Here is a 57671-nt window from a genome sequence, read left to right as displayed (position 1 = left end):
AACTCGATGCGCGCAGCGACGCCATCGCCGCCGGCCTCGCCCGGCGCGGCATTGCCCGGGGCACGCGCACGGTAGTGATGGTGCGGCCGACGCCGGAGTTCTTCCTGCTGATGTTCGCCCTGTTCAAGCTCGGCGCGGTGCCGGTGCTGGTCGACCCGGGCATCGACAAGCGCGCGCTCAAGCAGTGCCTCGACGAGGCGCAGCCGCAGGCCTTCGTCGGCATTCCGCTTGCGCACTTCGCGCGCGCGCTGCTGGGCTGGGCGAAGTCGGCGCGCATCCGCATCACCACCGGCAAGCTCGCGCTGCTGGCCGATGCCACGCTGGCGCAGGTCGAGCGCGACGGCGCGGACGCGGGCCCGCAACTGGCCGACACGCAGCCCGATGAAGTCGCCGCCCTCTTGTTCACCAGCGGCTCGACCGGTGTGCCCAAGGGCGTGGTGTACCGGCATCGCCACTTCGTCGCGCAGATCGCGCTGCTGCGCGAAGCATTCGGCATCGAAGCCGGCGGCGTCGATCTGCCGACGTTCCCGCCGTTCGCCCTGTTCGATCCGGCGCTGGGCCTGACTTCGATCATTCCCGACATGGATCCGACCAAGCCGGCCTTGGCCGATCCGCGCAAGCTGCACGATGCGATCGCGCGCTTCGGCATCGATCAGCTGTTCGGATCGCCGGCGCTGATGGGCGTGCTGGCGCGGCATGGCGAGCCGCTGCCCTCGCTGCGACGCGTGACCTCCGCCGGCGCGCCGGTGCCGGCCGATGTGGTCGCGCGCATGCGCGAACTGCTGCCGGACGATGCGCAGTTCTGGACGCCTTATGGCGCCACCGAATGTCTGCCCGTCGCGGTCATCGAAGGTCGTGAATTGCAGGCCACGCGCGCAGCGACCGAAGGCGGCGCCGGCACCTGCGTGGGACGCGCGGTGGCGCCCAACGAGGTTCGCATCATCCGCATCCGCGACGACGCGATCGCTGCCTGGGCCGACGCACAAGCGTTGCCGGCCGGCGCCGTGGGCGAGATCACTGTCGCCGGCCCGACCGCCACCGACACCTATTTCAACCGCGATGCGCAGACGCGCCTGGCGAAGATCCGCGAGCGCCTGCCCGATGGCAGCGAACGCATCGTCCATCGCATGGGCGACGTCGGCTACTTCGATGAGGAAGGCCGCCTGTGGTTCTGCGGCCGCAAGTCGCATCGTGTCGAAGCGGTGGAAGGCCCGCTGTATACGGAGCAGGTGGAGCCGGTGTTCAACACCCACCCGGATGTGCGCCGCACCGCGCTGGTCGGCATCGGTGCGTACGGCGCGCAGGAGCCGGTGCTGTGCGTCGAATTGGCGAGCGGCGTGCCCGCGAGCGAATGGCGGCGGATCGAGCGCGATCTGCATGTGCTCGGCCAGTCGCAGCCGCACACCGCGCGCATCGCGCGCTTCCTGCGCCATCCGAAGTTCCCCGTCGACATTCGCCACAACGCCAAGATCGGCCGCGAGAAGCTCGCGCAATGGGCGCAGCAGCAAGGAGCCAATGCATGAAGATCCTCGTCACCGGTGGCGGTGGTTTCCTCGGCCAGGCCTTGTGCCGCGGCCTGCGTTCGCGCGGACATGAAGTCGTCAGCTTCAATCGCGGTCGCTACCCCGCGCTCGCCGCCATCGGTGTGCAGCAGGTGCAGGGCGACCTCGCCCTGCGCGACGCCGTGATCGCCGCCGCGCAAGGTTGCGATGCGATCTTCCACAACGCCGCGAAGGCTGGCGCGTGGGGCAGTTACTGCAGCTATTTCGACGCGAATGTCGTGGGCACGGAAAGCGTCATCGAGGCCTGCCGCATCCATGGCATCGGCAAGCTGGTCTATACCTCCACTCCGAGCGTCACCCACCGCGCCACGCACCCGGTCGAGGGCGGCACGGCCGAGACGGTGCCTTACGGCGAGCATCTGAAGGCGCCGTACGCAGCGACCAAGCTGATCGCCGAACAGCTCGTGCTCGCGGCGAACGACACCCGCCTGGCAACCGTCGCCCTGCGCCCGCGGCTGATCTGGGGCGTAGGCGACAACCAGCTGCTGCCGCGACTGGTCGAACGCGCGAAGGCCGGGCGGTTGCGTTTCGTCGGCGACGGCCACAATCGCATCGATACGACCTATGTCGACAACGCCGCACAGGCGCACTTCGACGCGTTCGACCATCTCGCTCCCGGTGCGCCATGTGCCGGTCGCGCCTACTTCATCAGCAATGGCGAGCCGCGCACCGTGCGCGAAATCGTCAACGGACTGCTGCGCGCGGCTGGCGTACCGGCGGTGGACAAGACCATACCGTTCGCTGTCGCCTATGCGGCCGGCGTCGTCTGCGAAGGCTTGTGGCACCTGTTGCCATTGAAGGGCGAGCCGCCGATGACGCGCTTCCTCGCCGAGCAGCTCAGTACGACGCATTGGTACGACATGGGGCCCGCGCGGCGCGACTTCGGCTATGTGCCGAAGGTGAGCATCGAGGAAGGGTTGCGGCGGTTGGCGACGGCATATCGCGGTTGAATAAAGCGCCGTAGCCACGCAGCGCCTCACGCGGCGCAAACGCTGCGACCACGCGGCCTTGACGCCGCCGCGATCGTCACCGGCTGACGACCATGACGAAGCGAGCATGGCCTTGCGCCAATCCGCGCATCGCCTGGAGGTTCGCATGCTGCACTACGCCGTTGTGTTCTTCGTGATCGCGATCATCGCGGCCGTCCTCGGCTTCACCGGCATCGCCGGTGCCGCCGGCAACATCGCCTGGATTTTGTTCGTCATCTTCCTGGTGCTGGGCATCATTTCGCTGCTGCGCGGTCGTCGCATATGACCCCGCGTGCTGACGGGCTCGGCGCATCCCCGGGCTGACCCTGCACGCGATCCATTGATCCACGCTCCGACAGCCTCGGGTCGGGGTGCGTGGGTCGGGCGAACCGAATCGACGGCCGACAGGCCACAGCGCGCGGTCATCACCTGCACGAAACCGGCCATTGGCCACCATGGAGTCCCGCCCCACGGCAGCACCGTTGGGGAGGTTCCGATGCTGTACTACTCCGCCGTCTTCCTCGTCCTGGCGCTCATCGCCGCCGCGTTCGGGCTGAGCGATACCCCCACCGTGGCCGATACGCTTTCCTGGTTCGGTTTCTCCGTGTTCCTGGCACTTGCCATCGCCGCCGCCTGGCGCTGGCGCAGCGACCGGCATGGAGGCTGAAGAAGGACGCAGGGCTACAATGCGGGCATGACCGAACGCGCCATGCCCTTCGATTCGCTCAAGCCCCTGGCCGGACGCACGCTGGAGGCCGCGCTCAATCGCGCGCTGGCGCTGGACCCCGACACCCGCGACGGCCTGCGCGCGCTCGACGGGCGCAGCGTTGCGCTGCACGTGGCCGCCCCACCGCTCGCCCTGCAGATCACCGTCGCCGGCGACCGGCTGCAGGTCGGTCCGGTCGCGCACGGCCAGGAGCCCGATCTCTCCGTCCGCAGCACCTTGGGCGGGCTGATTTCGCAGCTGCCGTTCTTCCGTAACGACAACGCGCCGCCGGTGGGCAAGCTGCGCATCGAAGGCGACGCCGATCTCGCCCGGCGCCTGCAGCGGCTGGCCGAGCGCTTCGATCCGGACTGGCAGCAACCCTTCGCCGCGGTCTTCGGCGAAGTGCTCGGCGTGCAGATCGCCCAGGCGATGCGCGCGGCACTGCGCCACGCCCGCGATGCCGGCAGCGCGTTCGCCGCGAATGCCGCCGAATACGTGACCGAGGAATCCCGCGACGTGGTCGGCCGCGACGAACTCAACGCCTTCTTCGACAATGTGGATGTCCTGCGCGACGACGTGGAGCGCATCGCGGTCCGCGTCGCGCGACTGCGCACGGCCGGGAGCCCGCGCGCATGACGCCGGTGTTCCGTGCCTGGCGCATCGGCCGTGTGCTGCTGCGCTACCGCCTCGACGCCCTGCTCGACGACACTCCCGCGGAACGCTGGTTGAAGCTGGCGCGGCCGTTCGTCCCGCGTGCGTCCGCCGAAGTCGCCTCGCAATCGCGCGGTGCCCGCCTGCGCCTGGCCCTGCAGGAGCTGGGGCCGATCTTCGTGAAGTTCGGCCAGATCCTGTCGACGCGCCGCGACCTGGTCCCGGCGGACGTCGCCACGGAGTTGGCGCTGCTGCAGGACCGCGTCGCGCCCTTCGACGGTGAAGCGGCGCGCGCGATAGTGGAAGCCGCATTGAACCGTCGCATCGACGAGGCGTTCGCTTCCTTCGACACCACGCCGCTGGCCTCTGCGTCGATCGCGCAGGTGCACGCGGCGACGCTGCACGCCGAAGGCGCGGGCGCGCCGCGAGACATCGTGGTCAAGGTGTTGCGCCCCGATATCGAGAAGAAGATCGCCGCCGACATCGCCCTGCTCAAGGCGGTCGCGAGCGTGGTCGAACGTACGCACCCGTCCGCCGACAAGATTCGCCCACGCGAAATAGTCGCCGAGATCGAGAACACGCTCGCCGCCGAGCTCGACCTGCAGCGCGAAGGCGGCAATGCCAGCGTACTGCGCCGGTTCTGGGCGGGCAGCGACGACCTGTACGTGCCGGAAGTGATCTGGTCGCACACCGCCGAACGCGTGCTAACGCTCGAACGCGTGCACGGCATTCCTTCGGACGACATCGCCGCGCTGGATGCGGCCGGCATCAACCGCCATGCCCTCGCCGCCAAGGGCGTGCGCGTGTTCTACACGCAGGTGTTCCGCGACAACTTCTTCCACGCCGATGCGCATGCCGGCAACATCTGGGTCGACAGCGATCCCGCGCGCAAGGCGAATCCGCGCTTCATCGCGCTGGACTTCGGCATCATGGGCCAGCTCTCCGACGAGGATCAGTACTACCTCGCCGAGAACTTCATGGCGATCTTCAACCGCGACTACCGCCGCATCGCCGAGTTGCATGTGCAAGCGGGCTGGATGCCCTCGCACATTCGGATCGACGAGCTCGAAGCGGCTGCGCGCGCGGTGTGCGAGCCGTACTTCACCCGGCCGCTGAGCGAGATCTCGCTGGCGGAAGTGCTGGTCAAGCTGTTCCGCACCGCGCAGCGTTACGAGCTGACGCTACAGCCGCAGCTCATCCTGTTGCAGAAAACCCTGCTCAACATCGAAGGCGTCGGCCGCCTGCTCGACCCGAAGCTCGACATCTGGGCGGTGGCGCAGCCGGTGCTGTCGAAGATCCTGGTGGAGCGCTACAGCCCGCAGCGTTTGGCCGGCGAATTCCGTAAGCGGCTGCCCGAGTTCATCACCCATGCGCCGGAAATGCCGCGGCTACTGCATCTGTGGCTGCAGCAGCAGGTGGAAGGCAAGCATGCGCTGAGCATGCAGTCGCAGGACCTGCGCGCGTTGACTCGCGCTTTGCAGAGCGCGCAGCGGCGCACCATCGCCGCCATTTTTGGCACCGGCCTGCTGGTGGTCGCGGCCTTGCTCTATGCGCTGGAAGCGGGTGGCGCGCGCCTGTTCGGCGTGCCCGCGGCGGCCTGGATCGCGATGGTGGGCGGCTTGTGGGCTTTGCGCGCGGCCTGGCCGCGGCGCTCCTAAGCGAGTATCCATAACGGCGGGCTCCTGCGCGGCCCTGATCAGGACGCATTTCTCGGGTCTTTGCCAAGTCCGGCGCTCCGGCCATGCCGCCTTGCGCGAGATGCGCGGCCAAACCATCACGTGCTATATGGGCACATGGCCCCGGTCAGGCCGAGCGTAGGACGCTTGGGGACGGTCCGTTGGGAACGAGGCGATCGCAAATCTACGCAGCCCAGCGTCACCTGCTTCCAGGCGGGCTGACGTCGGACGGGCGGATGTTGGACGGGAGGATTCCGCTCGGCCCGCTGCTGGCCGGCGTGTGCGCATGGCTGATCGCGGCGGGACTGGCGACCCTGTTGCTTTATTACGCGGATGCGAAGGCCAGGCTGGAAGCTGCCAGCAGTGTGCGCATCGCGCTGGGCGAGGCCCGCGACGAGATCGACCGGCGCCTGGAGACCGCGCTGGCCGTGCCGGAAACCCTGGCCGCGGTCATCGCCGCCGAAGAGAGCATCGACCGCTCCACGTTCGAGGCCATCGCATCGCGGCTGGTGCGCGCCAATCCTTCGATTCGCAACGTCGCGCTCGCCCCGGGGGGCGTGATCAATTCCATCTACCCGGTGCGCGGCAATGAGGCCGTGCTCGGGCTGCGCTACGTCGACGTGCCGGCGCAGTACGAGGCCGTGCAGCAAGCGATCCGCACCCGGCGCACGGTGATCTCCGGGCCGATCGCTCTGGTGCAGGGCGGCACGGGCCTGCTCAGCCGCACGCCGGTGTTCCTGCGCGGCCCCGGCGGGCGCGATACGAAGTACTGGGGCATGGTGTCGCTGGCGGTGAACGTCGATCCGCTCTTGCTCGACATCAAGCGCGTCGCCGATCACAGCGGCCTGTCCATCGCGGTGCGCCGTGCCGACCCCGGGGCGAAGTCGGGCGAGACCTTCTTCGGCGATCCGACCGTCTTCGCCGCCACGCCGGTCGCGATGTATTACCCGCTGCCCGGCGGCGGACGCTGGCAGCTGGCCGCGGTGCCGCAGAACGGCTGGGCCTCGGTGCGCGCGCCGATCTACGCGCGCGTGTCCTTGCACCTGGTGGCGCTGCTGCTGGGGTGGCTCGCCTACCGCATGCTCGCCAGCCAGGACCGCGATCGCATGCTGGCCGGCCACGATGCGCTAACAGGCCTGCTCAACCGCAAGTCGTTCGATCTCCAGCTCAACCAGGCGATGCAGGAAACCCGCCCGCGCAGTTGTGCCTTGGTACTGATCGACCTGGACCGCTTCAAGCCGGTGAACGACAACTTCGGCCATCGCGCCGGCGACCTGGTACTGCAGCAAGTGGCCGAGCGGCTGCAGCAGCTCACGCGCGGCGACGACAACGCCTATCGCCTCGGCGGCGACGAGTTCGCGCTGCTGCTGCGTGGCGAACGCGGGACGCGCGAACTGTTCCATCTGGTCGAACGCGCGGTCGAGCTGATCCATCAGCCGGTGGTGTTGCCCGACCGGCGCAGCGTGACCGTGGGGGCTTCCACGGGAGTCGCGGTGTTCCCGTCGGGCGACGAGCCCGAGCGTGCCGCCGAAGTGTTCGACCGTGCCGATCGTGCCCTGTACCGCTGCAAGACGCAGAACAGCAGCGGCTTGCCGCACGCGGTCGACTTGATGCGCTAGGTGTGATGCGGTAATCGCAGCGCACTGGCGCCGCGTGTGTCGCTATCCGCGCCTACTTGGCCTCCGACGTCGCCTTTGCGCTCGCCGCGGCGAAGTCACCGGCGGCATAAACGCTCAGCGTCTCCGGCTTGAAGTGCCGGCGAATCGCCGCATTGACCTGATCCACGGTCAGGGCCCGCAGCTGCGCATCGATGTTCGCCGACCAGGCCATCGTGCGGCCGAGGTAGAGATTGCGCGCCAGCACGCTGGCCACCACATCGTCGTCCGCGCGTGCCTGCGCGCGCTGGGTCAGCAGCGCATTCACCGCATCCTGGAGTTCCTTGGCGGTGATGCCATCGCGCACCAGCGTCGCCACTTCCTCGCGCAGGCCGGTGATCAGACGATCGACGTTCTGCGGCGCGGCGATCGCCTGGATCGCCAGACTGCCCGCATCGTCCCTGCCGTCGGGGCTGGAGTCCGCATTGACGCTGCTCGATACGCCGTAGGTGAGCCCTTCCTTCTGGCGCAATCGCTTGCCCAAACGCGAGGCGAGGGTGCCCCCGCCCAGCACATGGTTGGCCACCATCAGCGCGGCGTAGTCGGGATCGGTGTCGTTGAGCGGCAGATTGCTGCGCGCGGCGACGACGGCATTGGCCTTGTCCGGCGTTTCCATGCGCCGCGATTCGGCGGCGACGTCGGTGTAGTGCGTGTCGATCGCGACGTAAGGCGTCGGCGCCGACCAGTCCGCGAACAGCGTCTGCAGCTGCGCCTTCACCGGCACCGGATCGAAGTCGCCGACGATCGTGAGCTCGCCTTGCGCCGTGCCGTAGAAATCGCGGTGATAGGCGATCACGTCCGCGAGCTTCAGCGCTTTCCATTGCGCCAACTGCTGGTCGAGCGAGCGGAAGGCAAGCGGGTGGTCCACCGGCCATGGATCGAAGTGCGCGCCCATCGCCTGCGACACGACCGTTCCCGGCTCTTTGCGCGCGGCCTCCAGGCCGGTGATCGCTTGCAGGCGCAGTTGCTCGAACTCGCTTTGCGGGAAGGCGGGATTGCGCAGCAGATCGGCCGCCAGCGCCAGCGCGTCGGCCAGGGTGTCGCGGCGACTGTCGAAGCTGATGTACGCGCCCTGGATGCCGCCGCCGACGCTGCCGGTGGTCCGCAGTGCGTCCAGCCGCTGCGCGATCTGCTCGCGGCTGAGAGTCTTCGAACCGCGCATCAGCATCGCGCCGGCCACGCTGCCGGCGGGTGCAGGATGGCGCTTGATCGTGGCGACATCGCCGAAGCGGAAGTTGGCGTTGACCTGCACCGTATCGCCACGCGTGTCCTTGGGCAGCAGTGAGACCTTCAACCCGTTGCCGAGCACGAAGGTCTGCGTGCGCGCGTCGAGATTCGCCGGCGTGGGGTCGAACTTTTCGCCCGCCGCGACTGCGGCCTTGCCGGCGTAACCCTGCAGCAGCGCGGCAACCGACGGCGTAGCGGGAATCTCGGCGCGATCGGGACGGTCGGTGGGCACGAAGCGGCCGAGCGTGCGGTTGCTGGATTTCAGATACGCGCGGGCCACGCAGTTGACATCGTCGACGGTGACTTTGTCGATCTGGTCGCGGCGCAGGAAATACAGGCGCCAGTCGCCGGCGGCGACGGCGCTGGTGAGGCCCATCGCGACCGCGTTGACGTCGGTGAGGCTGCGCTCCCAGGCATTGGCGATGCGCTGCTTGGCGCGCGCGACTTCTTCGGCGGTGACCGGCTTGTCGCCGAGTTGTTCGATCTGGCGCAGCAGTTCGGCCTGCACCTTCGCCATGTCGCCGTCGTTCGGCACGATCGCGCTTACGCTGAACAGGCCGGCGTCGCGCACGTTGTCGCTGCCGGCCGCGGCGGCGGCAGCGAGCTTGGTTTCCACCAGCGCCTTGTGCAGACGCCCGGAGGGCGTATCGCTGAGCACGTTGGCCAGCACGCTCAGGGCGGCGCCATCGGCATGATTCGACGAGGGCGCGTGGTAGGCCGCCATCAGCACGCGGATGTCGCCGCTGCGGCGCACGGTGACGTCGCGTTCGCCGTCCTGCGCGGGCTCGATGGTGTGGAACGCGGGTAGCGGTGTCGCCGGTTTCCTGACCTTGGCGAAGGCGGCATTCGCCAGCGCCAGCGTCCTGGCCGGATCGATGCGCCCCGCCACGACTAGCGTCGCGTTGTCCGGTCGGTACCACGCACGATAGAACGCCTGCAGATTGGCGATCGGCACGCCCTCGACGTCGGAGCGCGCACCGATGGTGGTGTTGCCGTAGTTGTGCCAGAGGTACGCGGTGGAACGCACACGCTGGGCGAGCACCGCTGCCGGGCTGTTCTCGTTGCGCTCCATTTCGTTGCGGACCACGGTCATCTCGCTGTCGAGATCCTTCTTCGCAATGAAGGAGTGGACCATGCGGTCGGCCTCCAGGCCGAGCAGCCAGGCTAGCGATGCGTCGTTGGCCGGAAACGATCCGTAGTAGTTGGTGCGGTCGAAGGAGGTCGTGGCATTGGCATCGATGCCGCGCTGCTTCAGTTCGGCCGGGATGTCGGGGTGCGTCGGCGTGCCCTTGAACAGCAGATGCTCCAGCAGATGCGCCATGCCGGTTTCGCCATAGTTCTCGTGCACGGAGCCCACGCCGTAGGCGATGTTCACCGTCACCGTCGGTGTGGTCGCGTCGGGAAACAGCAGGACGCGCAGGCCGTTGCCGAGGGTGTATTCGCAGATGCCTTCGATGCAGGGGCCGGCGCTGACGCCGCGGGGCAGGGCGATCGCCGGGGTTGCGGAGGTGCGGGTGGCGGGCGCGTCTTGCGCCATTGCGCCACCAGATACCGCCAAAGAAAGCGTGAGCGCCAGCGCCAGTGTGCGCAGACGCGACGTGCCCGGTTGTAAGCGGTGCGGCATGGAATCCTTCTCGCGGTGATATGGCTGCCGCCCGCATCGGCGACAATGGATTGTAGCCATCGCCTGCCGTAGCCCTCTGTCGTCACCATGATCGAACTGCCCGCGCCACCGTCCGAAGTTACGCCCTTGCCGCTGCTGTACTGCGATGACGTGCTCGCCGTGGTCAACAAGCCGGCCGGCCTGATGGTCCACGACAGCAAGCTGGCCGGCGGCGAATCGGATTTCCTCGCCGATCGCCTGCGCGAGCAGCTAGGCCGCCCGATCTTCCTCGTGCACCGGCTGGACCGCGCCACCAGCGGCTGCCTGCTGTTGGCCTTCGATCGCGAAACGGCCTCACAGTTGGGGCAGGTGATGATGTCGCGCGACGTCGAGAAGGATTACTGGGCGATCTGCCGTGGCTGGCCCGAAGAAAGCTTCGTCGTTGACCATCCGCTCGATGGCGGTCCCGGCAAGCCGCAGAAGAAACCGGCGGTGACGCGCTTCATCCGCCTGGCGACCTGCGAGTTGGCGATGCCCTCCCAAGGTTTCGAAACTTCGCGTTACGCCTTGCTATGTGCGCGACCGGAAACCGGCCGCTTCCGCCAGATCCGCCGGCATCTCAAGCACGTGTTCCACCACCTGATCGGCGACACCAGCCACGGCGATGGTCGCCACAACCGCAACTTCCGCATGCTCGGCGTGCATCGCATGCTGCTGCACGCACGACGCCTGGCCTTCACCCATCCGCGCAGCGGCGAGCGCATCGTCGCCGTCGCGCCGGTGGATGCGGAGTTCGCCAAGGCCCTGGCGGTGATGGGATACCCGCCAGAGCCCTGAGGGTCACTCTGCTTACAATCCGCGCATGTTGGAGATCACTGACAACCTGGCGATTCCCGATGACGAGCTGGTCGAACGCTTCGTGCGTTCGTCCGGTCCGGGCGGGCAGAACGTCAACAAGGTCGCCACGGCGGTCGAGCTGCGCTTCGACATCGCGCAGTCGCCCACGCTGCCCGAGGCCGTGCGCGAGCGCCTGCTCGCCAAGCGCGATCGGCGCGTGACCGATGCGGGCGTGCTGGTGCTCAACGCCCAGCGGTTCCGCACCCAGGACCGCAACCGCGAGGACGCGCGCGAGCGACTTGCGGCCTTCGTCGCTTCCGGCCTGCGGGCGCCCACCCCTAGAATCGCTACGAAGCCGAGCCGGGCCGCCAAGCAGCGCCGGCTCGACGACAAGCGCGAACGCAGTACGATCAAGAAAGCACGCACCCGCCGGCAATGGGACTGATCCTGCTGGCCTGCGCGAGGGAACCGGCAAGCGAATGAGTGACGACAAGCGACAAACCGTTTTGCCGCTGCCTCCCAGCGCGCCGCGCGTGAAATCCAGTGCCCTGACCCGCTGGCTCGGCCTCGCTTTCCTGCGGCTGGGGGGATGGCGCATGGTCGGCGAGTTCCCGGACATCCCCAAGCTGGTGCTGATCGGTGCCCCGCATTCGTCCAACTGGGACGGCATCTGGGGGCTGGCGGCGAAGCTCGCCTTGGGTCTGGACATCAAGATCCTGGGCAAGGACTCGCTGTTCAAAGTGCCCCTGATGGGCCTGATGCTGCGGCGCCTGGGCGTGATCCCGGTGGACCGCAGCGCGGCGCACGGGGTGGTCGCGCAATCCGCGGCGATGATCCAGCGGGCCGAGCGCTTCTGGTACGGCCTGGCGCCGGAAGGCACGCGCAAACCGGTGGAGCGCTGGAAGACCGGCTTCTGGAAGATCGCCAAGGCGGCCGATGTGCCGGTGCTGCCGGCCTATTTCCACTATGGCCACAAGGTGATCGGCATCGGCCCGCTGTTCGAGCTGGGCGACGACATGTCCGCGGACATGACTCGAATCCGCGAGTGGTACCGCACCGTCTCCAAGGGCAAGTTGCACGACGCCTGAGCGGGTCAGGTTTCCGACTGTGGCGCCCCCGAGGGGGCAGTCAGGGCGTCGAAATGTGACAAAATTCGCACTTCGTCCGCCGGCCTGCGACAGGCCTGGCTTCCCCAGGACGCTCCCTGCCTCGCGACCCCTCTCGTGGCCGGTTTGGCACGGGATATGCGTCATCTAGGGCACGGCTCCGCGGGGGATTCAGCAGCGGACCAAGGGGGCGGCGGTCGGCCGGCCGGGCGGGGAGCCCGGCGCCGACGGCCGCGATCGCGAACAGGGGGCGCATGCGTTGGCGTGCGCGAAGGGAGCGGGAAGCGCATGTACAAGCCCAGCCGGCGAGTCCTCGCCATCGGATTGGTGCTGGGCACTTTGCTGGGGGCGCTGGGGATCTGGGTGCTGCTGCATCCGGCGAGCGTCTTCGTGCAGCCCTGGCGCGCGCAGCGCACCGACAGCCCGGTGCAGGACGTGCTGCTGGGCCCGTATCCGGTCGAAGCGGACTTCATCGCGCTCAAGCAGCGCGGCGTCACCACGATCATCAGCCTGCTCGAACCCAACGTGCCGTACGAGAAGGTGCTGCTCACGCAGGAGCGCGAGCGCGCCGCGCGCTACGGCATGACCGTGAAGAACTTCCCGATGGGCAGCATCCTCGGGCAGAAGTTCGGCGACGACTACGCCAAGAATTCGAAGGCGGCCGCGGAAGCGGCGCTCGCCGCCGACGGCATCGCCTACATCCACTGCTACCTCGGCCTGCATCGCGCGCGCAACGTGCAGGGCTACCTGGCCCAGCACGCCCGCACCGACCAGTACGCCGGCAGCAACGCCAGCGCGAGCGCGGCCGACCTCGACAACGAACACATCGCTCAGACCGCCTTCGATGCGCTCGATTACGAGCGCAGCCTGGCCGCGCTGGCGAAGATTCCCAACAAGGGCCTGCGCGCGGCGCGGCTGGAAGCCTGGAACTACTACCGCTTGCGCCGCATCCCCGAAGCGCGCGCGCGTTTCCGCCAGGTGCTGGACCAGTATCCGGACGATCAGGATTCGCTCAGCGGCCTGGCCTACAGCAGCCTGGCAGAAAACCGCCTCGACGACGCCGAGCTCGCCTTCACCCAGCTCCTGAGCGCCAAGCCCGACGACGCCTCGGCGATCGAAGGCATGGGTCACGTGCGCTACCGGCAGGCGCGCCCTGCCGATGCGCGCGCGTTGTTCGAGCGCGCCGCCGCACTCAATCCGAACAACATCGAAACCCAGCAGATGCTCGAGCGCCTGCGCGGCATGGCCGACGCAGCGACGCCGGCGGTGTCCGCTTCGCCCTAGCCATTGCGTTTGCGTTTGCTCCATCCAATCGAAGTACGCCCGTCGTGTTGAAGCCGTCCAACGTGTTCAAGAAAAAGAAGGTGCTGTCGTGGACTTCCTGATTACCGCGCATCCGCGGGTAGTGTTCGCGTTCTGGCTCGGCGTCGTCGTCATCGCGATGGCGCTGCTGATGCTGGTGGTCATCCTGGCGATGCGCCAAGTGGTGATGCGGCGCGAGCGCAACCGCATTCGCGCGGCGACGCAGTGGCATCAGATCCTGCTGGACTCCGCGCAGGGCCTGGCGATTTCGCCGCCGTCGCTGCCGCGTGGCGATCTGCCGGGTTTCGTCGACGCCTGGAACCATGTGCACCAGTCGCTGGGCGAACACGACGACAGCGGCCTGCAGCGCGTGGCACAGGAAATCGGCCTGGAGCGGCATCTGAGCGTCGCGATCGACCACGGCAACTTCCACAACCGGGTGATGTCGATCGTCGCCCTGGGCTATCTGCGCAGCCGCAGCCAGTTCGACAAGCTCGCGCGCTATCTCGACGACCGCAGCACCATCATTTCGCTGAGCGCGGCGCGAGCCTTGATGCACATCGATCCGGCGCGCGCCGTGACCATGCTGGTGCCGCACATCATCGAGCGCAACGACTGGCCGCAGGGCGGTGTCGCGCAGATCCTGCACGACGCGAATCCGTCGCTGGTATCGAAAGAGCTGGGCGAAGTCGCGCTGCAAGCCAATGCCGACGTCGCGCCGCGCCTGGTGCGCTTCCTAGCCGACGTCAGCCCGAGCGCCGCGGCGCCGGTGATCCGCAACGTGATCGCTTCGCACCCCGACGATCACCTGATCTCCACCTGCCTGCAGGTGATGAGCGATCCCTCCGATCTCGACCTGATCCGTTCGCTGCTGACCCACGAGCGCTGGCACGTGCGCATGCACGCGGCCGCTGCGCTGGGACGCCTGGGCGAGGCGGGCGAGGCGCCGCAGCTGCTGCCGCTGCTGGCCGACAGCCAGTGGTGGGTGCGCTACCGCGCCGCGCAGGCGCTGAGCCGCCTGCGCGGGATCGAGCCCGATCACATCGTGCGCATCCGCGCCGAGCAGACCGACCGTTTCGCCTGCGACGTGCTCGACCAGGTGATTGCGGAACGCAACATGGGAGTAGAGCAATGAGCGCTGCCGCACTGACCCTTCCGACCGGCGTCGTGGATGCGCTGGAATGGCTGCAGTGGGTGTTCTTCGCCTACTTCATCGTCATCAACGTGACCTACCTGGCGCTGAACTACATCGCCATGTTCGGAATCGTGCGGCACATGCACGAGCACGGCACGAAGTTCATGTGGAACAACTTCCGCGCCTACCAGCCGCCGGTGAGCATCATCGTGCCGGCCTTCAACGAGGAGCGGACCATCGTTTCCTCGGTCCGCTCGCTGCTGCGCCTGGGCTATCCGAACTTCGAGATCGTCGTGGTCAACGACGGCTCCACCGACAACACGCTGGCTGAGGTGATCAAGGCCTTCGCACTGGTCGAGTTCCCCGAGGCCTACCGCAAGCGGATCAAGACCCAGGACGTCAACAAGGTCTATGCGTCACCGACGTATCCGAACGTGCGCCTGGTCGACAAGGTCAACGGCGGCAAGGCCGATGCGCTCAATGCCGGCATCAACTGCGCGCGCTATCCGCTGTTCTGCGTGGTCGACGCGGACTGCATCCTGCAGCAGGACAGCCTGGCGCGTGTGGTGCAGCCGTTCCTCGAGGACTCGACCACCGTTGCCGCGGGCGGCGTGATCCGCGTGGTCAACGGCTGCCAGGTGAAGGACGGCTTCCTCACCCGCGTCGACCTGCCGAAGAAAGTGCTGCCGCTGGTGCAGACGGTGGAATACCTGCGCGCCTTCCTGTTCGGCCGCCTGGGCTGGTCGCCGATGAACGCCCTGCTGATCATCTCCGGTGCGTTTGGCGTGTTCTACAAGGAACGCGTGATCGCCGCCGGCGGTTACCACGGCGACACGGTGGGCGAAGACATGGAACTGGTCGTGCGCCTGCACAAGCAGCTGCGCGAAGAGAAGCGCGATTACCGCATCACCTTCGTGCCCGACCCGATCTGCTGGACGGAAGCGCCGGAAGACCTGGGCTCGCTGCGCCGCCAGCGCATGCGCTGGCAGCAGGGCCTGGCCGAGAGTCTGCTGCCGAACTGGCGGCTGATGTTCCGCAGCAACGGCGGCGCGGTGGGCTGGCTCGCCTTCCCGTTCATGCTGCTGTTCGAGTGCATCGGTCCCGTCATCGAGGTGCTGGGCTACGTGTCGATGATTGCTTTGGGACTGGCCGGCGTGCTGTCGCCGGAGGCCTTCTTCGTCTTCCTGTTCGCGTCGGTCGGCCTGGGCGTGCTGCTGTCGACCAACGCGCTGGTGCTGGAGGAGCTTTCGTTCCACCTGTATCCGCGCCCGGGTCAGCAGTTCAAGTTGTTCCTCGTCGCCATCTTCGAGAACTTCGGCTACCGCCAGCTCACCACGGTGTGGCGCCTGATGGGCCTGGTGCGCTGGGTGCTGCAGCTGCGCGGCCGTTCGCGCTGGGGCCGCATGCATCGCAATGCCAGCTGGCAGCACGAAGGCAAGCCCGAGGAACACGAAACCGTGCCTGCGCCGCACGTCGCCGGTATCTCCGGCGGCACGTGGCCGCCGGGCCCCTCGGGCACGCGGTGAGCCGGCGATGGACTCAATCAATCCTATGGAGAGCAGCATGCGTGGTGGTTTCGTTCCGTTGACCGTCAAGGCGCTGGCATTGGCTTGCGCACTGGCCCTCGCGCCGTCGGTGTCCGCACAACAGGCGGCCGCCGCGCCCGGCAGCGAAACCTATGCGCAGCAGTTCGAGCGTGCGCACACGCTGGCCAACAACGGCCAGCGCGAAGAAGCCGTCGCCCTGTATACGGCGCTGCTCGCGCAGTCGCCGACCAACACCGATGTGCTGCTCGCACGCGGTCGCACGAATGCATGGATGAAGCGCTGGCCCGAAGCCGAGGCTGATCTGACCGCCGTCACCACCGCCAAGCCCGACTACGCCGACGCGTGGTCGGCGCTGGGCGACATGTATCTGTGGAGCGATCGTCCGCAGCAGGCGGCGACCGCCTATGCGCGTTGGGCAGAGCTGAATCCCAATGACCCGGCCGCAAGCATCGCGCTCGGACGCGCGCAGCGTGCCGGCGGCGATACGGCAGCGGCGCAGATGGCCTTCGAATCCGCGCGTGCGCGCGGCGCCGATCCGGCCCAGGTCGACGACTATGTGGCCTCGCTGCAGCCGCGCATCGTGGAACCCGATGCGGTGCTGCCCGCCGGCTATCTGTGGGCCTTGCGGGTCGGCGGTACGCACACGAGTTTCGATCCGTCTTCGCGCGACAGCTGGAGCGAATATGAAGTCGCGCTGCGCCGCAAGTTCGACGGCGGTTCGCTCGCGCTGGAGATGCTGCGCGCGCATCGCTTCGACCAGCACGACACTGCGTGGGCGCTGGACGGCTACGTGAACCTGTGGGCACGCGCCTACGCCAATGTCCGTTACCAGCGCGGGCCGAGCGGGGACCTGTTTCCGGAAAACGCCTGGCGCGCCGAACTGTTCCAGGGCGTCGGCAACGGGTGGGAGCTGTCGGGCAGCTACGATCATCTCGAGTTCGGCGGTGCCGACACCGACATGTACGGTCTTGGCGTCGGCCGCTACTTCGGCAACTTCTACGCGCGCTATCGCGCGCTGCACGTGCCGGGCGTGGGGTCGGGCAGCCTCAGCCACCGCGGGCAGCTGCGCTGGTATTACGCCGGCAATGCCGACGACTACTTCGAAGTCAGCGCCGGCCACGGCCGCAGCCACGAACGTGAGTTTGGCGGTGGCTTCGATCGCGTGGTCGCCGACAGCCATTCCTCGTTCGGCCTGACTTACGTGAAGTTCTTCGCGCCGCGCTGGGGCTTCAAGCTCGGTGCGGATTTCGCCAACGACGTAGACGGTTTCGATGAGCGCAGCGTCACCGCCACTCTCTACACCCGTTGGTGACGGCGCGGCCGGTCGCGCTGGCGACCGGCCCGCGTTTCGCTTTCTTTCGCTCGCGCCTGCGTTGCTCGTAGGTGCTCTGGTTCTGCGCGCGTGGGCGCTGTACGCAGGCGCTGCCGGGCAGGTGCTGCCGACGCGCGTGCTGATGGCGGCGCTGGGCGACGACCTGCTCCTCTTCGCGCGTAGCCTGCCGTTGCTGTGCCTGCTGTCGTGGCCGCTGTTGCGCATGCGCAACGCGCCGTGGCGCGCAACGGCTACCCTCCTGCTGTGGTCGCTCTGGCTGGCGATGCAGATCACGCTGGAGCAGTACTACCTCGCTACGCGCAACCCATTGGGCGCGGACCTGTTCGGCTATTCGTGGCAGGAAATCGCCATGACCATTGCCGGCGGTACCCGCATGAATGCGATCACGCTCGCCGGCTGGACCTTGCCGCTGGCGTCGATGGTTGCCGTGTTCGCGTTCTGTTGGCGTCATCCCTTGCAGTGGCGCACGCACGGTGCCGCGGTCGCGTTGCTGGCCGGGACGGCGCTGTGGCTGCTGCCGCCGGTTTCGTCGACGCTGCGGATCCAAGGCGAAGACGCGCACAACCTAGCAAGCAACAAGACCATCGCGTTCACCGCCGACATTGCGCGCTACTGGCTCGGTGAGGCACCCGAGCGGCTTTCCAGCGCAAGCGCGGCCGTGTCCCCCGGAGGCGATGCCGACTATCCGTTCCTCCATCCCGAGCAGACGCCGGACGTCCTCGGCCCGCATTTCGCGAACACCTCCAGGCGGCCGCCGCATCTGGTCTTCATCGTCGTCGAAGGATTGGGTCGTTCGTTCTCCGGTCCTGACACGCTCCGCGGCAGCTTCACGCCGTTTCTCGACGAACTGGCCGGACGCAGTTTGTACTGGAGCAACTTCCTGGCCGCGCAGGGGCGGACGTTTGGCGTGCTGCCCTCGGTATTCGGCTCTTTGCCGTTCGCCGACAAGGGGTTCGCCGCGTTGGGCGAACGCATGCCCGCGCATGCCAACCTGTTCAACTTGCTCGGCCGCCAGGGCTATGCCACGCGTTTCTATGCCGGCACCGACCTCGCCTTCGACCATGAGCGAACCTACCTGCAGAAGCAGGGCGTGCAGCGCATCGTCGATCTCCCCAGTTTCGGTCCGGGCTACCGGCGCAATCCCTATAGCAGCTGGGGTTACGACGACAGCGAGCTGATGGCTCGCGTGCTCGCGGACGGTGCGATCTTCGATAGCTCGCCTGTCGACGGCGTGACAGTCGACGGCGCGGCCGACACACGCCCCACGCTGACCGTCATCCAGACGATCTCGATGCACACCTCCTACCGCTTCGCCGGCCAGGATGCGTGGCGCCGCCGTTTCGAACGACGCTTGGACGAATTGCAGATCGCGCCGGGCGACAAGCCCGGCTATCGCGCCTTCGCCGATATCTACGCGACGATCCTGTTCACCGACGACGCGCTGCGCCGCTACTTCGAGGCCGCGCAGAAGGCGCCCGGCTACGAGAACACGCTCTTCGTGATCACCGGCGACCATCGCCTGCCCGAACTGCCGATGGACACCAAGATCGAGCGCTATCACGTGCCGTTGATCGTGTTCTCGCCGATGCTGAGGCAGCCCGCTCGGATCCGTGCGGTGTCCTCGCATCTGGACCTCGCGCCTTCGATGCTCGCGTTCCTTTCGCACAACTACGGCTTGCAGCGTCCGGCACAGGTGACGTGGACCGGTACCGGCCTCGACACAACCCCTGAATTCGTCAGCCGGCGCGAGATCCCGCTCAAGCACGAGAAGACCTTGCTCGACGATTTCGTCGCGGGGCCCTGGTTCCTCAGCCACGACCAGCTGTATGTGCTGGAGGACGGCATGCGCCTCGCTCTGGCCGATGATGCCGCCGCGCAGGCGCAGGCTTCCGCGCGCTTCGATCGCTATCGCCAGGCCAATGCGCGCTTCGCGCGGACGCTACGCCTGTCGCCAGAAGGCGCGACGCCGAAGCTGGTGGCCTTCGATGGTGGCGAGGGGGCGCATGCGCCTGCACCCGCGGCCACCGCGCCGGTTCCGCAGCGGCATACGCTGCATGCGCATGGCATCGCCGCGCCCGAAGGCACCGACCTCGACCACATGGCGATCACCGCGCAGTTCACCAATGCCACGAGCGAACCCAGCGCGCCTTTCGTGCCGCTGCTGGTGCTCAGCGACGAGCGCGGCCGCGAGGTACGCGAAAGCTATGCGGGTGCGTTGCAGCTGACGGCGGGCGCGTCCGGACAGGCGCGTTTCGATCTGGAGCTCAAGGGCGTCGAGTCCGGACGCTATTTCCTGGCGGTGTTGCCGACACACCCGGATACCGGCCGGCGCGTAGGCGAGGGCGTGTACCGCATTCCGATCAAGGTGCGCTGCTGCGCGCCCGGCGGCGGCGCACGCGCGCGTCCGTGATTGACTTGCGCGGAGCGGCGATGCGTATGAAAACCTGGCTATTGCTGCTGTGCCTGACGGTGTCGTCCGCCGTGTTGCCGGCAGTCGCAGCGCCACGCGCCATATGGACCTGGGAAGGCGACAGCTACGCGATGCTCGAATCGCGCGCCGAGGCCGAAGCGGCCTTCGCTTTCCTGCGCGCGCACGAGGTGGACACGATCTACCTCTATGCCGATGCCTATCGGGGCCGCAATCTGCTCGCCGATGCGCCGCGCCGCTACGGTGACTTCATCGCCAAGGCGCACGCGCGCGGCTTCCGCGTGTATGCACTGCTTGGCTCGGCCTATCTCGACACCGAGCGCTACATCCTGCCCGAGCAGCGGCGCGAAGCCGTGGCGATGCTGCAGCGCGTCCTCGACTACAACGCCAAGGCCGCGGAGGCGTCGCGCTTCGATGGCGTGAACCTCGACATCGAACCGCACCTGCTGGATCAGTGGAACGATGCGAGCCGCGAAGACCTGCTGCGCGACCTCCTCGAGATCAGCGCGGAATGGATGCGGATGAAGCAGGCGTCCGGGCAGCGACTGAGCATCGGGCCGGCGGTGCCCTTCTGGTTCGACGGCATCGACGTGCGTTGGCGCGGAGCCACCAAGCCGGCGAGCGAACACCTGGCCGGGCTCTACGACTATCTGGCGCTGATGGACTATCGCGATCACGCCGAAGGCCGCGACGGCATCATCGCGCACGCGGAAAAGGAAATGGCCTACGCCGAAACGATCGGCAAGCAGGTCGTGATCGGCCTGGAACTCACGCCGAACGAACTCGCGAAGGTCACCTTCAACCACCGCAACGAAGCCGACCTGCAGCACGAAATGGCCGCGACGCAAGCCGCCTACGGCAAGTCCAAGGCCTTCGCCGGCTTCGCGCTGCATCACTATCGCGGCTATCGCGAGTGGATCGACGCGCAGCGCGATCGCTGATAGTCGGCAGCGCTAGCGCTCGGATTGTCCGGTGTCGTCGTAACCGCCGCGTTCGAACAGCGCCGGCTTGATCAGCGCGGTGAAGGCGCGCGCCTGCGGCGACAGGAACTTGCCCTTGCGCACCACCACGCCGTAGCTGCGTGAGGGGAAGTACTTCGCCAGCGAGCGGGCGGCCAGGCGTTCGCGATCGGCCTCGGTGAGGCAGATCGCGGTGACGATGCTGATGCCCAGGCCCATCGCCACGTATTGCTTGATTACTTCCCAGCCGCCGACTTCCAGCGCCACGGTGTAGGGCACGCGGTTCTGCTGGAACACCAGGTCGACCAGGCGATAGGTGGTCAGGCGTTGTGGCGGCAGGATCAGACCGTAGGGCGACAGGTCCTGCAGGCTGAGGTTGGCCTTGGTCGCCAGCGGGTGCTCGCGCGGCGTGATCAGCATCGGTTCGAAGCGATAGACCGGTGCGTAGTCCAGGTCCGCCGGCACGTCGAGCATCGAACCCACGGCCAGGTCGACGGCGTCCGAGCGCAGCAGCTCCAGGCCGCCGGCACCGGTGACGTTGTGCAGGCTGAGGCGGATGTCCGGGTGCTTGGCCTGGAACGCTTCGACGATCTTCGGCAGCAGGTAAAGGATGGTCGAGCTGCCCGCGGCGACATGCAGTTCGCCCGCATCCAGCCCACGCACCCGGTCGCGGAAGGTGGCATCCAGCCCGTCCAGGCCTTCGACCAGTGGACGGGCCAGCTCGTACAGCTCCTGGCCTTCACGGGTGAGGGTGATGCGGCGGCCGCTGCGCTCGAGCAGGCGGGTGCCCAGGTCGCGTTCGAGCGCCTGCAGTTGCAGGGTCACGGCCGGCTGGCTGAGGAAGAGCGCCTCGGCCGCGCGGGAAATCGACCCCAGGCGCGCGGTCTGGCAGAAGGCCCGCAGCGGTTTGAGGCGGTCGCCTTTGTAGGCGAATCGGGGAGCGGGAGGTGGCTTGGCTGACATAGTTCCGTCAGATATTAATAAACCAAATACAGTCTATTAAAAAAACTTGATTGCCTTATACCACACTTGACCGCATGGTCACGCCTGGCCCGTTACATGGGTACACGACGATCAGTGAGGAGCTAAGGCATGTCGGCAATGTTGGAACCGCGGGACCTCGGGCACGTGGCACAGGGCATCGAACTGCTCGCCGAAGACCCGAATGGCCGGTCACTGCTGACCCCGGCGGCGTTGACCTTCCTGACCGACCTGCACCGCCGGTTCGAGGCCAACCGCCAAGTCAGGTTAGCCGCCCGCCGTGAACGCCAGGCCTTCTTCGACGCCGGCGGCCTGCCCGATTTCCGCACCGACACCGCGGCCATCCGCGCCGCCGACTGGCGGGTCGCGCCGTTGCCGGCCGCGCTGCGCGACCGCCGGGTCGAGATCACCGGCCCGACCGATCCGAAGATGGTCATCAACGCGCTTAACTCGGGTGCGAGCTGCTACATGGCCGACTTCGAGGATTCGACCTCGCCGACCTGGTCCAACCTGCTCATCGGCCAGCGCACGCTGGGCGACGCGATCGCGGGCCGCCTCGACTACACCGCGCCGGCCGCCGGCGGCACGCCCGGCAAGCGCTACACGCTGCGCCCCTTCGAGGAACAGGCCGTGCTGCTGGTGCGCCCGCGCGGCTGGCACCTCGACGAGAAGCATGTGCTGGTCGACGGCGAACGCTTGTCCGCCTCGCTGTTCGACCTGGGCTTGTTCGCCTTCCATAACGCGCATGCGCTCGCGGCCAAGGATCGTGGCCCCTACTTCTACCTGCCCAAGCTGCAGTCGATGGAAGAGGCACAGCTGTGGAACGACGTGCTCGACCACATCGAAGCGGCGCTGAAGCTGCCCAACGGCCAGCTCAAGGTCACCGTGCTGATCGAGACGCTGCCGGCGGTGTTCGAAATGGACGAGATCCTCTACGTCCTGCGCAACCGCATCGCCGGCTTGAACTGCGGCCGCTGGGACTACGTCTTCTCCTACATCAAGACCTTCCGCAATCACCGCGACAAGGTGCTGCCGGAGCGCGGGCAGGTGACGATGACGCAGCCGTTCCTGCGGGCGTATTCGGAACTGCTGATCCAGACCTGCCACAAGCGCGGCGCGCATGCGATGGGTGGGATGGCCGCGCAGATCCCGATCAGCGGCGATGAAGCCGCCAACGAGGCCGCGCTCGCCAAGGTCCGCGCCGACAAGCTGCGCGAAGCGACCGCCGGGCACGACGGCACCTGGGTCGCGCATCCGGCTCTGATTCCGCTGGCGCGGCAGATCTTCGACGAGCGCATGCCGCAGGCGAACCAGCACGAGGTGCGCCGCGAGGAAGTGATCGTCACTCGCGACGATCTGATCAAGCCGAGCATCGGTTCGATCACCCGCGCCGGCTTCGAGAACAACGTCGAAGTGTGCGTGCGCTATCTCGCCGCGTGGCTCGACGGCAACGGTTGTGTGCCGATCCATTGGCTAATGGAGGACGCCGCGACCGCCGAAATCGCGCGCACGCAGCTGTGGCAATGGCTGCATACCGAGGGCCTGCATCTCGACGACGGCAGCGAAGTCGACCTGGCGCTGTTCGAACGCGCACTCATCAATCTGCCGGGCAAGCTCGGCGATCGCAGCAAGCTGCCCGGCGGCAGCCGCATCAACGAGGCGATCGGGATGCTCGACCGCCTCACCCACGCCGACACGCTCGAAGAGTTCCTGACCCTGCCCGCGTACGCGCGGCTCGACTGATCCATCGCAACACCCCCACCACGCGCTCACGCATCAGAGGGATACGCCATGAACAAGCAAGCCTCCGCCGACCAACTCCGTCACGACTGGCAGACCAACCCGCGCTGGGCCGGCATCACCCGCCCGTACAGCGCCGAAGACGTGGTGCGCCTGCGCGGCACTGTGCAGATCGAGCATTCGATCGCGCGGCTCGGCGCGGAGAAACTGTGGAATTCGCTGAACACCGAGGACTTCGTCAACGCGTTGGGCGCGCTCACCGGCAATCAGGCGATGCAGCAGGTGAAGGCCGGCCTCAAGGCGATCTATCTGTCCGGCTGGCAGGTCGCCGCCGACGCCAATATCGCCGGCGAGATGTACCCCGATCAGTCGCTGTACCCGGCCAACTCGGTGCCGCAGGTCGTGCGCCGCATCAACAACACGCTGTTGCGCGCCGATCAGATCCAGCATGCGGAAGGCGGCGGCGACGTCGACTTCCTGCAGCCGATCGTGGCCGACGCCGAGGCCGGCTTCGGTGGCGTGCTCAATGCCTTTGAACTGATGAAGGGCATGATCGAAGCGGGCGCCGCCGGCGTGCACTTCGAGGACCAGCTCGCTTCGGTGAAGAAGTGCGGGCACATGGGCGGCAAGGTGCTGGTGCCCACGCGCGAAGCGGTCGAGAAGCTCGTCGCCGCGCGCCTCGCCGCGGACGTGATGGGCGTGCCGACGCTGATCGTCGCGCGCACCGACGCCGAAGCTGCGGACCTGCTGACCAGCGACGTCGACGCCAACGACCAGCCGTTCGCCACCGGCGAGCGCACGGTCGAAGGCTTCTACAAGACCCGCAATGGCCTCGATCAGGCGATCAGCCGCGGCCTGGCCTATGCGCCGTACGCCGACCTGGTGTGGTGCGAGACCGGCAAACCGGATCTGGAATTCGCGCGCAAGTTCGCCGAGGCGATCCACGCGAAGTATCCGGGCAAGCTGCTGGCGTACAACTGCTCGCCGAGCTTCAATTGGAAGAAGAATCTGGACGACGCGACGATCGCGCGCTTCCAGAAGGAACTCGCCAAGCTCGGCTACAAGTTCCAGTTCATCACCCTGGCCGGGTTCCACAGCCTCAACTACGGCATGTTCAGCCTGGCGCACGGTTATGCGCGTCGGCAGATGAGCGCTTTTGTCGAGCTGCAGGAAGCTGAATTCGCCGCTGCGGAGAAGGGCTTCACCGCGGTGAAGCACCAGCGCGAAGTCGGCACCGGTTACTTCGACGCGGTGACCCAGGTGATCCAGAACGGTCAGTCCTCGACGGTCGCGCTGAAGGGCTCGACCGAGGAAGAGCAGTTCCACGAGCAGAAGGCCGCAGCCTAAGGTTTTCCCTTCTCCCCGCTTGCGGGGAGAAGGTCGAAGCGGGCGATAGCCCGCTGAGGGAAGGGCGGATGAGGGGGAGCTCTCCCCGCAAGCGGGGAGAGGCGATCGTCCCGCTCTGGGACGTCCGACAAGCGGCCAACCCTTGTCCGCCACCGGCCGCAATTAGCGTTGGCCGCCAGTCGCTCCTGCCCGCGTAGTCCTATAGATCGGGTGATATTCTCAACCCCTCCGCAGGGCCCCGGGTACGTGTGGATGAAGCGCAGGACGGCGACGGAGTCGCTGCAAGACAGCTCGATGCCGACGACGCCCGCACCCGATGCGGTGGCCGCCGCGCTGACGCCTGCCGAATACGCGCTGTTCGCCGAAGTCGGCCGCGTACGCCGCTGTTACTCCGGTGAAACCCTGTTCCGCCGCGGCGACCTGGGCACCACGATGTATGTGATCGCCACGGGCGCGGTCGATCTCGACTTCGGCGACGACCTGATTTCTAAGCGCCTGGGACCCTATGAATTCTTCGGTGAACTCGGCCTGCTGATCGGCGATCACGCCCGCAGTGCGGACGCCGTGGCGGTCACCGACGGCGAATTGATCGAACTGCGCCACGAGGAATTCCAGCGTCTGGTCGACGACGATCCGAGGCTGATCTCGCACTTCCTGCGCCGCGCGATCATGCGCGTGGTGCTCAACGAACAAAGCCTGATCCGGCGGCTGCGCCGTCGTAACCAGGATCTGCAGACAGCTCTGGATTCTTTGCGCGCCACCGCGCACCAGCTCAACCAGACCGAAGAGCTCATCCGTACCGACGAACTCACCGGCCTGCACAACCGGCGTGGTCTCGCCCAGCATCTGGCCGAACGCCGCCGCAACGGCCAGCTCAAGGGGCTCGGCCTGGTGCTGGTGGATTGCGACCGCTTCAAGCAGGTCAACGATGAGCACGGCCACCTGGTCGGCGATCGTGTACTGCAGAGCATTGCCAGCATCCTGCGTTCGGTGGCCAGCGACGGCGACATCGCCTGCCGGCTGGGCGGCGACGAATTTTGCCTGCTGATCGCCGCGGACAATCGCGACGCGGTCATGGGCTTCGCCGACTTCATCGTCACCACCACCCGCGGTCTGCTGCAGGTGCCGCGTCACGCGGCGCCGGGCGAAGTGCCGCTGGCGTGCTCGGTCAGCGTGGGTGCCTGCCTGATCGACGGCGAGCGCGACTGGAACGACTGGTACGCACAGGCGGATGCGGCGCTGTATCGTGCCAAGCGCCTGGGCGGTAATCGTGTGGAGTGGCAGGACAGCGCACTCGCTACGGCTTGAACGGACTGAGGCCTGATGAATACCGCGGTAGAGATGTTCGACGCCACGCCCGAACCTGCGCCGCGCGCACCGGCCAACGCGCCGCAATTGCGCACCCTGCTGCTGACCGACCTGGTCGATTCGATGGGACTGGTCGAACGCCTGGGCGACGGTCCGGCCAGCGATCTGTTCCGCGCCCATGACCGCCTCGTCCTGCAGTTGCAGCAGCAATGGCGCGGGCGCCTGATCGATCGCTCCGACGGACTGCTGCTGCTGTTCGAGCGTCCCATCGATGGCCTGGGATTCGCGCTCGACTACGTGCGTGGCCTGACCGCCTTGGGCGAGGAGCGCGGCCTCTCCCTGCGCGCCCGCGCGGGATTGCATGTCGGCGAGGTGCTGACTTGGCGCAACAGCGAGGAGGCCGTGAGCATCGGCGCCAAGCCGCTGGAAGTCGAAGGCCTGGCCAAGCCGATGGCCGCGCGCCTGATGGCGATGGCGCGGCCTGGGCAGATCCTGCTCTCCGCCGTTGCTGAGCCGCTGGCGCATCGCGCCGCCCGCGAACTGGGCGATCGCGGCCAGCACCTGGTGTGGAAGGCGTGGGGCCGCTGGCGCTTCAAAGGTGTGCCGGAGCCGCAACACATCTTCGAAGTCGGCGAACCCGGCGTCGCGCCGCTGCGCATGCCGCCGAATACCCCGAAAGCCTGGCGCGACATCCCATTGTGGCGGCGCCCCGCTGCACTGGCCGCGGAAGCCGCGCTACTGGCGGCCGGTGTGCTCGGCGCGTGGTTCATTACCCGGCCCGAACCCGCCATCGCCTTCAACCAGCGCGACTGGGTCGTCATCGGCGATCTGCGCAATCTCACCGGCCAGAGTGCGCTGGACGATTCGCTGGAGCAGGCGTTCCGCATCAGCCTGGATCAGTCGCGCTACGTCAACGTGTTGAGCGACATGAAGGCGCGCGACACCCTCGGCCGCATGCGCCGCGCGCCGGATACGGTGCTCGACCGCGCGGTCGCATCGGAAGTCGCGCTGCGCGACGGCGCGCGTGCGGTGATCCTGCCGACGGTGGCGGAAGTCGGTGGACGCGTGCGCGTCAGTGCCGAAGTCATCGATCCGCACACCCAGACCACCGTCTATGCGGAATCGGCCGAAGGGACGGGCGTGACCTCCACGTTGGACTCGATCGACGACGTCACCGCGGCTCTGCGCGCGAAGCTGGGCGAAGCCGTCAAGTCGATCGAAAAGGACTCGGCGCCGCTGCCGCAGGTGGCGACGAAAAACCTGGATGCACTGCGCGCCTATGCACTGGGGCAGAAGGCGTATGCACAGGGAGATCAGCATGGCGCGCTGCAGTACTACCAACGCGCGACGCAGATCGATCCGGAGTTCGCGCTGGCGTGGCTCGGGCAGATGCGTGCGCAGTTCGCAGTGGTGAATGCACCGGCGGCGATCCCGCCGTTGCGGCAGGCGCAGAAGCTGCGCGACCACCTGGTACTGCGCGAAGCGCTGTACATGGATGCGTGGGCCTCGAACTTCGATGCGCCCGAGCAGACCGCGGCGAAGTGGCAGGAGCTGGCCCAGCTCTATCCGGACTATTGGCCCGCACAAGGCAATGCCGGGCTATGGCTGTATCAGGCCAACCGCTTCAAGGAAGCCCTCCCGTTTGCGATCGCGGGTACGTCGCCGCGCTATGAGCTCGCTTCGGTCCAGGAGGACACCGTCGGGCGTCTGCGCCTGGCGATGGGCGACTATCGCCAGGCGACAAGCTCGTTCCAGCGTGCGCTCGCGCATGGCTACCGCAGCAGTCTGCGGCGGCTCGCGCTGGTGGACGCCGCCCAGCGCAACTTCGCGTCCGCCCAGCGCCGGCTGGGGCAGATTCCTTCCGACGATCGCTATGCGTATATCGAGCGCACGAGCGTGAACCTCGACCGCGGCGACTGGAAGGCAGGGCAAGCTTCCGCGCGCGCCGCGCTCGACCTGGCGAAGGGCGAAACCGGATTCGACAGCCGCTATCTGCACCTGCCGGTCGCCGTTGCGAACTGGCTGGCAGGCGACCGCGAGGCCGCGCTGCAGGCCGCGCGCAGTGCCGCCGACTCGGCCGTGGCCGCATTGGGCCGGCCGTTCGATCCGGATGCAGCGGACGATGCGGAACTGGCGACTGCCGCCGCGCTTGTGGCCCTGCGTATGGACGACGCCGACGTCGCCGCGCGGGTGTTGTCGGTGCTGGCCAAGAAGCCGAGCCTGCGTGCCGTTCCCAGCGTTGCCTCGCTCGTCTTCGCGATCGAGGCCGAGCAGTTCCGGCGGGCCGGGCAGCCCTTGAAGGCGATCGGATTGCTAAAACCCACCCTGACCGGCAGCGAGCGCTACCAGGTGCGCGCGGTGTTGATGCGCGCCTACGAAGATGCCGGCAACGTGCCCGCGGCCCTGGAGCAGGCGCGCTGGCTGCAGGCCCACCGCGGGCAGGCTTACGTCGAACTGGAATGCGGCCACTGCCTGCAGGCACTCAACGTAGTCGACAGCAACCTGGCGCTGCGGACACAGTCGCGCTTGCTCGCCCGTGCGGGCGAGGCGGAAAAAGCCGGCGCGGCCCAGGCAGAGTTCGAGCGGCGGTGGCCCGCGCGAACTCTGCCCGAGTATTTGCAGCGCTAGTCCGACGAGTCCAGCGTGGCGTCCAGATTGGGCGTGGTCTGGGCGAGACCCGCCAGCAGCATCTTTTTGATCTCCGCGTGCGCCGCGCGGATGGCGCTCTTGGAAGCGAGCCGGCCTACTTGCATGCAGCCGGCGATGGCGGGCTGCGAGGCCAGGGCGGTACGCGCCGCCTGATCGCCGACATCGTGGCCGATCATTTCCAACGCCGCCGCCGGATCCTGCTGGAACAGCTCCCGGAACTTGTCGCTATCGCTGAGCAAATCGAGAAGCCGTTCGATGATCTTCGGCTCCAGTGGTGCGCTTTTCGGTCCAGCCATCCCCATTCCCCCTGTCATGCCCGTTCGGGCAACCGTGGCATCTAACCACCCGCCATGGCTGGGGACAATGGCAAGCCCGTGACGGGAACACAGGGCCGTGCTGGGGCGTTCGCGGGTCGATCGCCAAGAAGCCGCACGCCACTTGAAGCTCGGAGCCTTGTCCGACAATGTGGGTGTTCCTGTGCCCATGCGGACCTGCGCGTCCCAGGCGCTCCATCTTCGGGTCGTGCTCATGCGGATACGTCGTTGCGCCGTGCTGTTCCTCGAGCCGCGCGAGCAGATCGACTTCGACTTGAACGAACTGCTCAATGGCGGCGACGGTCTGCGCCGCGATCGACGCTGGATCGCGCTTGCGCCGCACGCGGGCGAGGAGATCGAGGTCGATGCCGCGGAGCGCGAATTGCTTGGGCGGCTGAGCCCGAGCGAGTGGATCGAGACGCACGCGCTGGATGCAGCCGCGCAAGGGGCGCTCGAGCGCCTGCTCGATGTCGGCCTGGTGATCGGGCAGGCTGAGGAACACGATCGGTGGCGCGCGCGCGACGAAGCACAGCGGACGGTGCATTGGCATCCGCTCGGGGCCACGCTGCACGCGTACACGCGCTGGAGCGGCGTGGACGCCGTGCAGAACTTGAAGGACAGCGGCACCGAGACGGCGACGCAGATGCGCGAGGTGCTTGGCGCTCCGCCGACGGAAGCGGCGCGACACGGCGACCTGGCCGCGCAGCTCAAATTGCCGCGTGCCCAGGCCACCGACTTCGACCGCTTGCTCGCACGCCGCGTCACCTGCCGCAACTTCGATCCGGCACGCGCGCTGCCCTTCGACCGGTTCGCTCAGTTGCTGCAGCGCGTGTTCGCGGCGCAGGCGGAAGTGCGGATCGGTCCGGACACCGTGTTCCTGAAGAAAAACGTGCCCTCCGGCGGTGGCCTGCATCCGATCGAGTGCTACCTGATCGTGCAGAACGTCGAGGGCGTTGCGCCGGGCCTTTATCACTATCAGGCGGTCGATCACGCCTTGGAGCCCCTTTCTGTTCCTGAAGGCCGCAGCTGGGAGCAAGGAGGTCTGCGCCGCTTCGTGCAGGACATGGTGGCGCAGCAGCACTGGTTCGCCGATGCCCATGTCGTGGTGCTGCTGTCGCCGCGCTTCGATCGTACGTTCTGGAAGTACCGCCAGCACGCCAAGGGCTATCGCGTGGTCGCGCTGGAGGCGGGGCACCTGTCGCAGACCTTGTACCTGGCGGCGACCGAGGCGGGGCTGGGGGCGTTCATCACCGGCGCCATCAATGAGAAGGAACTGGAGCAGGCCTTCGGCCTGGACCCCGTCAGCCAGGGCGCCCTGGCGATCTGCGGCTTTGGCTGGCGCGCAGGGGAGAGGATCACAGCGGAGCTCGATCCGAACGAACGGATTTGGAACACCACTTTCGATCAACCATGACCGCAGGCAGGCGACAGCGGCGAGCGGTGTAGGTAGTCTCGACCGCTCCCTCCCCAACCGTATGTGAGGATCACGTGCGTTCTTGCCTTTCGACCGTCATTTTGATCGCCGGCATGGCGATTTCTTCGCTCGCCGCTGCCGCTGCCAACGATGGCGGTGTGTTGTTCGACGACATCCGCAACCAGCAGGCGGAGATCCGTGCAGGCGTAGTCGCCAAGAGCGGACGCTATCGTGACATGCCGGAGACCACGCGCAACGAATTGCTCCTGCGGCAGACGCGCATGCTGTCGACGATCGACGGCAAGAAGGTGCCAACCGACCTCGATCAGGAGCAGCGCACGAGAGTCTTCAACGACCTGGAGTGGATCGAGGCAGCGATCAATCGCACTCAAGACGAGCGGTTGGTCTGCGAATACACGCGAACCATCGGCAGCAATCGCAAGCAGCGCGTGTGCCGTACAGCCGAGCAGATCCGTCTGGAGCATGAGCGGTCGCGGGATGAGCTCGACCGTCAAAGTACGCAGGTGCGACGTTGACCGAAGCGCAACAAGGGCGGCTATGCCGCCCTTGTTATTTGTACTCCACGCCTGCCCGTGGATGCCGACGAACGGCGTCGCACCGCGTTATGCCGGAAGGCATATAGTCAAGGCTAGGCGCCCGGGGTGGGTGCCGCTTGACCGGAGGGTTCGACGATGAAAGCCCTGCTGTTATCCACGCTGCTCCTGGCCTGCCTGCCTGTTTTCGCTGCGGAGGAACCCGCCGCCGAACAGGACTCCCTGCAAGTGCTGGTCGACCAGCAGCATGCATTGAAGGCGAAGTTGGACGCGGGCGAAACCGATGGCCTCACGCCCAGGCAATTGCGCGAAGTGCGTACGGCGCAGGATCAGTTCTTCGCCGTTACCCAAGGCAAATCCACGCTCGATCAGCTGTCCATCAACGAGAAGGTCACCGTCGAGAACGCTTTGGAGCGCATCAACGCGACAGTGAAGAACTCGCGCGCTGCGACCGACGACCAGAACGTGTGTTGGCGCGAACGCCCCAGTGGCACCACGATGAAGGTCACGCGCTGCGGCACCAAGGCGGAAATGCGCCAAGCCCGCGAGGGCGCCAGGGACTATCTCGATCGTCCGAAGACCTGCGGGCGAGATTGCGGCGGACTGTAACCGCCGGCTCAGGCGGCTCCCGCATTGTCGCGATCCGCGCGACGGTAGCCCAGCGCCTCGGTTAGATGTGTGGTCTGGATGTCGGGCTGTTTGGCGAGATCGGCGATCGTCCGCGCCACCCGCAGGATGCGATGGATCGATCGCGCCGACAGCTGCAAGGCATCCATCGCGCGTTCGAGCAGCAACTGGTCCGCCGAAGCCAGGCGGCAATGGGCCGTGGTTTCGGATTGGTTGAAGCGGGCGTTGAGCTTGCCGGCGCGGGTCATTTGGACGGCGCGTGCCATGCCGACGCGATCGCGCACGGACTGGCTGGACTCTCCGGGGGGAAGGTCCGGCCGCAGTTCCGCCGGCGGCAGGCGCGGGACCTCCACATGGAGATCGATGCGATCCAAGAGCGGACCTGAAATCCGCGCCCGATAGCGGCGTATCGCTTCGGGATTGCAGCGGCAGCGCCCGCTGGCATCGCCGGCCCAGCCGCAGGGGCAGGGGTTCATCGCCGCCACGAGCTGGAAGCGGGCGGGAAACTCGCTTTGCCGTGCCGCGCGCGAGATCGTGACGACGCCCGATTCGAGCGGCTCGCGCAGGCCGTCGAGTGCGTGGCGATCCCACTCGGGGAGTTCATCCAGGAAGAGGACGCCCTGATGGGCCAGCGAGATCTCTCCTGGGCGTGGTCCGGCACCGCCTCCTACCAGGGAGACGGCGCTCGCGGTGTGGTGCGGTGAACGGAAGGGGCGTTCGCGCCAGCGGGCGGGATCCAGCCCGCGACCGCTCACTGAAGCGATCGCGGCCGCCTCCAAGGCTTCGGCCTCGCTGGCCTGCGGAAGCAGGCCGGACAGGCGCGAGGCGAGCAAGGTTTTGCCGCAACCCGGCGGTCCGATCAGCAGCAGGTGATGCCCGCCGGCCGCGGCGATCTCCAGTGCGCGGCGTGCCTGCGCCTGGCCGCGAACGTCGGCCAGATCGAGTCCGCCGGCCGGGGTGCTTGTCGTCGCAACCGGTTGCGCGCAGGGCAGTGGTTTGCGCCCGTCCAGCATCGCGCAGACTTCCAGCAGGGTGCGCGCGGTGCGGGCTTCGACCTGCGAGGCGAGTGCCGCCTCGGCGCCGTTGGCCGCGGGCACGATGAGTTTTCGCCTCGCCTCCGCCGCTGCCACCGCGGCGGACAGCACGCCATCGACTGCGCGCAACTCGCCGGTGAGTCCCAGTTCGCCGAGGAATTCCACTTCGTTCAATGCTTCCAGAGGAATCTGTCCGCTCGCGGCGAGGATGCCCAGCGCGATCGGCAGATCGAAGCGTCCGCCATCCTTCGGCAGGTCGGCGGGAGCGAGATTGACCGTGATCACGCGCGCTGGGAATTCGTACTGCGCACATGTGATCGCGGCGCGCACGCGGTCCTTGGCTTCGCGCACCGCCGCGGCCGGCAGGCCGACCAGGGAAAAGCGCGGCAGGCCGCCGGACAGATGCACTTCCACGCGAACCTCGGACGGACGCCCATTCGCGCACGGCTGTGCACGAGTGCCAGATTCATGGGGGGTGCCGTCTAGTGGCGGGGCTGCGATGCCGGGCTGTTCTCGAGCTGCGCTTCGAGTTCGGCGACGGTGCGCTGCAGCTCTTCCAGCTTTTCGCGCGTGCGTAGCAGCACGGCGCGCTGCACTTCGAACTCCTCGCGCGTCACCAGGTCAAGTCGCGACAGGCCGGACTGCAGCACCGACTTGAAGTTCTGTTGCAATTCCTCACGGCCTTCGCGCAGGCCGGGAGGTACCAGTGCGCTGAGGCGGCGGGCGAGGTCGTCGAGATGGCTGAGGTCGATCATGGCGTGCTCCCTTCGGCAGGGCTCCAGCATCGGTGGCCGGCTGGAGCGGCGCAGTCGGGCGGTGCCGCGGCGCTGGGTAGGAAAGATCCCATGTCGCCATTGTAGGCCGCGCGAGGGGCGAAGGACCGTGCGCAGGCGATGGACGCTCGCCCGAAAGCGGTCATGCGCCGTATCCTCGTCGCGCAAGCTCTGGAGACATGCGATGAAGATGATCATGGCGGTGATCAAGCCGTTCAAGCTCGACGATGTGCGCGAAGCGCTGGCCGAAGCCGGCGTCGCCGGCATCACCGCCACCGAGGTAAAGGGCTTCGGTCGCCAGAAGGGTCACACCGAGCTGTATCGCGGTGCCGAATACGTCGTGGACTTTCTGCCCAAGATCAAACTCGAGGTCGCCGTCACCGACGATCAGGTCGAAGCGGTGGTGGAAGCGATCATGAAGGCGGCCGGGACCGGCAAGATCGGCGACGGCAAGATCTTCGTCTGGGATCTGGATCGGGTGGTGCGGATCCGTACTGGCGAGATGGATGGGGACGCGTTGTAGGGCGACTTAGAGCTCCACCGCGACACGGTTGCGACCCGCTTCCTTGGCGCGGTACAGGGCGGCGTCGGCACGGTCGATGACGTCGTGCAGGCCATCGTCGTGCGGCTGCAGCATGGCCAGTCCGAGACTGATGGTGACGCACAAGTCTTCGGCGATATCGGCCAGGTCGAGGCGATGGACGCTGTCGCGCAGGCGCTCGGCCACGAGCAGTGCGGCGTCGGACGAAGTGTTGGGCAGCAGCACGATGAATTCCTCGCCACCCATGCGCCCCAGCAGGTCTTTCTGCCGCAGCACCGCCTCGCAGGCGCGGGCGACGCGCACCAGCACCTGGTCGCCGCCGGCATGGCCGTGACCGTCGTTGATGCGCTTGAACCAGTCGAGGTCGAAGGTCAGCACGGCCAGCGGCTCCGCCTGGGTCCTGGCTTGCTCGACGGCGTGTTCCGCCGCCACCTCGACGTGCCGGCGGTTGGCGACGCCGGTCAGCGCGTCGGTCAGCGCGAGCTTGTTGATCTGGCGCGTGTTGCGCAGTTGCCGCATGAACAACAGCAGCAGGCCGACGATGAGCAGGCCCGTGCTGACCAATGCGGCGAACTGCCAGCGGTTGGAGCGCTCGACGACCTTGAGGCGCTGCTGCTGGCTGCGGCGTTCGGCTTGCAGGCGGGCGTTTTCCAGGTCGCGCCGCGCGGTGTCGAACTGATACTGCAGCAGCAACGACTGCTGCGTACGCGCATCGTCGTTGAGCTTGCGGCGGCCGGTGCGCTCCAGCTTGAGGTCGTCCATCGCCGCGCGGTAGTTGCCCAGCGCCTCCTGGCTGAGTGCGCGCGCTGCGTACAGGTCGACCTGGTAGCGCAAGTTCGGATCGACGTCGAACGCCTGTGATGCACGGTTGTAGTGGTCCAGCGCCTGGTCGTCCTGGCCGCGGCCGGCCAGGACCATGCCTTCGAGCAGCTGCAGCATGGCCTCGTTGGAGCGGTCGCCGACGCGGTCGAAGCCGTTGCGTGCCGTGGCCAGGGCGGCCTCGGCAGCGGCGAAGTCGCCCTTTCGGATCAGCGCCGAGGACACGGCGAGGTGGCCGGCGGCGACGTCGTACTCCAAGCCGTGCTCCGCGGCCACGTCGATCGCGCGCCGCAGGACGGCAAGCGCCTCGTCGTGGCGCCCGAGGTCTTCGTGCAGGAAACCCATCTGCAACAAGGCCACGGACAGCAGGCTCGGATCGCCCTGGCGTTCGGCGAACGCCACGCCCTGGCGCAGGTACTCCAGCGCCTTGGCGTGATCGCCCATGCGGCGGTAAGCGGCGGCGATGTCGCCGAGGCCGGCTTCGGCCTCCTTGCGCAGGCCGGCGTTGGTGTAGACGCGCTGGGCTTCGAGGAAATCGGTCAATGCCGCGGCCTGCTGGCCGAGCAACGAACGCAGGCTGCCGCGATGGACCAGGGACTGCGCCAGCAGGCGTGCATCGTTGTGTTTGCGCGCCAGCGCCAGGGCGGCTTCGACCGTGCTCGCCGACTGCGACGTCTGGCCGGAGCCGTCGATGTAATTCGCCTCGCACAGGCCGAAGCGGATCTGGTTGCCGACGTCGCCCAGCCGCACCGCGTCCTGCATGCCGGAGCGGGCGTAGGCCAGTCCGGCCGCAGGCTGGCCCAGGTCGTCGTAGTCGCAGCGGAAACCGCGCAGGCGCAATTCCCGCCGCGCATCGTCGCGTGGGCGTAGCGCATCCAGGCGGCGCACGACTTCGCGGATCTGCTGCGGGCCGGAAACGACAAGGTCGCCGCGTTCGACTTGTTCGACGAGGCGGTCGAACTGGGTGCCGTCCGGCAGCGCGCCGAAGCCGGCCAGACTTCCGGTCAGATCGGAAGACGCGTCGGGGGCGGCCACAACGGTCTGCGCCGGCGCGTCGGCAACGACGCACCCGCCCAGGACGGCCAGCAGAAAGGTGAACCCCAACGCGCGCAAGACATCCCCCCGGATCGAGCGCTGACGGCTTGTGCCCGTCCGCTGGGCACCGTAGCACAGGCCTCGCCCGGGAGCTTGGGACGCACGGCGCCATTTGGGCGCCGTGCGTCCGGATGCTGGCCGCTGGAGCGGCTCGCTCGGAGCGGGGTTACTCGCCCAGCGCGGCGGCGACGAACGGCGGGGAGACGAGCGCGCCCTGGTGGATGTCGGCGCTGTAGTACTTCGTGTCGAACTTCCTGGCACGCGCGTCGGTTTCGCGGAAGTCGAAGCCGCCTGCTTTGCGCGCCAGCGTGGCGCTCCACCAGCCGGTCGGATAGCACGGCTGCGGGAACGGCAGGGTCTTGAAGGTGGCGAAGCCCGCCTTGCCCATCTCGCTGCGCATTTCCTTGATCAGGTCGAGCAGCACCAGCGGCGACTCGGACTGCTGGACGAGGATGCCGTCGTCCTTCAGCGCGCGGAAGCAGGATTCGTAGAAGGCCTTGTTGAACAGACCTTCGGCCGGGCCGACCGGGTCGGTGGAGTCGACGATGACGATGTCGACACTGCCCGGCGCGCAGTTGGCCATGTAGGCGATGCCGTCATCGAACAGGAGTTCGGCGCGCGGATCGTGGTTGGAATCGCACAGCTCCGGGAACCATTTCTCGGCCATGCGCGTGACCTGTTCGTCGATGTCGCACTGCACGGCTTTCTCGACGCCCTTGTGCTTGAGCACTTCGCGCAGCGTGCCGCAATCGCCGCCGCCGATGATCACGACGTTGTTCGGGCTGGCGTGGGTGAACAAGGCCGGGTGCGACATCATCTCGTGATAGAGGAAGTTGTCGCGCGTGGTCAGCATCATCGCGCCGTCGATGAGCATCAGATTGCCCCAGTCGGTCGATTCGAAGATCTCGATCTTCTGGAACGGCGACTGCACCTCGTCCAGCTTCTTGGTGATGCGGTAGCCGATGGCCGAGCCGGCGCGCTCGAAATTCTCGTAGTGCCAGGTGGTGTCGGTCATCGGGTGCTCCTGATCAGGCAAGTGGCCGCTGCGGAGTGCCGGCCGGTGAGGGGCGCGCATTGTAACGGACCCCTGCGGCGCGCAACGTTAGAATGCGCGCCTGTTTCGCCAGCTCTCCAGCCGCTACCTTTAAACGGCTGATCGTTACCCTTTCGCTACAGGAAGCACGCCGATGACCGCCTGGTCGCTCGACCACGCCCGCAGGACTTATTCGATTCCCCACTGGTCGGAGGGCTACTTCGACGTCGACGCGCAGGGCCGGATCACCGTCGCCCCGCGCGGGCCACAGGGACCGAAGATCGCCCTGCCGGAGGTAGTGGACCAGGCCAAGGCCCAGGGCGCCAAGCTGCCGCTGCTGGTGCGCTTCCCCGACATCCTCGGCGACCGCCTACGCAAGCTGCAGGGCGCCTTCGCCCAGGCAATGAGCGAGTGGGACTACGGCGGCGGCTACACCGCGGTCTACCCGATCAAGGTCAACCAGCACGCCGGCGTGGCGGGCACGCTGGCCTCGCACCACGGCGAGGGCTTCGGCCTGGAAGCGGGCAGCAAGCCCGAACTCATGGCCGTGCTCGCCCTATCGCGCCCGGGCGGGCTGATCGTCTGCAACGGCTACAAGGATCGCGAATACATCCGCCTGGCCCTGATCGGCCGCAAGCTCGGGCTGGAGACCTTCATCGTCATCGAGAAGCCCTCCGAGCTGTCGCTGGTGATCGAGGAAGCGCGCGCGCTGGGGGTGAAGCCCGGCCTGGGCGTGCGCATGCGCCTGGCCTCGCTCGGTGCCGGCAAGTGGCAGAACAGCGGCGGCGACAAGGCCAAGTTCGGTCTCTCGCCGCGCCAGGTGCTGGATCTGTGGAAGCACCTGCGCGACGCCGGCCTGGAGGATTGCCTGGGCCTGCTGCACTTCCACATGGGTTCGCAGATTTCCAACGTCCGCGACATCGCCAACGGCATGCGCGAGGCGACGCGCTACTTCGTCGAACTGTCGGTGCTCGGCGCCAAGGTGCGCTACATGGACGTCGGTGGCGGCCTGGGCATCGACTACGAAGGCACGCGTTCGCGCAGCTTCTGCTCGATCAACTACGGCGTGAACCAGTACGCCTCCAGCATCGTGCAGCCGCTGGCCGAAGCCTGCGAGGAATACGGCCTGACCCCGCCGCGCGTGATCACCGAGTGCGGCCGCGCGATGACCGCGCACCATGCGGTGCTGGTCGCCAACGTGTCCGAAGTCGAGCAGGCGCCGGAAGGCCGCGTGCCCGACCAGCACGACGACGAACCCGCGGTGATCCGCCACCTGCGCGAGATTCACGACGAGATCGATTCGCGTCCGGCGGTCGAGCTGTTCCATGAGGCGCAGCATCACCATAGCGAGGGCCTGTCGCTGTACGCGCTTGGCCAGATCGACCTGACCCACCGTGCCCGCATCGACGACTTGTTCTATGCGATCGCGCATGCCGTGCGCGCGCGGCTGAGCTATGACGAGAAGAGTCACCGCGACCTGCTCGACGAGCTCAACGACCGCCTGGTCGATAAGTATTTCGTCAACTTCAGCGTGTTCGAGTCGATGCCGGACGTGTGGGCGATCGACCAGGTATTCCCGATCGCGCCGATCGAGCGTCTCGACGAGGCGCCCACGCGCCGCGGCGTGATCGCCGACATGACCTGCGACTCCGACGGCATGATCGACACCTACGTCGAAACCGAAGGCCTCGACAGCTCGCTGCCGCTGCACGAGATGAAGCACGGCGAGTCGTACCGACTGGGCTTCTTCCTGGTCGGCGCGTACCAGGAAATCCTCGGCGACATCCACAACCTGTTCGGCGACACCGACGCGGTCGAGGTGCACCTGGACGGCGACGGCTACGCGATGAGCCAGCAACGCCGCGGCGATACCGCCGACGTGATGCTGGACTATGTCGGCTACAAGCTGGCCGATTTGCGCAAGGCGTACCACGACAAGGTGGCCGCGGCGCATCTGCCGGCGGATGAGGCGGCGAACCTGGACGCCGCCCTCGAGGCTGGGCTGACCGCTTACACGTATCTCAGCGACGAACCGCTGGCGTGACCGCCGTTCCCGGGGAAGCACAGGCGACGGCACGGCGCAGCGTGCTCGTCGTCGGCGCCAACGGTTTCCTCGGCGGCTTCATCGTCGCAGCGCTGCAGCGTCGCGGCCATCGCGTGATCCGTGGTGTGCGTGCTCCACGGCCTGGCGATCCGGATGAGCGAGAGTGCGATCTGACACGCATGCTCGCGCCGGGGGATTGGGATCGCGTGCTCGACGACGTGGATGTGGTGGTCAACGCCGCGGGGATCCTGCGCCCGACGCGTGGACAGTCGTTCGAGGACGTGCACGAACGCGGGCCTTTGGCCTTGGCGCAGGCCTGCGTGGCATACGGGATTCAGGGCTTCGTGCAGGTCTCTGCACTCGGCGTAGCCGAGGATGGCGAGTTCATCCACTCAAAGCATCGCTTCGACGCGCGCTTGCTGGCGCTGCCGCTGCGCGCGGTCGTGCTGCGGCCGTCAGTGGTGTACGCGATGGCCGGCTCTTACGGCGGCACGTCGCTGCTGCGTGCGCTTGCGGCAATGCCAGGTGCGCACTGGTTGCCCGGAGAGGGGCGATGGCCCTTGCAGCCGCTGGCGACGGAAGACTTGGCCGAACTGGTGGCGCGTGCGGTGGAGTCGGAGGCCGCCGGCCTCTATGAAGTCGGCGGGCCGGCATCGCTGAGCCTGCGCGACTATCAGCAGCAGTGGCGGCGCTGGCTGCGCATTCCCGGCCGAGCTGCGATAGCGGTGCCGGAGGCGTTGGTGACGGCGCAGGTGTGGCTGTGGGAGCGGCTGGGGCATGGGCCGGTCGGCGAGACGATGTGGCGCATGCTCCGTCGCGGCAATGTCACCGCTGCCGATGCGGGGCAGCGACTGCGCGCGGCATTCGGATTCACTCCGCGTGCGCTCGCCGATGTACTCGCGGCGCATCCCAGTCAGGTGCAGGACCGTTGGCACGCCCAGCTCTACTTCCTTGCTCCGCTGCTGCGCATTGCAGTGATCGTTCTCTGGACGATCTCGGCCCTCGCCGGCTTGTCGACGCCGGCGGGGGACATCGAACGCCTGGCTGGAGACAGCGGACTGCAGGCATTCGCGCCGGTGTTGCTGGCGCGCGGGGGCGGCGTGCTCGATGGCCTGCTCGCGCTGTGGCTGGCAACAGGGTGGAAGCCACGCGCGGCGTTGCTGCTGATGATGGCCAGCGTGATCGCATATTCGCTCGTGCTGGGCAGCGTCTCGCCGGCGTTATGGCTGGACCCGTTGGGCGGCCTGGCCAAGAATCTCGTCATCCTGCCGGCGCTGGCCGTGCTGTGGGTGCTGGTGGATCGGAGGTAAGCGTGGCGTATCTGTGGGTGAAGTGGCTGCACATCCTGTCGTCGACGCTGCTGTTCGGTACCGGCCTGGGCATCGCGTTCTTCATGTGGCGCGCGCACCGACGCGGCGATGCCGCATTGGTGGCGGGTACGGCGCGGAACGTCGTGCTCGCAGACACCTTGTTTACGGCGCCCGCCGTGGTCACGCAGTTCGTGACCGGGATGTGGCTCGCACAACGGCTCGGCTTGCCGTACTCGGTGTTCTGGGTGCGGACGGCGCTGATGCTGTTCTTCGTCGTCGGCGCGTGCTGGTTGCCGGTGCTGTGGCTGCAACTGCGCGCACGGGATCTTGCAAGCGCCGCGGCCGCGGCAGGAACGCCGCTACCGGCCGCCTATCACCGCGTCATGCGTTGGTGGTTCTGGTTGGGATGGCCGGCTTTTATCGGTGTGGTGGCCATCTTCTGGCTGATGGTGTTCAAGCCCGGCTGATGCCCGGCCTCAAGCGTCGCGCGCGACCTGGAATCCCGCGAACGATTGGCTCACCGGCATCATCTCCAGCCGGTTGATGTTGAGGTGCGGCGGCAGCGTCGCGATCCACCAGATCGTGTCGGCGATGTCCTGCGCCGTCATCGGGTGCGCGCCGTTGTAGAGCGCATCCGAGGCCGCCTTGTCGCCGTGCGTGCGCACCAGCGTGAATTCGGTCTCGGCCATGCCCGGTTCCAGCGTGGTCACGCGCACGCCGGTGCCATGCAGGTCCGAGCGCAGGCCGAGCGAGAACTGGCTGACGAAGGCCTTGGTGCCGCCGTAAACATTGCCGCCGGTGTAGGGATAGTTCGCCGCGGTCGAGCTGATGTTGACGATCGCGCCGCGGCGTTCGATCAGCGCCGGCAGCACGCGACGGGTAAGCGTGACCAGCGCGGTGACGTTGGTGTCGATCATGCGCTGCCAGTCGTCCAGCCGCGCTTCCTGCGCCGGTTTCGTGCCCTGCGCCAGGCCGGCGTTGTTCACCAGCAGATCGATGCCGCGGAAGGCGTCGGGCAGCGTGTCGAGTGCCGCGTTGAGCGCTTGCGCGTCGCGCATGTCGAACGCGGCGGCGTGGACGCGGTCGGCGCCCAGTTCGTCGACGAGTGCTTGCAAGCGCTCCGCGCGACGGCCGGTCGCGATCACGCGCCAGCCGCCAGCGACGAAGCGCCGTACGGTGGCGGCGCCGAAGCCGGAGGTGGCGCCGGTGATCAGGACGGTCTTCGTCATCGCGCTGGCTCCGCTCACTTCACCTTGATGGCCAGGGCCTGCAGGCCCCCGCCGGTCAGCTTGCGCTTGGCTTCGGCCAGATCGCTGGCGGTGCCGTAGGGCCCCATGCGCACGCGGTACACGGTGGCGCCATTGATCTGCGCCGCTTCCACGCGCGCGCCCAGGCCAAGCAGCGCGATCTTGGCTTTCAGTTCCTCCGCCTGGCCGGAAGCCTGGAAGGCGCCGGCCTGGAGCAAATAGCGGGCGTCTTCGTCGAGCGTCGGCGCAGACGCGATCTGGGTAGCGGGCTTGTCGGATGTCTTCGCTGGCGCGGTCGTGGGCTTGGCGGCGGGTGCAGTCGCGACCGGCTTGGGCGCAGCAGTCGTATCGCCAGCGTCCACCGGCTTGGGCAGTGCATCGCTCGCATCAGCCGGCGCTTGAGCCTGCGCCTGCTTAGTCCGCTCGGCTTCGCGCTTGGCCTCGGCGCGCTCGGTGGCGGCGATCTCGGCGTCGCTCAGCGGGACTTCCTTGCCGGGAAGCAGCGTGTAGAAGTCGTACTCCTCGCCTTGCTTGCCCTTGCCGGCGCCCTTGGCGGCGGCCTTCGGCGCGGGGACATCACCCTCCGGCGCCACTGCGTCTTCTTCTTCGGCGACCGGGGCCGGTTGTGCATCCGGGTTCGGTTGCGGCCGGAAGAACCCGTCGCCATCGGACTTCAGATACTTGGGCGCCACGATGATGACCACCACCGTGAGCAGCACACCCAGGATCAGCCAGGCCCAGCCCGGAATGCCGCTGTCGTTGCCGCCACTGCGTCGCGCCTGCGACTTGCCACGCTTTGCTGCCACTTAGTTTCTGCCTTGGGCGACTTCGCCCGATTGTCCGTTGCCGATGCGCCCGAAGGCGCGGGTTACATCACTTCCGGTACACTCACGCCCAACAGTTCCAGTCCATTGGCCAGCACCTGCCGCGTCGCCAGCGCCAGCACCAGGCGCGCGTCGCGCAGGTTGGCGTCGTCGACCAGGAACTGATGGTCGTTGTAATACGTCTGGAAGGTCTGCGCGAGTTCGAGCAGGTAGATGGCGATCTGATGCGGCTCCAGATCACGGCCGGCGAGCTCGACCACGTCGGGGTAACGCAGCAGCGTGGTGATCAGTTCGCGCGCGCTGTCGTCGTCGAGGTCGAGCGGCTGCGCCAGGCCGTTGGCCGGGTCGAACGACAGGCCACGCTCCTTGAGCTGGCGGGTGAGGCCGTACATGCGCGCATGCGAGACCTGCACGTAGTACACCGGGTTGTCGAGCGACTGGCTGCGCGCGAAGTCGATGTCGAAGGTGAGCTGCGAGTCGGGCTTGCGGGCGATCAGGAACCAGCGCGTCGCGTCCCTGCCGACTTCGTCGATCAGATCACGCAGGGTGAGGTAGCTGCCGGCGCGCTTGGACAGCTTCACTTCCTCGCCGCCGCGCATCACCGTGACCATCTGGTGCAGCACGTATTCCGGCCAGCCCTTGGGGATGCCGCAGTCCAGCGCCTGCAGGCCGGCCAGCACGCGGTTGAGCGAGCCGTGGTGGTCCGCGCCCAGTTCGGTGATCGCGCGCTCGTAGCCGCGCAGCCACTTGCTGCGGTGGTAGGCGACGTCGGGCAGGAAGTAGGTGTAGGTGCCGTCGGACTTGCGCATCACGCGGTCCTTGTCGTCACCGAAATCGGTGGTGCGCAGCCACAGCGCGCCGCCTTCCTCGTAGGTGTGGCCGTGCGCGACCAGTTCGCGCACGGTTTCCTCGACCTTGCCGCCGGTGTAGAGCGAGCTTTCGAGGAAATAGACATCGAACGACACGCCGTAGGCGGCCAGATCCAGGTTCTGTTCGAGGCGCAGGTAGGCGACGGCGAACTGGCGGATCGCGTCGAGGTTGTCCGGATCCTTCGCGCCGGCGACCACGTGCCCGTCGACTTCGACGCTGTCTCCGCGCAGGTAGGCGGCCGCTACGTCCTTGATGTAGTCGCCGCGGTAGCCGTCTTCCGGCCAGCCGGCGTCGTCCGGACCCTTGCCCTGCGCGCGCGCCTGCACCGAGATGGCGAGGTTGTTGATCTGCGCGCCGGCGTCGTTGTAGTAGAACTCACGCTTCACGTTCCAGCCGTTGGCGTCGAGCACGCGCGCGATGCAGTCGCCGATCACCGCAGCGCGGCCGTGGCCGACGTGCAGCGGGCCGGTGGGATTGGCCGAGACGAATTCGACGCCGGCGGTGTGGCCCTTGCCGGATTCGTTGCGGCCGTAGTTCGCGGCCTGGGCCAATACTTCGCCGATCTGCGCGCGCCAGGCGCCTTCGTGGACGAAGAAGTTGATGAAGCCGGGGCCGGCGATTTCGACCTTGGCGATGGCGTCGTTGGCCGGCAGCGCGTCGACCACCGCCTGCGCGATCGCGCGCGGGTTCGACTTGGCCGGCTTGCTCAGCAGCATCGCGGCATTGCTGGAGAAGTCGCCCTGAGCGCGATTCTTGGGGCGCTCGATGACGAACTCGGGCGTGGCCAGGTCGGCCGGGATCGTGCCGTCGGCGCGCAGGGAATCGATGGCCTGCGCGACCAGCGCGCGGAGGGTGGATTTCACGGGATTTTTCAGCGGTGTAGCGGGCCGGGCATTGTACGCGAGCGCCGTTGGGCCACGCGCTCACAGTCCCCCTCACACCCAGCCGCGTGCCGCCAGCGATACCGGCGGTCCGTCGCCGATCACGAAGTGGTCCAGCAGGCGAAGATCGACCAGGGCCAGTGCCTGTTTGAGGCGGGAGGTCACCGCGCGATCGGCCCCGGACGGCTCGGGATTACCGCTGGGATGGTTGTGGGCAACGATGATCGCGGCGGCGTTGTGCGCCAATGCGCGACGGACCACTTCGCGGGGATGGACTTCGGCGCCCTCGAGCGTGCCGTGAAAGAGCTCTTCGAAGGCGATGACGCGGTGGCGCACGTCCAGGAACAGCGCCGCGAACACCTCCCGCGGCAGGCCGCGCAGGCGCTGGGCGAAGTAGCGCCCCGCGGCATCCGGGTCGGTCAGGGCGACGCCGCGCTCTAGCTCGGCGTGCAGCAGGCGCCGACTCAGCTCCAGCGCCGCGGCCAGCGCGCAGGCGCGTGCGGGCCCCAGCCCGCGCATTTGCTGCAGTTCGCCGGGCGGGCGCTCCAGCAGGGCGCGCAGCGGTCCGTGTTCGGCGAGCAGTCCGCGTGCGGTGGCGACTGCGTCATGACCGCGCAGCCCGGAGCCGAGGAACAGCGCGAGCAATTCGGCATCCGACAGCGCCGCGGGGCCGCGGGCCAGGAGTTTTTCGCGGGGGCGTTCGTGGGTGGGCCAATCGCGGATGTGCATGGTGGAAAAGCATGCCGATGCACCGGTAGTTCGCGGATCGGGCGGTTCCGCGCGTTGCGTTAAGCTAACCGTCCGTTTCGCGGTAGGAATTTTCCAGCCGATGGCCGATGCACGCGCCCTGCAAGACCAGCGCATCCTGCTGTGCATATGCGGCGGCATCGCCGCGTACAAGGCCGCCGAACTGGTCCGCCGCCTGCGCGAGGCCGGAGCGCAGGTACAGGTGGCGATGACGGAAGAGGCGACGCGCTTCGTCGGCACCCCGACGTTCCAGGCGCTGTCCGGGTTTCCGGTACGCACGTCGCTGTGGGACGAAGCCGCCGAGGCCGCGATGGGGCATATCGAACTGGCGCGTTGGGCCGACCGGGTGGTGATAGCTCCGGCCACCGCCAATACGCTGGCCAAGCTCACGCACGGGTTCGCCGACGATCTGGTCACGACCCTGTGCCTGGCGACCACCGCGCCGATCACGGTGTGCCCGGCGATGAACCATCGCATGTGGCTGCACCCGGCGACGCAGGCCAACATGGCCCTGCTGCGCGAACGCGGCGTGCACGTCATCGGACCCGAGGACGGCCCGTTGGCCGAGGGCGAATCCGGACCTGGACGCCTGAGTGAACCCGAAGCGATCGTCCGTTCCCTCGCCGGGGCGCCGCGATGAGCCTGCAAGGACGCCGCGTCGTTGTCAGCGCGGGGCCAACCTTCGAGGATCTGGATCCGGTTCGCTTCATCGGCAACCGCAGCAGCGGGAAGATGGGCTTCGCTATCGCCGAGTCGGCGGCACGGCAGGGGGCGGAGGTGGTCCTCGTCGCCGGACCGGTATCGCTGCCGACGCCCGCCGGCGTGACGCGCATCGACGTGCGCAGTGCCGCGCAGATGCATGCGGCGGTTCTCTCCGCCTTGCCGGCCGACGTCTACGTTGGCGCCGCCGCGGTGGCCGATTTCACCCCGCGCAGCGTCGCGCCCGGCAAGATCAAGAAGCAGGCCGGCATGGAGACGCTGGTGCTGGAACTGGTGCGAACCCCGGACATCCTGGCGGAAGTCGCTTCCCGTCCGGGGCGGCCGCGGCTTGTGGTCGGATTTGCGGCAGAAACCGACCACGTTGAGCAATACGCGCGCGGCAAGCTCGAGAAGAAGCGCCTCGATCTCATTGCGGCCAACCGGGTGGGCCTGTCCGGCAGCGGCTTCGAGAGCGACGACAATGCGCTGGTCGTGTATGGGCATGACGGCTTCGAGCTCGCGCTGGGGCCGGCGCCCAAGACGCAATTGGCAGACAACTTGCTTGAACTGATCTCGGCCCGGCTGGGCTAGCCGGACCACGCCGCATCGCGGCGCCCACAGACACGCGCAGGAACCGAATGCATCACACGCTGGAACTCAAGATCCTCGACGCGCGCTTCGGCGGCGATTGGCCGCTTCCGGAATACGCCACGCCCGCCAGCGCCGGGCTCGACCTGCGCGCCGCGCTCGAGCAGGCCCTGACCCTGCAGCCCGGGGATGCCGCCCTGGTGCCGTCGGGGCTGGCTATCCACGTGGGCGATCCGGGCATGTGCGCGGTGATCCTGCCGCGGTCGGGGCTCGGGCATAAGCACGGGATCGTGCTCGGCAACGGCACCGGATTGATCGATGCGGACTACCAGGGCCCACTGTTGATCAGCGTGTGGAATCGGAGTCGGGAGGCTTTTACGATTCAGCCGGGGGATCGCATCGCCCAGCTCGTGGTGCTGCCGATCGTGCGGGCGAGGTTGCAGGTGGTTGAAGAATTCGAGGCTAGCGCCCGTGGCGCGGGCGGCTTCGGGCATACGGGCGTGCGCTGATCCAGCGCGGCCGCAGGCACTACACAGGAACGCAATTGATGAGCGAGAAGAAGATCCTTCACCCGGCGCAGGCCAAGCTGCTCGGCCAGATCGCGGGCGTGGTGCTGCTGCTGGCGGCGGCCTGGTTCGGCTGGAGCGCGTGGGAGCAATTCCGCGACAGCAATCGTCGGCATACGGTCGAAGAGGCACGCGATTCGGCGGTGCTGGCGGCGCAGGCCGTGCTCAACAGCGAGCAGAAGCAGTTCGCGACGCAGCTGCAGAGCGCGCCGGTGCAGGCGGCGCTTGCCGCCAATGACCTGCGCCTGGCTGGGGAAGCGCTGACCCAAGGCTGGGCATCGGCCACCGATGGGGATGTCCTCTCGACCGATCTCGATCCGGCCTATGTCGGTCTGCCCAAGACCGGTTACGGACGCCTCGCCGCCATGGAACAGGCGCTGGCCGAGCAGAAGCCGGTGGCGTGGGTGGTCACGGACGGTCTGGGCAAGCAGAAGCTCGCGCTGGCCGCACCGGTGATGCGCGGCGCCGAGGCGATCGGAGTGGCCAGCGTGCGCCTCCCTCTGGAAAAGCTCACCGGCGGGATCGATGGCGCTCGCATACCCGATGAAACGTACCTCGCCTTGCGCCAGGGCTCGGCCAGTCTGGTCGAACGCGGCGACAAGGGGCTCGCCAACGGCGCGGAAGTGATGGCGGCGAAGATCCCCGGCAGCGACCTGCGTGTCGCCGCCGCCGTGCCGGACGTGGCCGGTGGCCCGCTCGGCCTGGGTTGGATGGCATGCGCAATAGTGACCGTCGTGTTGCTCCTGGCGGCCCTCGCAGCTTGGTTCTATCCAACGCTGAGCCGCGGACGTACGCCGCGAGCGGAAGCCGGCGAGTCGACGGAGCAGACGCTGTCGCAGATGGCGCCCGAGGTCATCGCGCCGCTGCCCGCGGCACCGGTGCCGCAGGCGGAAAAGTCCGCCGCGCCCAAGGCTGGCGTGGCCATCGATCGCGGCATCTTCCGCGCCTACGACGTCCGCGGCGTGGTCGGGAAGACACTCGACACCGGTGTCGCCGAGCTGCTGGGCCAGTCGATCGGCTCGGCGATGCAGCAGCAGGGTCTGCTGGATATCGTGGTCGGCCGCGACGGCCGCCTGTCCGGCCCCGAATTGACCGAGGGCCTGATCAATGGCCTACGCAAGGCCGGACGCAACGTCATCGACATCGGCATGGCGCCGACGCCGGTAGCCTACTTCGGCGCCTTCCACCTTCGCGCAGGCTCCTGCGTGTCGGTTACCGGTAGCCACAATCCGCCCGACTACAACGGCTTCAAGATCGTCATCGGCGGCGAAACGCTTTCCGGCGACGCCATCACCGATCTGTACGACCGCATCGCCGAAGACCGGCTCTTCACCGCCGATGCGCCCGGCAGCCTGCGTAGCCAGGACATCGGCGACGACTACGTGCAGCGCATCGCCAACGATGTGCAGATCGATCGTCCGTTGAAAGTCGTGATCGACGCCGGCAACGGTGTGGCCGGCGACCTGGGGCCGCGCGTCCTGTCGGCGATCGGCGCCGAGGTCACTCCGCTGTACTGCGAGATCGACGGCACCTTCCCCAACCACCATCCCGATCCGAGCGAGCCGCACAACCTCGACGACCTCATCCGCATGGTCCAGCGCCTGGACGCGGACCTGGGCATCGCCTTCGACGGCGACGGCGACCGTCTCGGCGTGGTCACCCGCGACGGCCAGAACATCTTCCCGGATCGCCTGTTGATGCTGTTCGCGCAGGATGTGCTGGAGCGCAACCCGGGCGCGATGATCATCTTCGACGTGAAATGCACCGGCCGCCTGCCGGGCCACATCCTGCGCCACGGTGGCAGCCCGCTGATGTGGAAGACCGGTCATTCGCTGATCAAGGCGAAGATGCGCGAAACCGGCGCGGAGCTGGCCGGCGAGATGAGCGGCCACTTCTTCTTCAAGGAGCGCTGGTACGGCTTCGACGACGGCATCTACGCCGCCGCACGCCTGCTGGAGATCCTGTCGGTGCAGCCGGATTCGCCCTCGGCGACGCTCGCGGCGCTGCCGGATGGCGTGTCCACGCCGGAGATCAAGGTCGATGCGCCGGATGGCGATCCGCATACGTTCGTCGAGCGTTTCCGCTCCGTAGCGCAGTTCGAAGGCGGGCGCACTTCGACCATCGACGGCCTGCGTGTCGACTTCGCCGACGGTTGGGGCCTGGTGCGTGCTTCCAACACCACGCCGGTGCTGGTGATGCGCTTCGACGCCGACAACCCGGCGGCCCTGCAGCGCATCCAGCAGGCCTTCCGCCAGCAGTTGCTGGCGATCAAGCCGGATCTGGCCGTGCCGTTCTGACGCGTTCGCGCACAAAAAAGGCCGGTCGATCGACCGGCCTTTTTTTGTTTCCGCGTCCCGAGCGTTTCGGTCAGACGCCGCCGCCTTCCGGTGCCGGCTTGGGCGTCTTCAACTCGCGGTAGGTCTGCAGGGCGTGCGCCAGTTCGGCATCGATCGCGCTACGGTCCTGGTGATGACTGACCAGCATTGCCTGCTGGCGCATCAGCTCGGCGTGCTGGGTGCGGATGGTTCCGGTGAGATTGGCGGGCACGGGCTTGCCGGCTAGTTCCGCCTCGCCGGCCTGGCGCAGCAGGCTGATCAGGCTCTGGCGCAGGCCGCCGATGCTGAGCTGGGATGCCTTGATGGTGTCGTCCAACAGGGCGATGCGGTTGTTGAAGGCTCGCTGCAGATCGGCTTCTGTGGCGTACGACTCGGCCATGGCGTGCTCGCGCATGCGCTCGGCGGCCACCTGGAGCTGTGATTGCTCGTCCAGCTTCGCCTGCGCGGCGGCGGCGGCACGCTCCGCGGGTGTCATTGCGCGGCTGACCTGGCCGGTAGTCAGGCCGCTCTTGGCGCTGAATTCGGTGCGTGCGCTATCGGTGGCGGACGCCGGTAGTGCATCTCCGCACACCTTGCGGCCGCCCTCGTTCCAGCAATACAGCTTCTTCTTGCCGGCTTCCTGCGCGATGGCGGGCGTCGCCAGCAGGGTAGCCGTCAGTGCCAAAGCCAGTGGGGCGTACAGCTTGCTCATGTATTTCATGCCGAGGGTGTCCGTATACCCGGGATACGCAAGGATCGCGCCAGCCCAGGGTCCGAACGCGGCGATCACGCCGTGGCCTGGCTTCCGTAGGCGCTACGGTACGCCAGCAGGCGTTCCTGTTGTGTAGCCAGTTCCGCGCGGGCGCCGGCGAATTCCAGCAGGTCCGAGAGGTTCGCCACCGAGATCACCGGCAGCCCATGTTCGTCCGCGACAGTTTGTGCCGCGGAGCGTCGCGAGACGTTGGGGTCGACGGCTTCCTGCCGATCCAGTGCGATCACGATGCCCGCGGCCGTGCCGCCGGCGTCGCGGATGATCGACAGCGCCTCGCGGATGGCGGTGCCGGCGGTGATGACGTCGTCCACGATCAGCACGCGGCGTCCGGCCAGGGGCGCGCCGATCAGCGTGCCGCCCTCGCCATGCGCCTTGGCTTCCTTGCGGTTGAAGGCGACCGGCAGGTCGCGGCCGCGACGGGCGAACTCGCAGGCCACCGCCGTCGCCAGCGGAATGCCCTTGTACGCGGGCCCGAACAGCAGGTCGAAGTCCGCGCCGTGCGCCTCGATCGCATCGGCGTAGCAGCCGGCCAGTTCCGCCAGCAGGGCGCCAGAATTGAACAGCCCGGCATTGAAGAAATAGGGACTCTGGCGTCCCGACTTGAGGGTGAAGTCGCCAAAGCGCAGTGCATCGGCACGCAGCGCCAGCTGCAGGAATCGGGAGCGGTGATCGGCGTTCATGGGGGCGAAGCGAAGGAGAGGAGTGAATTCTGCCGCATCGCAACCGGTGCCGCGTGCGTTAGGCTGCGATTCCGCGGATCCCCCAGCCTCGAATTCATGCGCATCATCAGCTTCAACGCCAACGGCCTGCGCTCGGCCGCCACCAAGGGTTTCTTCGACTGGTTTGCCGGGCAGGACGCCGACGTGCTCTGTCTGCAGGAAACCAAGGCGCAAGAGCATCAGCTCGCCGACGACGCCTTCCGTCCCAACGGCTATCGCACCTACTTCAAGGATGCGAGCACCAAGAAAGGCTACAGCGGCGTGGCGATCTATTCCCGACGCGAGCCCGATGAAGTGCTGACGGCGATGGGTTGGTCCGCCTTCGACGACGAAGGGCGCTACATCGAGGCCCGCTTCGGCAACCTGAGTGTGGTGTCGTTCTACATCCCGTCGGGATCGTCGGGCGAGTTGCGCCAGGACTTCAAGTTCGAAGTGATGCGCTGGATCGAACCGATCCTGCAGCACTGGCTGCAATCGGGCCGCGACTACGTGCTGTGCGGCGACTGGAACATCGTCCGCAGCCGCCTGGATATCAAGAACTGGACTTCGAACCAGAAGAATTCGGGCTGCCTGCCCGGCGAGCGCGACTGGCTCAACGGCTTGTGCCGCGACGCCGCGCCGGATGGAAGCCGGGGCTGGGTCGATGCGTACCGCCATCTGCACGCCGAAGGCCAGGACTACACCTGGTGGAGCAATCGCGGCGCCGCGCGCGCCAAGAACGTGGGCTGGCGCATCGACTACCAGTTCGTGACGCCTTCGCTGCAGGACAAACTCAGGGCGTGCGCGATCCATCCGACGCCGCGCTTCTCCGATCACGCGCCATTTGCGGTGGACTATGACCTCTCTCCCTGAGACCGAGCGTAAGCCCGGATTTTTCGCGTCGTTTGCGGACTATTGGCGGCCCGGCGTCCGCGAGATGCTGTTCCTGGGTTTCGCTGCGGGCCTGCCGTTTCCCATGGTGCTCACCACGCTGTCGGCGCGGCTGCGCCTGGCGGGCATCGATCGCACCACGATCGGGTTGTTCAGCCTGGTCGGCCTGGCGTACTCGCTCAAGTTCGTCTGGTCGCCGATCGTCGATCGCTATCGGCTGCCGGGCGTGGGCGTGTTGGGCCAGCGCCGCGGCTGGATGCTGCTCGCGCAACTGGGCGTCATCGCCGGACTCATCGCCCTGGCATTCGCCGATCCGGCGAGCGATGCCGAACGCGTCGCGGCGCTCGCGGCCGCTACCGCTTTCTTCTCCGCGACACAGGACATCTCCATCGATGCGTACCGCATCGAGGCAAGCGAAGCCAGCCTGCAAGGCAATGCCTCGGCCGCCTATCAGATCGGTTACCAGATTGCGTTGATCTGCAGCGGCGCCGGCGCCCTGGTCACCGCCAGCCATGGCGGCTGGAGCGCCGCCTATTTCCTCATCGCCGCGTTGATGCTCGTCGGCATCGTCGCCACGCTGCGGATCCGTGAGCCGGTGACGGCGATAGACCGGCTGCGCCCGGACCCGACGCTTATCGAGGCGACCGCGGCGCGAATGCGTCCAGGGTTGCTGCTGGTGGCGTTGTTCGTCACCGTGGCGGCGTGGTGGGGACTGCGTATTTCGCTGCCTGCCAAGGACTCCACGCTCGCGCTCGATGCGACCGCCGCTGCGCTCGTGTTCTTCGAGCTGGTGCTGCTCGCCGTCCTGCGGCTGCCGGTGCTGCGTGGCGCGCGCGAACGCCTGATCGCATCGGTCGCCTTGCCGTTGCTGGACATCGTCGATCGGTTCGGATGGCGGTTGGTAGTGCCGATGCTGCTGCTCATCGTCACCTATCGCCTCAACTACATGACCATGGGCGTGGCCGCGAACACGTTCTATCTGGACATGGGCTATACGCTCGACGAAGTGGCGGCGGTGTCCAAGGTTTACGGCGTGGTGCTCACCTTGTTCGGCGCGGTATATGCGGGCTGGCTGGTGCGAAGCCTGGGCTTCATGCGTGCCTTGTTGCTTGGCCTGGTGCTGCTGAGTGCGGCGAACCTGCTGTACGGCCACGTGGCGACGCTGCCGAAGGACCCGAGCCCGGGTATCGCCTGGCTCGCCGCCGCGATCAGCCTGGACAATGTGGCCAACGGCATCGCCGGTACTGCCTTTATCGCCTACATGTCGTCGTTGACCAGCAAGCAGTACACCGCAACGCAGTACGCATTGTTCGGCACCTTGTGGAGCCTGCCGGCGAAGAGCCTCGCCAGTCAGTGGGGGCGCATCGTCGACGCCTGGGGCTATCCGCCCTTCTTCGTGTACACCGCCGTGATCGGTTTGCCCGCTGCGATCCTGGTGCTGTGGTTGATGCGCCGGGAGCGCCTGGCTTCCGCTAATGCGCCCACCGGGGGTGGCTGAAGTCGTTAAGGTGACGAAATGTGACAAAACTGGGCGCGAGTGGTATTGAACTGCTGTTCCGCCGTGCCAGCATTCCCCCGATGACCGAAATCGTGCTGCGTGACATCGACCCTGTGCTGGCGGAACGCATCCGCCGCATCGCCGATGCGCGCCGGTGGGATTTGCCGCGGACGCTCCAGTATCTGCTGGAACAAGGGCTCTACGCGGTCGAGGCGGACATGAACGTCCGTTTGAGCGACACCGACAATAGCGCCTTGCGCGAGGCGATCGCTGCGCTGGAAAGCGTCCCCAACGATCCGGGGTTTTCCTTGATCGGCCGCGTCGACCGTCCCAAGGACCTGGACCAGCCCGGCGTGGACATGAGTTTCGCGGTCAACGAGTTCCTGGAGCGCAAGGAGTCGATGTAGCCGCCCGGCCGAAGGCCGTCCGGTGCAGCCTCAGGCGGCTGGATGGAGGATGCCGAGCACACGCGGGCCGCTGGCGCCGCTGACGCTGGGCAGGTTGCCGGGCAAGCCCAGCAGTGCCTGGCGCGCGAGCCAGGCGAAACCCATCGCTTCGACGAAATCCGGGTCGACGCCGTGCACCGCAGTGGATTCGACCTGCATGCCGGGCAGGTGCGCGGCGATCCGTTCCAGCAGTCGCGGGTTGTGCACGCCGCCGCCGCAGACCAGCACCCGGCGCGTGTTCGGCTGATGCGCGCGCAATGCTTCCGCAATGCTGGCCGCGGTGAGCTCCAGCAGCGTCGCCTGTACATCGGCGGGCGCTTCGTTGCCCCTCAGCTGCGTCTGTACCCAGTCCAGGTGAAAGACTTCGCGCCCGGTGCTCTTGGGCGGCGGCAGCGCGAACCAGGGTTCATCCAGCAGGCGACGCAACAGCGCTTCGTCGTGCGTGCCTCGTGCAGCGAACGCGCCATCGGCATCGAAGGCCTGGCCGGTGTGCCGAGCGCACCACGCGTCCATCAACGCATTCGCCGGGCCGGTGTCGAAGCCGCGCACCTCGCCCTGACGCGGCAGCAGGGTGAAATTGGCGATGCCGCCGAGATTGAGCACCGCCCGGTCTTCCTGCGGCGAATGCAGCAGCGCGTTATGCAGCGCCGGCAACAGCGGTGCGCCGTGACCACCGGCCGCCACGTCGCGGCGGCGGAAATCAGCCACGGTGGCGATGCCACTGCGCTCGGCGATCACGTGCGCGTCGCCCAGCTGCATCGTAAAGGGGTAGGCGCCATCGAACGCGGCGCCGGCCGGGCGGTGGCGCACGGTTTGTCCGTGCGAGCCGATCGCGCGCACCTGCGCGGTTTGCAAACCCGCTTCCTGGACGAGGCGCATGGCCGCCTCCGCGAAGTGCTCGCCGATGCGCACATCGAGCGTGCCGATCTCATCGATCGAGTCGATCGCCGCGCCCTGGCCCAGCGCGATCAGGCGCGCGCGCAGCGCGTCCGGCCACGGATACGTGCGCCCATGGACCAGTTCGCAATGGGCGCCATCGTCAGCAAAGCGCACCAGCGCGGCATCGATGCCATCGGCGCTGGTGCCCGAGATCAGGCCAAGAAAGAGTTGGGATGCGGAAGCCGTCGGCGTCATCCGCGCAGTAAACAATCAGTCGCGGCGCTTGGATAGTGGTCTTGCGTTCGCGTCTGTCGCACGAAGCGGTGCAGGGCGATCAGCCCTTGCGACCGCTCTTCTTCGCGCCGCCGGCGTCCGCGACCTGCTTAGGTGCGGGAGCTGCATCGGCGTAGATGATGTTCTCGACCTTCTGGATGCGCGCGAGCGCCACGGCGGTCTGCTGGCGGAACTGAGCCAGTGCGGTGCCGCTCAGGGGTTCCGGCGGCGGCATGGTGATCGAGAGCGGATTGCGGTGCACGCCGTTGACGCGGAATTCGTAGTGCAGGTGCGGACCGGTCGACATGCCGGTGGTGCCGACATAACCGATCACCGTGCCCTGAGCGATGCGCTGGCCGCGCTTGATCTTGCCGATCCGCGACATGTGGCCGTAGAGGGTCGTGTAGCCGCGACCGTGATCGAGCACGACCGCGTTGCCGTAGCCGCCCTGCCAGCCGGCCGACACCACGCGCGCATCGCCGGCGGCCATGATCGGCGTGCCAACACTCGCGGCGTAGTCCACGCCCTTGTGCATGCGCATGCGGCCCAGCACCGGGTGCTTGCGCGCGCCGAAACCGGAGGTGAGGCGCGCGTACGGAATCGGCATGCGGATGAAGCTCTTCTTCAGCGGACGGCCGTCGCCGGTGAAGTATTCGGGCTTGCCGTCGCGCAGGAAGCGGAAACCGGTATGCAGCTTGTCGCCAGTGGTGAACGTCGCGGCCAGCACCGGGCCGGTGCTGATGAGCTCGCCTTCGCGCCAGGTCTGTTCGACCACGACGCTGAAGCGATCGTTGGCCGCCACGTCATCGTTGAAGTCGATGTCGTACTTGAAGATGTCGTCGGTCAGGGTGTTGATGTTCGCCGCCGTCAGGCCGAGCTTGCGCGCCGAACGGAACAGGGAGCCGCCGACCTTGCCACTGAGCACGACCGTGCGGGTCTCGCTCGGGCGGTCGATCACCTTCTGCCGGATCTGGTCGCCTTCGATGCTGAGTTCGACGCGGTGCGTAGCATCGCGGTCGAAGCGCAACGCGCGCAGCTCACCGCCCTTGCCGCCCTCGCCGACGGGCAGATCGAAGGCCAGCTCGGCCCCGGGCTTGAGCCGGTTCAGGGATTCGCGAACGCCGGGTTGCTGCATGATCGAGTGCAGCGTGGTCGCCGACAGCCCGAATTCCTTGAACAGCGAAGCCATGGTGTGCCCGCGCTCCACGCGCACGACCTGCCAGCTGTCGCCGGCCTGGTGCGCGGTGGCGCCGGTCAGCGACGGCAACGGCAACGCCATCGACATGCGCGCGGTCGGAGCCGGCGTCGCAGGATGGGTATCGAAGCCCGGAACGATCGCGGCGACCAGTACGCCCAGCGTCGCCATCAGGCTCGCTTGAGCCCACTGCCGGCGCGACCAGCGGCCGTTGAATCCGTCGGAGAGATGCCGGGCCAGGACTGGCCGATGCAGTGCAGCTTCACGTAGCGCCTTGAGTCGCTCGCGCCGTTGCGCGCCCAGTCCGGATTTGCCCATTGCTGCCATCCCCTCGATCGTTCGAATGTCCGGCGGCCACTCCATTGGTTCCGAACGCATGGCGCCCCTGTGACGGGGGCGCGACGGGGGTACCATAGTCACGTGAGTTGTCCGCGTCAAATCATTGAAGGGTAAAGGAATTTTGACGTGGAACCCGGTTTAACACCGTGTTAACTTGACCCTAACGAATTTCACGCCTCCTGCCGCATTCAGGTGGGCGCCACTCATCGGAAAAAGCCGTGCCCGACATTCAAAACCGTGACGCCCTCGACCTGATCGCCCGGGGCGCCGAAGAAATCCTCAAACGTGACGAGCTGGAGGCCCGCCTCAAGCTGGGCCGTCCCCTGCGTATCAAGGCGGGTTTCGACCCGACCGCGCCGGACCTGCACCTGGGCCACACGGTCCTGCTCAACAAGATGCGGCAGTTCCAGGAACTGGGCCATCAGGTGATCTTCCTGATCGGCGACTTCACCGGAATGATCGGCGACCCCACCGGCAAGAACGTGACCCGAAAGCCGCTCACCCGCGAGGACGTGCTCGCCAACGCCCAAACCTATGCCGAACAGGTCTTCAAGGTGCTCGACAAGGAGCGCACCGAGGTGCGTTTCAACAGCGAATGGTTCGGGCAGATGTCGGCGGCCGACATGATCAAGCTGGCGGCGCAGCATACGGTCGCGCGCATGCTGGAGCGCGACGACTTCGCCAAGCGCTATGCCGCGCAGCAATCGATCGCGATCCACGAATTCCTCTATCCCCTGGTACAGGGCTACGACTCGGTGGCGTTGAAGGCGGATGTAGAGCTGGGTGGCACCGATCAGAAGTTCAATCTGCTGATGGGACGCGGTCTGCAGGAACACTACGGCCAGCCGCCGCAGATCGTGTTGACCATGCCATTGCTCGAAGGGCTCGACGGCGTCAACAAGATGTCCAAGTCGCTGGGCAACTACATCGGTATCAACGAACCGGCGATCGATATCGTCACCAAGACGATGAAGATCGACGACGTGCTGATGTGGCGCTGGATCGACTTGCTCAGCTTCGAAATTTCGATCGCGGAAGCCGCATCGCTCAAGCGCGATATCGAAGCCGGGGCACTCAATCCACGCGATCTGAAATTGCGTCTGGCACGTGAGCTGGCAGCGCGTTTCCATGGCAGCGCTGCCGCGGAAACCGCGGTTGTCGGTTGGAATGCCGTCGTGCGCGGTGAAGGCGATACGGCCTCACTGCCGCTCAGCGATGTAGCCGTGCCGGCCGAAGGCCTGCGCATTGCGGCGCTGCTGACGGCCGCAGGTCTTACGCCCAGCAATTCGGAAGCCAATCGCAAGCTCAAGGAAGGTGCCGTGCGCATCGACGGCGAGGTAATCGAAGACGCGCAACGCGTTTTCGCGCCGGGTTTCGAAGGCGTGCTTGCGGTGGGCAAGCGCACGTTCGCACGCGTTCGTCTGGTTGCGGCTTGAGCTAGTGCAGTGATGGCGGTGATTTTTGGTTGAGCGCCGGGTAACAACGACCGCTGTCAACCAGAAAATTTTCCTAAATCCCCCTTCCCAATCGAGAAGGGTATGTGCACAATGCGCGCCCCGCTGATCGGGACGGCCTGAAGGGCCTGACCGGAGAGGTGGGGAGCCAAAAAAAGATCTCGACACGGTGTTGACGGAATCGAAATTGGCTGTAAGATAGTCGGCTCCC

At 67.3% G+C, this 57671-nt stretch carries 46 protein-coding genes and 3 pseudogenes (1 of these 49 running past the window's edge); 34 read left to right on the top strand and 15 right to left on the bottom strand.

Going from position 1 to position 57671, the window contains the following annotated elements; translation table 11 throughout:
• From oleC to ACYVJ8_RS11980, 7 genes are all read left to right on the top strand, one after another.
• Nucleotides 1-1523, top strand: partial view of an olefin beta-lactone synthetase gene (oleC, locus tag ACYVJ8_RS12010; RefSeq protein WP_460712676.1) — the 3' portion only. The gene continues 151 nt to the left of window position 1, outside the view; the window shows 1523 of its 1674 coding nt (coding positions 152-1674); its start codon lies beyond the left edge, outside the window; the stop codon is at nt 1521-1523.
• Nucleotides 1520-2512: a 2-alkyl-3-oxoalkanoate reductase gene (oleD, locus tag ACYVJ8_RS12005; protein WP_460712674.1), complete on the top strand. Its 993-nt coding sequence runs from the start codon at nt 1520-1522 to the stop codon at nt 2510-2512. Before oleC ends, oleD begins: the two co-directional genes overlap by 4 nt.
• 145 nt (nt 2513-2657) lie before the next feature.
• Nucleotides 2658-2816 (top strand): DUF1328 domain-containing protein, encoded by a 159-nt coding sequence (locus ACYVJ8_RS12000; protein WP_460713712.1) that lies wholly within the window; start codon nt 2658-2660, stop codon nt 2814-2816.
• 210 nt (nt 2817-3026) lie between these two features.
• The gene (locus ACYVJ8_RS11995) at nt 3027-3197 is read left to right on the top strand and encodes a DUF1328 domain-containing protein (RefSeq protein WP_460712672.1); all 171 of its coding nucleotides are present in this window, start codon (nt 3027-3029) and stop codon (nt 3195-3197) included.
• A gap of 27 nt (nt 3198-3224) precedes the next feature.
• Nucleotides 3225-3872, top strand: coding sequence for a ubiquinone biosynthesis accessory factor UbiJ (locus tag ACYVJ8_RS11990; protein WP_460712670.1), 648 nt, complete (start codon nt 3225-3227; stop codon nt 3870-3872).
• Nucleotides 3869-5545 carry a ubiquinone biosynthesis regulatory protein kinase UbiB gene (ubiB, locus tag ACYVJ8_RS11985; RefSeq protein WP_460712668.1) on the top strand — a complete coding sequence of 559 codons (1677 nt, stop codon included), beginning with the start codon at nt 3869-3871 and terminating at the stop codon, nt 5543-5545. Before ACYVJ8_RS11990 ends, ubiB begins: the two co-directional genes overlap by 4 nt.
• A 254-nt stretch (nt 5546-5799) precedes the next feature.
• Entirely contained in the window at nt 5800-7182 is a 1383-nt protein-coding gene (locus ACYVJ8_RS11980) for a diguanylate cyclase domain-containing protein (RefSeq protein ID WP_460712666.1), read from the top strand.
• A gap of 52 nt (nt 7183-7234) precedes the next feature.
• Here ACYVJ8_RS11980 and ACYVJ8_RS11975 read toward each other — a convergent pair whose 3' ends face one another.
• A complete protein-coding gene (locus ACYVJ8_RS11975; protein ID WP_460712664.1) occupies nt 7235-9982 on the bottom strand; it encodes a M16 family metallopeptidase in 2748 nt (915 codons plus the stop codon).
• A gap of 174 nt (nt 9983-10156) precedes the next feature.
• Here ACYVJ8_RS11975 and ACYVJ8_RS11970 point away from each other — a divergent pair, with 174 nt between their 5' ends.
• From ACYVJ8_RS11970 to ACYVJ8_RS11930, 9 genes are all read left to right on the top strand, one after another.
• The gene (locus tag ACYVJ8_RS11970; protein WP_460712662.1) at nt 10157-10885 is read left to right on the top strand and encodes a pseudouridine synthase; all 729 of its coding nucleotides are present in this window, start codon (nt 10157-10159) and stop codon (nt 10883-10885) included.
• Nucleotides 10886-10910: 25 nt separating this feature from the next.
• Nucleotides 10911-11330, top strand: coding sequence for an alternative ribosome rescue aminoacyl-tRNA hydrolase ArfB (arfB, locus tag ACYVJ8_RS11965; protein ID WP_460712660.1), 420 nt, complete (start codon nt 10911-10913; stop codon nt 11328-11330).
• A 34-nt stretch (nt 11331-11364) separates the two neighbouring features.
• Complete coding sequence (locus ACYVJ8_RS11960; RefSeq protein WP_460712658.1) at nt 11365-11973, top strand: lysophospholipid acyltransferase family protein; 609 nt, start codon at nt 11365-11367, stop codon at nt 11971-11973.
• A gap of 306 nt (nt 11974-12279) precedes the next feature.
• On the top strand, nt 12280-13275 hold the full coding sequence (locus ACYVJ8_RS11955) for a tetratricopeptide repeat protein (RefSeq protein ID WP_460712656.1): 996 nt from the start codon (nt 12280-12282) through the stop codon (nt 13273-13275).
• Nucleotides 13276-13363: 88 nt separating this feature from the next.
• Nucleotides 13364-14428: a HEAT repeat domain-containing protein gene (locus ACYVJ8_RS11950; RefSeq protein ID WP_460712654.1), complete on the top strand. Its 1065-nt coding sequence runs from the start codon at nt 13364-13366 to the stop codon at nt 14426-14428.
• On the top strand, nt 14425-15954 hold the full coding sequence (locus tag ACYVJ8_RS11945; RefSeq protein WP_460712652.1) for a glycosyltransferase family 2 protein: 1530 nt from the start codon (nt 14425-14427) through the stop codon (nt 15952-15954). The genes ACYVJ8_RS11950 and ACYVJ8_RS11945 overlap by 4 nt, the downstream gene beginning before the upstream one ends.
• A 37-nt stretch (nt 15955-15991) precedes the next feature.
• Entirely contained in the window at nt 15992-17287 is a 1296-nt protein-coding gene (locus ACYVJ8_RS11940; protein WP_460712650.1) for a YaiO family outer membrane beta-barrel protein, read from the top strand.
• Nucleotides 17247-19718, top strand: a complete 2472-nt coding sequence (locus ACYVJ8_RS11935) for an LTA synthase family protein (protein WP_460712648.1) — start codon at nt 17247-17249, stop codon at nt 19716-19718. The genes ACYVJ8_RS11940 and ACYVJ8_RS11935 overlap by 41 nt, the downstream gene beginning before the upstream one ends.
• Before the next feature lie 20 nt (nt 19719-19738).
• Nucleotides 19739-20677, top strand: a complete 939-nt coding sequence (locus ACYVJ8_RS11930) for a hypothetical protein (RefSeq protein ID WP_460712646.1) — start codon at nt 19739-19741, stop codon at nt 20675-20677.
• A 12-nt stretch (nt 20678-20689) separates the two neighbouring features.
• On the opposite strand, the gene ACYVJ8_RS11925 is transcribed toward ACYVJ8_RS11930, so the two are convergent.
• Nucleotides 20690-21658 carry a LysR family transcriptional regulator gene (locus tag ACYVJ8_RS11925; RefSeq protein WP_460712644.1) on the bottom strand — a complete coding sequence of 323 codons (969 nt, stop codon included), beginning with the start codon at nt 21656-21658 and terminating at the stop codon, nt 20690-20692.
• 129 nt (nt 21659-21787) lie between these two features.
• On the opposite strand from ACYVJ8_RS11925, the gene aceB reads away from it, so the two are divergent.
• From aceB to ACYVJ8_RS11905, 4 genes are all read left to right on the top strand, one after another.
• Nucleotides 21788-23419 carry a malate synthase A gene (gene aceB, locus ACYVJ8_RS11920; RefSeq protein ID WP_460712642.1) on the top strand — a complete coding sequence of 544 codons (1632 nt, stop codon included), beginning with the start codon at nt 21788-21790 and terminating at the stop codon, nt 23417-23419.
• A 48-nt stretch (nt 23420-23467) separates the two neighbouring features.
• Nucleotides 23468-24763, top strand: coding sequence for an isocitrate lyase (gene aceA / locus ACYVJ8_RS11915; RefSeq protein WP_460712640.1), 1296 nt, complete (start codon nt 23468-23470; stop codon nt 24761-24763).
• Nucleotides 24764-25057: 294 nt separating this feature from the next.
• Entirely contained in the window at nt 25058-26071 is a 1014-nt protein-coding gene (locus tag ACYVJ8_RS11910; protein WP_460713710.1) for a GGDEF domain-containing protein, read from the top strand.
• Nucleotides 26072-26086: 15 nt separating this feature from the next.
• Complete coding sequence (locus ACYVJ8_RS11905; RefSeq protein ID WP_460712638.1) at nt 26087-28699, top strand: putative peptide modification system cyclase; 2613 nt, start codon at nt 26087-26089, stop codon at nt 28697-28699.
• Here ACYVJ8_RS11905 and ACYVJ8_RS11900 read toward each other — a convergent pair.
• Nucleotides 28696-29016, bottom strand: a complete 321-nt coding sequence (locus ACYVJ8_RS11900; RefSeq protein WP_460712636.1) for an NHLP-related RiPP peptide — start codon at nt 29014-29016, stop codon at nt 28696-28698. The genes ACYVJ8_RS11905 and ACYVJ8_RS11900 overlap by 4 nt on opposite strands.
• Nucleotides 29017-29248: 232 nt before the next feature.
• On the opposite strand from ACYVJ8_RS11900, the gene ACYVJ8_RS11895 reads away from it, so the two are divergent.
• From ACYVJ8_RS11895 to ACYVJ8_RS11885, 3 genes are all read left to right on the top strand, one after another.
• Complete coding sequence (locus ACYVJ8_RS11895) at nt 29249-30448, top strand: putative peptide maturation dehydrogenase (protein ID WP_460712634.1); 1200 nt, start codon at nt 29249-29251, stop codon at nt 30446-30448.
• A 113-nt stretch (nt 30449-30561) separates the two neighbouring features.
• On the top strand, nt 30562-30984 hold the full coding sequence (locus tag ACYVJ8_RS11890) for a hypothetical protein (protein WP_460712632.1): 423 nt from the start codon (nt 30562-30564) through the stop codon (nt 30982-30984).
• A gap of 156 nt (nt 30985-31140) precedes the next feature.
• Nucleotides 31141-31611, top strand: a complete 471-nt coding sequence (locus tag ACYVJ8_RS11885) for a hypothetical protein (protein ID WP_460712630.1) — start codon at nt 31141-31143, stop codon at nt 31609-31611.
• Nucleotides 31612-31619: 8 nt separating this feature from the next.
• Here ACYVJ8_RS11885 and ACYVJ8_RS11880 read toward each other — a convergent pair.
• Nucleotides 31620-33133 (bottom strand): annotated as a pseudogene (locus tag ACYVJ8_RS11880) (YifB family Mg chelatase-like AAA ATPase).
• A gap of 12 nt (nt 33134-33145) precedes the next feature.
• Nucleotides 33146-33418, bottom strand: a complete 273-nt coding sequence (gene ubiK / locus ACYVJ8_RS11875; RefSeq protein WP_460712628.1) for a ubiquinone biosynthesis accessory factor UbiK — start codon at nt 33416-33418, stop codon at nt 33146-33148.
• A gap of 202 nt (nt 33419-33620) precedes the next feature.
• On the opposite strand from ubiK, the gene ACYVJ8_RS11870 reads away from it, so the two are divergent.
• Nucleotides 33621-33959: a P-II family nitrogen regulator gene (locus ACYVJ8_RS11870; protein ID WP_460712625.1), complete on the top strand. Its 339-nt coding sequence runs from the start codon at nt 33621-33623 to the stop codon at nt 33957-33959.
• A 6-nt stretch (nt 33960-33965) separates the two neighbouring features.
• Here ACYVJ8_RS11870 and ACYVJ8_RS11865 read toward each other — a convergent pair whose 3' ends face one another.
• Nucleotides 33966-35909: a GGDEF domain-containing protein gene (locus tag ACYVJ8_RS11865; RefSeq protein WP_460712624.1), complete on the bottom strand. Its 1944-nt coding sequence runs from the start codon at nt 35907-35909 to the stop codon at nt 33966-33968.
• A gap of 148 nt (nt 35910-36057) precedes the next feature.
• Nucleotides 36058-36906: a polyamine aminopropyltransferase gene (speE, locus tag ACYVJ8_RS11860; RefSeq protein ID WP_460712623.1), complete on the bottom strand. Its 849-nt coding sequence runs from the start codon at nt 36904-36906 to the stop codon at nt 36058-36060.
• Between the two features lie 172 nt (nt 36907-37078).
• Here speE and speA point away from each other — a divergent pair, with 172 nt between their 5' ends.
• Genes speA through ACYVJ8_RS11845 form a run of 3 tightly spaced genes read left to right on the top strand, consistent with a single transcriptional unit; the run spans nt 37079 to nt 40745 of the window.
• On the top strand, nt 37079-38968 hold the full coding sequence (gene speA / locus ACYVJ8_RS11855; RefSeq protein ID WP_460712622.1) for an arginine decarboxylase: 1890 nt from the start codon (nt 37079-37081) through the stop codon (nt 38966-38968).
• On the top strand, nt 38965-40278 hold the full coding sequence (locus ACYVJ8_RS11850; RefSeq protein ID WP_460712620.1) for an SDR family oxidoreductase: 1314 nt from the start codon (nt 38965-38967) through the stop codon (nt 40276-40278). The genes speA and ACYVJ8_RS11850 overlap by 4 nt, the downstream gene beginning before the upstream one ends.
• A gap of 2 nt (nt 40279-40280) precedes the next feature.
• A complete protein-coding gene (locus ACYVJ8_RS11845) occupies nt 40281-40745 on the top strand; it encodes a DUF2269 family protein (RefSeq protein WP_460712619.1) in 465 nt (154 codons plus the stop codon).
• A gap of 9 nt (nt 40746-40754) precedes the next feature.
• On the opposite strand, the gene ACYVJ8_RS11840 is transcribed toward ACYVJ8_RS11845, so the two are convergent.
• From ACYVJ8_RS11840 to radC, 4 genes are all read right to left on the bottom strand, one after another.
• Complete coding sequence (locus tag ACYVJ8_RS11840; protein WP_460712617.1) at nt 40755-41507, bottom strand: SDR family NAD(P)-dependent oxidoreductase; 753 nt, start codon at nt 41505-41507, stop codon at nt 40755-40757.
• Nucleotides 41508-41521: 14 nt separating this feature from the next.
• Nucleotides 41522-42331: an SPOR domain-containing protein gene (locus ACYVJ8_RS11835; RefSeq protein WP_460712615.1), complete on the bottom strand. Its 810-nt coding sequence runs from the start codon at nt 42329-42331 to the stop codon at nt 41522-41524.
• Between the two features lie 62 nt (nt 42332-42393).
• A complete protein-coding gene (gene argS, locus ACYVJ8_RS11830; protein ID WP_460712612.1) occupies nt 42394-44082 on the bottom strand; it encodes an arginine--tRNA ligase in 1689 nt (562 codons plus the stop codon).
• 72 nt (nt 44083-44154) lie between these two features.
• Nucleotides 44155-44829, bottom strand: a complete 675-nt coding sequence (gene radC, locus ACYVJ8_RS11825; protein ID WP_460712610.1) for a RadC family protein — start codon at nt 44827-44829, stop codon at nt 44155-44157.
• Nucleotides 44830-44929: 100 nt separating this feature from the next.
• Here radC and coaBC point away from each other — a divergent pair.
• From coaBC to ACYVJ8_RS11810, 3 genes and pseudogenes are all read left to right on the top strand, one after another.
• Nucleotides 44930-46137 (top strand): annotated as a pseudogene (coaBC, locus tag ACYVJ8_RS11820) (bifunctional phosphopantothenoylcysteine decarboxylase/phosphopantothenate--cysteine ligase CoaBC).
• Nucleotides 46138-46184: 47 nt separating this feature from the next.
• Nucleotides 46185-46643: a dUTP diphosphatase gene (dut, locus tag ACYVJ8_RS11815; RefSeq protein WP_460712608.1), complete on the top strand. Its 459-nt coding sequence runs from the start codon at nt 46185-46187 to the stop codon at nt 46641-46643.
• A gap of 38 nt (nt 46644-46681) precedes the next feature.
• Entirely contained in the window at nt 46682-48997 is a 2316-nt protein-coding gene (locus tag ACYVJ8_RS11810) for a phosphomannomutase/phosphoglucomutase (protein ID WP_460712606.1), read from the top strand.
• A gap of 70 nt (nt 48998-49067) precedes the next feature.
• Here ACYVJ8_RS11810 and ACYVJ8_RS11805 read toward each other — a convergent pair whose 3' ends face one another.
• Nucleotides 49068-49736, bottom strand: coding sequence for a hypothetical protein (locus ACYVJ8_RS11805; protein WP_460712604.1), 669 nt, complete (start codon nt 49734-49736; stop codon nt 49068-49070).
• A 65-nt stretch (nt 49737-49801) separates the two neighbouring features.
• On the bottom strand, nt 49802-50467 hold the full coding sequence (pyrE, locus tag ACYVJ8_RS11800) for an orotate phosphoribosyltransferase (protein WP_460712602.1): 666 nt from the start codon (nt 50465-50467) through the stop codon (nt 49802-49804).
• A gap of 96 nt (nt 50468-50563) precedes the next feature.
• On the opposite strand from pyrE, the gene ACYVJ8_RS11795 reads away from it, so the two are divergent.
• The 3 genes and pseudogenes from ACYVJ8_RS11795 to ACYVJ8_RS11785 form a co-directional block, all read left to right on the top strand.
• Nucleotides 50564-51358 carry an exodeoxyribonuclease III gene (locus tag ACYVJ8_RS11795; protein WP_460712599.1) on the top strand — a complete coding sequence of 265 codons (795 nt, stop codon included), beginning with the start codon at nt 50564-50566 and terminating at the stop codon, nt 51356-51358.
• Nucleotides 51359-51422: 64 nt separating this feature from the next.
• Nucleotides 51423-52874 (top strand): AmpG family muropeptide MFS transporter, encoded by a 1452-nt coding sequence (locus ACYVJ8_RS11790; RefSeq protein WP_460712597.1) that lies wholly within the window; start codon nt 51423-51425, stop codon nt 52872-52874.
• Nucleotides 52875-52954: 80 nt separating this feature from the next.
• Nucleotides 52955-53173: pseudogene (locus ACYVJ8_RS11785) on the top strand (hypothetical protein); the annotation flags it as partial.
• A gap of 138 nt (nt 53174-53311) precedes the next feature.
• On the opposite strand, the gene ACYVJ8_RS11780 reads toward ACYVJ8_RS11785, so the two are convergent.
• Together ACYVJ8_RS11780 and ACYVJ8_RS11775 are read right to left on the bottom strand one after the other, a co-directional pair.
• Nucleotides 53312-54454: an anhydro-N-acetylmuramic acid kinase gene (locus ACYVJ8_RS11780; protein ID WP_460712595.1), complete on the bottom strand. Its 1143-nt coding sequence runs from the start codon at nt 54452-54454 to the stop codon at nt 53312-53314.
• 79 nt (nt 54455-54533) lie between these two features.
• The gene (locus tag ACYVJ8_RS11775; protein ID WP_460713708.1) at nt 54534-55994 is read right to left on the bottom strand and encodes a peptidoglycan DD-metalloendopeptidase family protein; all 1461 of its coding nucleotides are present in this window, start codon (nt 55992-55994) and stop codon (nt 54534-54536) included.
• Between the two features lie 239 nt (nt 55995-56233).
• On the opposite strand from ACYVJ8_RS11775, the gene tyrS reads away from it, so the two are divergent.
• Entirely contained in the window at nt 56234-57442 is a 1209-nt protein-coding gene (gene tyrS, locus ACYVJ8_RS11770; protein WP_460713706.1) for a tyrosine--tRNA ligase, read from the top strand.
• Nucleotides 57443-57671: the final 229 nt, after the last annotated feature.

Source organism: Lysobacter terrae, from assembly GCF_054782215.1.
This window is presented reverse-complemented; position numbering and strand designations above follow the sequence as displayed.

Excerpts from the sequence above, each read along its gene's own strand:
- ACYVJ8_RS11905 (WP_460712638.1), top strand. The coding sequence starts at position 26,087 with ATGAATACCGCGGTAGAGATGTTCGACGCCACGCCCGAACCTGCGCCG.
- speA (WP_460712622.1), top strand. The coding sequence starts at position 37,079 with ATGACCGCCTGGTCGCTCGACCACGCCCGCAGGACTTATTCGATTCCC.
- ACYVJ8_RS11805 (WP_460712604.1), bottom strand. The coding sequence starts at position 49,736 with ATGAAATACATGAGCAAGCTGTACGCCCCACTGGCTTTGGCACTGACG.
- ACYVJ8_RS11910 (WP_460713710.1), top strand. The coding sequence starts at position 25,058 with ATGCCGACGACGCCCGCACCCGATGCGGTGGCCGCCGCGCTGACGCCT.
- radC (WP_460712610.1), bottom strand. The coding sequence starts at position 44,829 with ATGCACATCCGCGATTGGCCCACCCACGAACGCCCCCGCGAAAAACTC.
- ACYVJ8_RS11900 (WP_460712636.1), bottom strand. The coding sequence starts at position 29,016 with ATGGCTGGACCGAAAAGCGCACCACTGGAGCCGAAGATCATCGAACGG.
- ACYVJ8_RS11775 (WP_460713708.1), bottom strand. The coding sequence starts at position 55,994 with ATGGCAGCAATGGGCAAATCCGGACTGGGCGCGCAACGGCGCGAGCGA.
- aceB (WP_460712642.1), top strand. The coding sequence starts at position 21,788 with ATGTCGGCAATGTTGGAACCGCGGGACCTCGGGCACGTGGCACAGGGC.
- ACYVJ8_RS11980 (WP_460712666.1), top strand. The coding sequence starts at position 5,800 with ATGTTGGACGGGAGGATTCCGCTCGGCCCGCTGCTGGCCGGCGTGTGC.
- ACYVJ8_RS11925 (WP_460712644.1), bottom strand. The coding sequence starts at position 21,658 with ATGTCAGCCAAGCCACCTCCCGCTCCCCGATTCGCCTACAAAGGCGAC.
- ACYVJ8_RS11945 (WP_460712652.1), top strand. The coding sequence starts at position 14,425 with ATGAGCGCTGCCGCACTGACCCTTCCGACCGGCGTCGTGGATGCGCTG.
- ACYVJ8_RS11890 (WP_460712632.1), top strand. The coding sequence starts at position 30,562 with ATGGCGATTTCTTCGCTCGCCGCTGCCGCTGCCAACGATGGCGGTGTG.
- ACYVJ8_RS11840 (WP_460712617.1), bottom strand. The coding sequence starts at position 41,507 with ATGACGAAGACCGTCCTGATCACCGGCGCCACCTCCGGCTTCGGCGCC.
- speE (WP_460712623.1), bottom strand. The coding sequence starts at position 36,906 with ATGACCGACACCACCTGGCACTACGAGAATTTCGAGCGCGCCGGCTCG.
- pyrE (WP_460712602.1), bottom strand. The coding sequence starts at position 50,467 with ATGAACGCCGATCACCGCTCCCGATTCCTGCAGCTGGCGCTGCGTGCC.
- ACYVJ8_RS11895 (WP_460712634.1), top strand. The coding sequence starts at position 29,249 with ATGCGGATACGTCGTTGCGCCGTGCTGTTCCTCGAGCCGCGCGAGCAG.
- ACYVJ8_RS11780 (WP_460712595.1), bottom strand. The coding sequence starts at position 54,454 with ATGACGCCGACGGCTTCCGCATCCCAACTCTTTCTTGGCCTGATCTCG.
- arfB (WP_460712660.1), top strand. The coding sequence starts at position 10,911 with ATGTTGGAGATCACTGACAACCTGGCGATTCCCGATGACGAGCTGGTC.
- ACYVJ8_RS11930 (WP_460712646.1), top strand. The coding sequence starts at position 19,739 with ATGCGTATGAAAACCTGGCTATTGCTGCTGTGCCTGACGGTGTCGTCC.
- ACYVJ8_RS11885 (WP_460712630.1), top strand. The coding sequence starts at position 31,141 with ATGAAAGCCCTGCTGTTATCCACGCTGCTCCTGGCCTGCCTGCCTGTT.
- ACYVJ8_RS11940 (WP_460712650.1), top strand. The coding sequence starts at position 15,992 with ATGCGTGGTGGTTTCGTTCCGTTGACCGTCAAGGCGCTGGCATTGGCT.
- ACYVJ8_RS11970 (WP_460712662.1), top strand. The coding sequence starts at position 10,157 with ATGATCGAACTGCCCGCGCCACCGTCCGAAGTTACGCCCTTGCCGCTG.
- ACYVJ8_RS11995 (WP_460712672.1), top strand. The coding sequence starts at position 3,027 with ATGCTGTACTACTCCGCCGTCTTCCTCGTCCTGGCGCTCATCGCCGCC.
- ACYVJ8_RS11935 (WP_460712648.1), top strand. The coding sequence starts at position 17,247 with ATGAGCGCAGCGTCACCGCCACTCTCTACACCCGTTGGTGACGGCGCG.
- ACYVJ8_RS11975 (WP_460712664.1), bottom strand. The coding sequence starts at position 9,982 with ATGGCGCAAGACGCGCCCGCCACCCGCACCTCCGCAACCCCGGCGATC.
- ACYVJ8_RS12000 (WP_460713712.1), top strand. The coding sequence starts at position 2,658 with ATGCTGCACTACGCCGTTGTGTTCTTCGTGATCGCGATCATCGCGGCC.
- aceA (WP_460712640.1), top strand. The coding sequence starts at position 23,468 with ATGAACAAGCAAGCCTCCGCCGACCAACTCCGTCACGACTGGCAGACC.
- dut (WP_460712608.1), top strand. The coding sequence starts at position 46,185 with ATGCATCACACGCTGGAACTCAAGATCCTCGACGCGCGCTTCGGCGGC.
- ACYVJ8_RS11795 (WP_460712599.1), top strand. The coding sequence starts at position 50,564 with ATGCGCATCATCAGCTTCAACGCCAACGGCCTGCGCTCGGCCGCCACC.
- ACYVJ8_RS11955 (WP_460712656.1), top strand. The coding sequence starts at position 12,280 with ATGTACAAGCCCAGCCGGCGAGTCCTCGCCATCGGATTGGTGCTGGGC.
- ACYVJ8_RS11810 (WP_460712606.1), top strand. The coding sequence starts at position 46,682 with ATGAGCGAGAAGAAGATCCTTCACCCGGCGCAGGCCAAGCTGCTCGGC.
- ACYVJ8_RS11870 (WP_460712625.1), top strand. The coding sequence starts at position 33,621 with ATGAAGATGATCATGGCGGTGATCAAGCCGTTCAAGCTCGACGATGTG.
- ACYVJ8_RS11960 (WP_460712658.1), top strand. The coding sequence starts at position 11,365 with ATGAGTGACGACAAGCGACAAACCGTTTTGCCGCTGCCTCCCAGCGCG.
- ubiK (WP_460712628.1), bottom strand. The coding sequence starts at position 33,418 with ATGATCGACCTCAGCCATCTCGACGACCTCGCCCGCCGCCTCAGCGCA.
- ubiB (WP_460712668.1), top strand. The coding sequence starts at position 3,869 with ATGACGCCGGTGTTCCGTGCCTGGCGCATCGGCCGTGTGCTGCTGCGC.
- ACYVJ8_RS11790 (WP_460712597.1), top strand. The coding sequence starts at position 51,423 with ATGCTGTTCCTGGGTTTCGCTGCGGGCCTGCCGTTTCCCATGGTGCTC.
- oleD (WP_460712674.1), top strand. The coding sequence starts at position 1,520 with ATGAAGATCCTCGTCACCGGTGGCGGTGGTTTCCTCGGCCAGGCCTTG.
- ACYVJ8_RS11990 (WP_460712670.1), top strand. The coding sequence starts at position 3,225 with ATGACCGAACGCGCCATGCCCTTCGATTCGCTCAAGCCCCTGGCCGGA.